The organism is Candidatus Competibacter phosphatis (assembly GCF_012939995.1).
In the GTDB taxonomy this organism is placed as follows: domain Bacteria; phylum Pseudomonadota; class Gammaproteobacteria; order Competibacterales; family Competibacteraceae; genus Competibacter; species Competibacter phosphatis.
The window spans coordinates 57672-108595 of the sequence record NZ_SPMZ01000031.1; the positions used below are offsets into that span (position 1 = coordinate 57672).

43 protein-coding genes and 3 pseudogenes (1 of these 46 only partly in view) are annotated in these 50924 nt (G+C 60.0%); 24 read left to right on the forward strand and 22 right to left on the reverse strand.

The window, feature by feature from the left end; genetic code table 11:
- Nucleotides 1-1331, reverse strand: partial view of an amylo-alpha-1,6-glucosidase gene (locus E4P82_RS11640; RefSeq protein ID WP_169249046.1) — the 5' portion only. It extends 721 nt beyond the left edge of the window; only the first 1331 of its 2052 coding nucleotides appear in the window; the start codon lies at nt 1329-1331; the stop codon falls past the left edge of the window.
- An 89-nt stretch (nt 1332-1420) separates the two neighbouring features.
- Nucleotides 1421-1858, reverse strand: a complete 438-nt coding sequence (locus E4P82_RS11645; RefSeq protein WP_169249047.1) for a DUF192 domain-containing protein — start codon at nt 1856-1858, stop codon at nt 1421-1423.
- A 198-nt stretch (nt 1859-2056) separates the two neighbouring features.
- Between E4P82_RS11645 and tgt the strand changes: the two genes are divergently transcribed.
- On the forward strand, nt 2057-3172 hold the full coding sequence (gene tgt / locus E4P82_RS11650; protein ID WP_169249048.1) for a tRNA guanosine(34) transglycosylase Tgt: 1116 nt from the start codon (nt 2057-2059) through the stop codon (nt 3170-3172).
- Nucleotides 3169-3868, forward strand: a pseudogene (locus E4P82_RS11655) (MT-A70 family methyltransferase). Before tgt ends, E4P82_RS11655 begins: the two are co-directional and overlap by 4 nt.
- A gap of 89 nt (nt 3869-3957) precedes the next feature.
- Here E4P82_RS11655 and E4P82_RS11660 read toward each other — a convergent pair.
- The 3 genes and pseudogenes from E4P82_RS11660 to E4P82_RS11670 form a co-directional block, all read right to left on the reverse strand.
- On the reverse strand, nt 3958-4959 hold the full coding sequence (locus E4P82_RS11660) for a dihydroorotate dehydrogenase-like protein (RefSeq protein WP_169249049.1): 1002 nt from the start codon (nt 4957-4959) through the stop codon (nt 3958-3960).
- A gap of 69 nt (nt 4960-5028) precedes the next feature.
- A pseudogene (gene nifJ, locus E4P82_RS11665) lies at nt 5029-8612 on the reverse strand (pyruvate:ferredoxin (flavodoxin) oxidoreductase).
- A gap of 54 nt (nt 8613-8666) precedes the next feature.
- A complete protein-coding gene (locus E4P82_RS11670) occupies nt 8667-10325 on the reverse strand; it encodes an NAD(P)-binding protein (RefSeq protein ID WP_169249050.1) in 1659 nt (552 codons plus the stop codon).
- A gap of 325 nt (nt 10326-10650) precedes the next feature.
- On the opposite strand from E4P82_RS11670, the gene E4P82_RS11675 reads away from it, so the two are divergent.
- Nucleotides 10651-11658 (forward strand): quinone oxidoreductase family protein, encoded by a 1008-nt coding sequence (locus tag E4P82_RS11675; protein ID WP_169249051.1) that lies wholly within the window; start codon nt 10651-10653, stop codon nt 11656-11658.
- 500 nt (nt 11659-12158) lie between these two features.
- Nucleotides 12159-12779, forward strand: a complete 621-nt coding sequence (gene msrQ / locus E4P82_RS11680; RefSeq protein WP_211203126.1) for a protein-methionine-sulfoxide reductase heme-binding subunit MsrQ — start codon at nt 12159-12161, stop codon at nt 12777-12779.
- On the opposite strand, the pseudogene parC reads toward msrQ, so the two are convergent.
- The 8 genes and pseudogenes from parC to E4P82_RS11715 all read right to left on the reverse strand — a co-directional run bounded on the left by parC (nt 12746) and on the right by E4P82_RS11715 (nt 20365).
- Nucleotides 12746-14978: pseudogene (gene parC, locus E4P82_RS11685) on the reverse strand (DNA topoisomerase IV subunit A). The gene msrQ and the pseudogene parC sit on opposite strands and share 34 nt — an antisense overlap.
- Before the next feature lie 13 nt (nt 14979-14991).
- Nucleotides 14992-15567 (reverse strand): Uma2 family endonuclease, encoded by a 576-nt coding sequence (locus E4P82_RS11690; protein ID WP_246327541.1) that lies wholly within the window; start codon nt 15565-15567, stop codon nt 14992-14994.
- Between the two features lie 2 nt (nt 15568-15569).
- The gene (locus tag E4P82_RS11695; RefSeq protein ID WP_169249053.1) at nt 15570-15866 is read right to left on the reverse strand and encodes a PIN domain-containing protein; all 297 of its coding nucleotides are present in this window, start codon (nt 15864-15866) and stop codon (nt 15570-15572) included.
- 107 nt (nt 15867-15973) lie between these two features.
- Nucleotides 15974-16219 carry a hypothetical protein gene (locus E4P82_RS11700; protein ID WP_169249054.1) on the reverse strand — a complete coding sequence of 82 codons (246 nt, stop codon included), beginning with the start codon at nt 16217-16219 and terminating at the stop codon, nt 15974-15976.
- A 66-nt stretch (nt 16220-16285) separates the two neighbouring features.
- On the reverse strand, nt 16286-16744 hold the full coding sequence (locus E4P82_RS11705) for a hypothetical protein (RefSeq protein ID WP_169249055.1): 459 nt from the start codon (nt 16742-16744) through the stop codon (nt 16286-16288).
- A gap of 28 nt (nt 16745-16772) precedes the next feature.
- Nucleotides 16773-16952: a PIN domain-containing protein gene (locus E4P82_RS22135; protein WP_338140967.1), complete on the reverse strand. Its 180-nt coding sequence runs from the start codon at nt 16950-16952 to the stop codon at nt 16773-16775.
- The gene (locus tag E4P82_RS11710) at nt 16879-17130 is read right to left on the reverse strand and encodes a hypothetical protein (RefSeq protein ID WP_169249056.1); all 252 of its coding nucleotides are present in this window, start codon (nt 17128-17130) and stop codon (nt 16879-16881) included. Before E4P82_RS11710 ends, E4P82_RS22135 begins: the two co-directional genes overlap by 74 nt.
- 55 nt (nt 17131-17185) lie before the next feature.
- Nucleotides 17186-20365 carry a tetratricopeptide repeat protein gene (locus tag E4P82_RS11715; RefSeq protein ID WP_169249057.1) on the reverse strand — a complete coding sequence of 1060 codons (3180 nt, stop codon included), beginning with the start codon at nt 20363-20365 and terminating at the stop codon, nt 17186-17188.
- A 149-nt stretch (nt 20366-20514) separates the two neighbouring features.
- Here E4P82_RS11715 and E4P82_RS11720 point away from each other — a divergent pair, with 149 nt between their 5' ends.
- The gene (locus E4P82_RS11720) at nt 20515-21408 is read left to right on the forward strand and encodes a carbon-nitrogen hydrolase (RefSeq protein ID WP_169249058.1); all 894 of its coding nucleotides are present in this window, start codon (nt 20515-20517) and stop codon (nt 21406-21408) included.
- On the opposite strand, the gene E4P82_RS11725 is transcribed toward E4P82_RS11720, so the two are convergent.
- From E4P82_RS11725 to crcB, 3 genes are all read right to left on the reverse strand, one after another.
- Nucleotides 21393-22571 carry an MFS transporter gene (locus E4P82_RS11725; RefSeq protein ID WP_211203127.1) on the reverse strand — a complete coding sequence of 393 codons (1179 nt, stop codon included), beginning with the start codon at nt 22569-22571 and terminating at the stop codon, nt 21393-21395. The genes E4P82_RS11720 and E4P82_RS11725 overlap by 16 nt on opposite strands.
- Entirely contained in the window at nt 22568-22936 is a 369-nt protein-coding gene (locus tag E4P82_RS11730; RefSeq protein WP_169249059.1) for a DUF190 domain-containing protein, read from the reverse strand. The genes E4P82_RS11725 and E4P82_RS11730 overlap by 4 nt, the downstream gene beginning before the upstream one ends.
- A 75-nt stretch (nt 22937-23011) precedes the next feature.
- Nucleotides 23012-23401, reverse strand: a complete 390-nt coding sequence (gene crcB / locus E4P82_RS11735) for a fluoride efflux transporter CrcB (RefSeq protein ID WP_169249060.1) — start codon at nt 23399-23401, stop codon at nt 23012-23014.
- Between the two features lie 539 nt (nt 23402-23940).
- Here crcB and ansA point away from each other — a divergent pair.
- A complete protein-coding gene (gene ansA, locus E4P82_RS11740; RefSeq protein WP_169249061.1) occupies nt 23941-24990 on the forward strand; it encodes an asparaginase in 1050 nt (349 codons plus the stop codon).
- A gap of 141 nt (nt 24991-25131) precedes the next feature.
- Nucleotides 25132-25347, forward strand: a complete 216-nt coding sequence (locus tag E4P82_RS11745) for a YgaP family membrane protein (RefSeq protein WP_169249062.1) — start codon at nt 25132-25134, stop codon at nt 25345-25347.
- A 73-nt stretch (nt 25348-25420) separates the two neighbouring features.
- On the opposite strand, the gene der is transcribed toward E4P82_RS11745, so the two are convergent.
- A complete protein-coding gene (gene der, locus E4P82_RS11750) occupies nt 25421-26806 on the reverse strand; it encodes a ribosome biogenesis GTPase Der (protein WP_169249063.1) in 1386 nt (461 codons plus the stop codon).
- A 94-nt stretch (nt 26807-26900) separates the two neighbouring features.
- A complete protein-coding gene (locus E4P82_RS11755) occupies nt 26901-27941 on the reverse strand; it encodes an ABC transporter permease (protein WP_169249064.1) in 1041 nt (346 codons plus the stop codon).
- Between the two features lie 219 nt (nt 27942-28160).
- Between E4P82_RS11755 and E4P82_RS11760 the strand changes: the two genes are divergently transcribed.
- From E4P82_RS11760 to E4P82_RS11775, 7 genes are all read left to right on the forward strand, one after another.
- Entirely contained in the window at nt 28161-28304 is a 144-nt protein-coding gene (locus tag E4P82_RS11760; protein WP_169249065.1) for a hypothetical protein, read from the forward strand.
- Nucleotides 28305-29161: 857 nt separating this feature from the next.
- Entirely contained in the window at nt 29162-29428 is a 267-nt protein-coding gene (locus E4P82_RS22140) for an AAA family ATPase (RefSeq protein WP_246327549.1), read from the forward strand.
- 255 nt (nt 29429-29683) lie between these two features.
- Nucleotides 29684-30508 carry a hypothetical protein gene (locus tag E4P82_RS22145; RefSeq protein ID WP_246327542.1) on the forward strand — a complete coding sequence of 275 codons (825 nt, stop codon included), beginning with the start codon at nt 29684-29686 and terminating at the stop codon, nt 30506-30508.
- A 365-nt stretch (nt 30509-30873) separates the two neighbouring features.
- Entirely contained in the window at nt 30874-31011 is a 138-nt protein-coding gene (locus tag E4P82_RS22150; protein ID WP_246327543.1) for a hypothetical protein, read from the forward strand.
- A 183-nt stretch (nt 31012-31194) separates the two neighbouring features.
- Nucleotides 31195-31581 (forward strand): hypothetical protein, encoded by a 387-nt coding sequence (locus tag E4P82_RS22155; RefSeq protein WP_246327544.1) that lies wholly within the window; start codon nt 31195-31197, stop codon nt 31579-31581.
- Nucleotides 31582-32110: 529 nt separating this feature from the next.
- Nucleotides 32111-32995, forward strand: a complete 885-nt coding sequence (locus tag E4P82_RS11770; RefSeq protein ID WP_246327545.1) for a class I SAM-dependent methyltransferase — start codon at nt 32111-32113, stop codon at nt 32993-32995.
- A 3-nt stretch (nt 32996-32998) separates the two neighbouring features.
- Nucleotides 32999-34540: a pyridoxal phosphate-dependent decarboxylase family protein gene (locus tag E4P82_RS11775; RefSeq protein WP_246327546.1), complete on the forward strand. Its 1542-nt coding sequence runs from the start codon at nt 32999-33001 to the stop codon at nt 34538-34540.
- Between the two features lie 37 nt (nt 34541-34577).
- On the opposite strand, the gene E4P82_RS11780 is transcribed toward E4P82_RS11775, so the two are convergent.
- Entirely contained in the window at nt 34578-35246 is a 669-nt protein-coding gene (locus E4P82_RS11780) for a hypothetical protein (protein WP_169249066.1), read from the reverse strand.
- Between the two features lie 589 nt (nt 35247-35835).
- Here E4P82_RS11780 and E4P82_RS11785 point away from each other — a divergent pair.
- Entirely contained in the window at nt 35836-36975 is a 1140-nt protein-coding gene (locus tag E4P82_RS11785) for an MliC family protein (RefSeq protein WP_169249067.1), read from the forward strand.
- Nucleotides 36976-37185: 210 nt separating this feature from the next.
- Here E4P82_RS11785 and E4P82_RS11790 read toward each other — a convergent pair whose 3' ends face one another.
- Nucleotides 37186-38775, reverse strand: a complete 1590-nt coding sequence (locus E4P82_RS11790; protein WP_420887102.1) for a hypothetical protein — start codon at nt 38773-38775, stop codon at nt 37186-37188.
- A 478-nt stretch (nt 38776-39253) separates the two neighbouring features.
- Here E4P82_RS11790 and E4P82_RS11795 point away from each other — a divergent pair, with 478 nt between their 5' ends.
- Nucleotides 39254-40831: an OpgD/OpgG family glucan biosynthesis protein gene (locus E4P82_RS11795; RefSeq protein WP_169249068.1), complete on the forward strand. Its 1578-nt coding sequence runs from the start codon at nt 39254-39256 to the stop codon at nt 40829-40831.
- Nucleotides 40832-40897: 66 nt separating this feature from the next.
- On the opposite strand, the gene E4P82_RS11800 is transcribed toward E4P82_RS11795, so the two are convergent.
- Complete coding sequence (locus tag E4P82_RS11800) at nt 40898-42304, reverse strand: bifunctional enoyl-CoA hydratase/phosphate acetyltransferase (RefSeq protein WP_169249069.1); 1407 nt, start codon at nt 42302-42304, stop codon at nt 40898-40900.
- 282 nt (nt 42305-42586) lie between these two features.
- Between E4P82_RS11800 and E4P82_RS11805 the strand changes: the two genes are divergently transcribed.
- Nucleotides 42587-43624: a hypothetical protein gene (locus tag E4P82_RS11805; RefSeq protein ID WP_169249070.1), complete on the forward strand. Its 1038-nt coding sequence runs from the start codon at nt 42587-42589 to the stop codon at nt 43622-43624.
- Between the two features lie 15 nt (nt 43625-43639).
- Here the strand turns inward: E4P82_RS11805 and nfi are convergent, their stop codons facing one another.
- Nucleotides 43640-44299 (reverse strand): deoxyribonuclease V, encoded by a 660-nt coding sequence (gene nfi, locus E4P82_RS11810; protein ID WP_169249071.1) that lies wholly within the window; start codon nt 44297-44299, stop codon nt 43640-43642.
- 77 nt (nt 44300-44376) lie between these two features.
- Here nfi and hisG point away from each other — a divergent pair, with 77 nt between their 5' ends.
- From hisG to E4P82_RS11845, 7 genes are all read left to right on the forward strand, one after another.
- Nucleotides 44377-45249 (forward strand): ATP phosphoribosyltransferase, encoded by an 873-nt coding sequence (gene hisG, locus E4P82_RS11815; RefSeq protein WP_169249072.1) that lies wholly within the window; start codon nt 44377-44379, stop codon nt 45247-45249.
- A gap of 223 nt (nt 45250-45472) precedes the next feature.
- Nucleotides 45473-45904 carry a nucleoside-diphosphate kinase gene (gene ndk / locus E4P82_RS11820; protein ID WP_169249073.1) on the forward strand — a complete coding sequence of 144 codons (432 nt, stop codon included), beginning with the start codon at nt 45473-45475 and terminating at the stop codon, nt 45902-45904.
- A 27-nt stretch (nt 45905-45931) separates the two neighbouring features.
- Entirely contained in the window at nt 45932-47014 is a 1083-nt protein-coding gene (rlmN, locus tag E4P82_RS11825) for a dual-specificity RNA methyltransferase RlmN (protein WP_169249088.1), read from the forward strand.
- A gap of 13 nt (nt 47015-47027) precedes the next feature.
- Complete coding sequence (locus E4P82_RS11830) at nt 47028-47786, forward strand: tetratricopeptide repeat protein (RefSeq protein ID WP_169249074.1); 759 nt, start codon at nt 47028-47030, stop codon at nt 47784-47786.
- Between the two features lie 4 nt (nt 47787-47790).
- Entirely contained in the window at nt 47791-48819 is a 1029-nt protein-coding gene (locus E4P82_RS22845; protein WP_169249075.1) for a RodZ domain-containing protein, read from the forward strand.
- Between the two features lie 54 nt (nt 48820-48873).
- Nucleotides 48874-50157 (forward strand): histidine--tRNA ligase, encoded by a 1284-nt coding sequence (gene hisS / locus E4P82_RS11840; RefSeq protein WP_169249076.1) that lies wholly within the window; start codon nt 48874-48876, stop codon nt 50155-50157.
- A gap of 32 nt (nt 50158-50189) precedes the next feature.
- The coding region (locus E4P82_RS11845) for a YfgM family protein (protein WP_169249077.1) at nt 50190-50924 on the forward strand (735 nt) is incomplete at its 3' end.

The following is a 50924-nucleotide window of genomic DNA, read 5'->3' on the forward strand; positions in this document are numbered from 1 at the left end:
CAGGTCAACTGCGTCCCCGGCTCGCCGCAGCGCAACAATCCGTCGGCCTCGTCCTGAGCGATACCGTAACGGGTACCGGTCACATGCCAGGCGATGATCTCCTGCAAGACCGGAAACACCTCGGTCAGGGTTTGGGTGTCGGCGCTCGCCTCCAGATAGGCCCGCCAAGCTTCGATGTACCACAGCGCGGCATCGGCGGTGTTGTAGGCCAACGGCTCGCCCTCGGCGGAGAACAGATTGGGCAACATGCCACGGTCGGCGAAACGGGCGAAGGTCAGCAGGATGCGGCGGGCGATATCGCAACGGCCGGTCGCCAGCGTCAGCCCCGGCAGCGCGATCATGGTGTCGCGCCCCCAATCGCCGAACCAGGGATAACCGGCAATCACCGTCTCGCCCTCGGGCAAATCCGGCAGCGGCCGGGCGACCAGAAAACTGTCCGCCGCCAGCACCAGTTGCCGGATCCAGTCCGGGGCCTGTCGCAGTTCGGACACTTGGGTGGTAGCCTGCTCCAGCAAGCCGGCTTCACGCGCCAGAAACCGCCGCAGCGCCGCATCCAGATCGAGTTCCGCCTCCTCGTGCAGGCTGGCGACAACGCCGGTCCAGACGCCCGGCCGCAGGGTCAGCACCGCCTCTCCCAAACAGAAATGGTGGTCGCGGTGCGCCAAGCCGCGTTCGTGCTCGATCGGCAGATCGTAGTTCTCGAACCAGTTGCCGTCGTCCACCATGCCGCCGCCACGAACCCACAGCCGCAGGGTGAAATCCGGGGTATGCACCCGCCGCGACGCGGGATCGGGCGCCTCCAGCACCGGCTGGAACTCGTTCATCTGGGTTTTGACGTGATGGTCGCGGCCGTTCACCAGCAGCCGAACCTTCAGTTTCAGGTCGCGGGCGGCGCTCTCCGGCGTCAGTCGGTAAGCGACGTAGCTGGTGTTGGCGCCTGGCTCCAACCAGATACGCTGCTCCAGTACGATATCGCCGATCGCGAAACGCCAAACCGGCATCCGCCCTTCCAGATGGAACGATTCGAGATGAACGTGGCCGCAGGGGTTGACCACGTCGATACCGGCCCAACGATTGCTGAACAGCGGAATTTCCCGGTCCCGGTCCACCAGGGTGGCGTCGGCCTTGGCGAATACCAGCCAGCGGCCGAGCGGTGGCCGTACCGGCGCCACCAGCAGACCGTGATAACGCCGGGTCAGGGTGCCGGCCACGGTGCCGGCGGCGTAGCCACCCAAACCGTTTGCCAACCACCACTCGCGCCGTTCGGCCTGCGGCAGATCGCCGCACAGCGCCCGGCCACAGCGAATGAAACGCGGGATGTCATCGTTCATGGGATCACTCGTCGGTTGGCTAAGATCACGACATTCCGAAATCATTTCCCGACCCGACACAGGAAAAACAATCTCCTGTCCTCGTCGGCTCATTCCAAGCGCAAGCGGTCACCGACCCGGATGCCACGCCGGGCCGCCTCGCCGGCGTTGATCTCCAGAATATAGCGCACCTCGCTGGTATCGCTGGGATACAGCGGACAGGTCGGCGTCGCGCAGGGCGGCACGTCGGCCTCGATCTGCGATAGCCAGCCATTAATGTCGAAATACAGCAAGTCCAGGGGAATATAGGTGTTCTTCATCCAGAACACCGCCGGACCCGGCGATTGCACGAACAACATGCCTTGGTCGCGCGGCAGCTCCCGACGGTACATCAGGCCGCGCTCGCGCTCTTGCAACGTTTGCGCGATCTCGACTTGAAACGTTGTCGGGCCAACCGTGACCCGCCGCAAATCGAACGCGAAAGCGGACGCGGTCGCCAGCGCGACCAGCCAGCATGACAGGAGAATGACACTGCGGTAAGGCTGCATCGCGAATCTCACCTTATGCGATTCGAACAAGATCAAAAGCCCGGCCTCGCGTCGCTGAAGCGACCGTCTCGACCGAGCCAACGGTAAACCCGGATTCTGGAGATTCCGTTAAACCGACGCAACACGCCTTGCCAGTCCAGCCCCTTGCCGCCAAGATAGGCACCCCCTAATCCCACCGCTCGGTTCCGCCCTATACCCATGCACTTTCAGCGACTGCAAACCGATGGCGCCGCCCGCCGCGGCCGGCTGACTTTCGACCGAGGCACCGTGGAAACTCCAGCCTTCATGCCGGTCGGCACCTATGGCACGGTCAAGGCCATGACCCCCGAAGAGCTGCGCGCCGTCGGCGCCGAAATCATCCTCGGCAACACCTTCCATCTCATGCTGCGCCCCGGCACGCCGATCATCGAACAGCACGGCGACCTGCACGGTTTCATGCACTGGGATGGACCGATTCTGACCGATTCCGGCGGCTTTCAGGTGTTCAGCCTAGCGGCGATCCGCAAGATCACCGAAGCTGGCGTGAAATTCCGGTCGCCGGTGGACGGCGGAATCGTGTTTCTGGGGCCGGAGGAGTCGATGGCGGTGCAACGGGCACTGGGCGCGGACATTGTCATGATCTTCGACGAATGCACCCCCTACCCGGCCACCGAAACCGAAGCGCGAACCTCCATGGAACTGTCGCTGCGCTGGGCGCGACGCAGCAAGACCGCCCATGGCGATAATCCCGCCGCCTTGTTCGGTATCGTCCAGGGCGGCATGTACCCATCTCTGCGCCGTATCTCGGCCGAGGGGCTGCGCGACATCGGCTTCGACGGCTATGCCATCGGCGGGCTGGCGGTCGGCGAGCCGTTGGCGGAGCGCTTGGCGATGCTTGACTGCACCGTGCCGCTGCTGCCGGAGACCGCGCCGCGCTATCTGATGGGGGTCGGCAAGCCGGAAGACATCGTCGAGGCCGTGCGCCGTGGCGTGGATCTGTTCGATTGCGTGATGCCGACCCGTAACGCCCGCAATGGCCATCTATTTACGCATCACGGCGACATCCGCATCCGCAATGGCCAGTATCGAACCGACACCCGGCCGCTGGACGAAACCTGCGGCTGCTACACCTGCCGACACTACAGCCGCGCCTATCTGCGCCACCTGGACCGATGCAACGAAATTCTCGGCGCCCGGCTCAACACGATTCATAATCTGTATTACTACCTGGATCTGATGCGCGAGCTGCGAGCGGCCATCGCCGAACAACGATTGGCGCGGTTTGTGGAGGTTTTCCACGAGAAACGTGGTCTGGATCGCGCTCACACAACATGAAGAAGACTGCTGACAGCATCCAGACAACCGCTGCCCAGGACCTGGCCGCCAAGGTCGCCGGAACCTATGCGACCGTCCTGGCCGACCCGCCCTGGCGTTTCCAGAATCGCACCGGCAAGATGGCGCCGGAGCATCAACGGTTGCTGCGCTATCCGACGATGACTCTGGAGGACGTATGCGCGCTCCCGGTAAAACCCCTTCTTGCCCCCAACGCGCATCTGTACCTGTGGGTTCCCAACGCCCTGCTGGCCGAGGGGCTGGAAGTCATGCGTTGCTGGGGCTTCAGCTATAAATCCAACCTGGTCTGGTACAAGGTGCGCAAGGATGGCGGACCGGACGGCCGGGGGGTCGGCTTCTACTTCCGTAACGTCACCGAACTCATCCTGTTCGGCGTGCGCGGCCACCTGCGCACGCTGCAATCCGGCCGAACCCAAACCAACGTGCTGATCTCGCAAAAAACGCGAGCACTCCCGCAAACCCGATCAGATTTACCCCATCATCGAATCCTGCTCGCCCGGCCCTTACCTGGAATTGTTCGCCCGCTTCCGCCGGCCCGGTTGGGATCAATGGGGTAACGAGGATGTCGAAGCCAATTCGCTGAACGGCATCGCGCTCCGAAAAGGGCATGTGGACCCGCAAGCGGACCCGCAAATCCGTCTGCTTGAAGTCCCGCGCCAATATCGCGGGCCATCCTGAAACGATGGCCGGAAAAAAGGGGATTGCGTCCCCGCAACCCCCGCAAGACCTCCAAGCGATAGTCGAGGTCAATCAGACGGCAGGCGCTCTCACAGATAGTCGCCCTTGTAACTTTCCAGTGTCTTGATGTAGTTGGCGCGCTCGAACGCGGTCGGATCGGCGACCTTGCGCTGGCTCATCGAACCTTTCATCTGCTGTACCGACGTGTAGCGGTGCAGTTCCATCCAGGTCCGCAAGCCATTGTGCAGGGTACCGATATAATCGATGCCGTTCTTGAGCAGGGCCGAGGTGGTCATCACCACGTCGGCGCCCGCCATCAGATACTTGACCACCTCGGTCGCACTTTGCACGCCGCGGGTGGCGCCCAGCGAGGCACGCAACCGTCCGTGCAGAATGGCGATCCACAGCAATGGCAGGCGAATCTCGTCCGGCGTGCTCAATTGCAGGTTCGGCGCCACTTCCAGCTTGTCCAGATCGAAATCGGGCTGGTAGAAGCGGTTGAACAACACCAGGGCGTCGGCGCCGGCGTCGTCCAGCGCCTTGGCCATCGAGCCGATGGCGCTGAAAAACGGATTCAGCTTGACCGCCACCGGCACGGTCACCGCCGCCTTCACCGCCTTGACGATCCCGACGTAGCGCTCCTCGACCTCGCGGCCGCTGGTGGTCAGATCGGCGGGGATGTAGTAGATGTTCAGTTCGATCCCCTTCGCTCCCGCCTCCTGCATCAACTGCGCATATTCGATCCAACCGGTGTTGGTGATGCCGTTGAGGCTGCCGATGATCGGGATGTCCACCGCCGCCGACGCCTGCCGCAGCAGTTCCAGGTAGTTGTCCGGACCAACGGTGTAATCATCCACTTCCGGGAAGTAGTTCAACGACTCGGCGAAACTCTCGGTGCCGGCGGTCATCAGGTACTCCAGCGCCGCGCTCTCGTGTTTCAACTGCTCCTCGAACAGCGAAAACATGACCACGGCCGCCGCGCCGGCGTCTTCGAGGCGCTTGATGTTGGCCACGCTCCCCGACAGCGGCGCGGCCGACGCCACGATGGGATGCTTCAGCTCCATCCCCATATAAGTGGTTGTTAAATCCATGATAATTCCTTCTACGTGCAGAATGCCGATGGCTGGCGGTTCCGGCTCGCCCGGAACCGCCGCGCGCCCTTAGGGTTTGTATTTCGGTTGGAACGTGTCGCCGCTGCGGGCCGCCATATCCTCGTACACCGACCAACGCCGGTTGATCCCCTGCTGGGCCGTATCCATGAGATACGCGGCTTCCTTGGGGTTGGTGTGGGCCAGTACCTTGTAGCGCACCTCGTTGTAGGCGTAGTTCTTGAGCGGGATTTTCGGCCGCCCGGAATCGAGGACGAACGGATTCTCGTTCGACTCGTGCACCATCGGGTTGTAGCGGAACAACGGCCAGTGTCCGCACTCCACCGCCAAATGTTGCTGGTCCAGCCCGCGCTGCATGTTGATGCCGTGAGCGATGCAGTGACTGTAGGCCAAAATCAGCGATGGACCCCGGTACGCCTCGGCCTCGCGGAAGGCCAACAAGGTCTGCTGCGGGTTGGCGCCCAGGGCGATGCGCGCGACATAGACGTTGCCATAGGAAATGGCCTGCAACGCAATGTCCTTCTTGCCGATCTGTTTGCCCGCCGCCGCAAACTTGGCGACGGCGCCCATCGGCGTGGATTTCGACATCTGACCGCCGGTGTTGGAATACACCTCGGTATCCATCACCAGAACATTCACGTCGCGACCGCTGGCCAGCACATGATCGACACCGGAGGAACCGATGTCGTAGGCCCAACCGTCGCCACCGACGATCCACACGCTGCGCCGAACCAATTGGTCGACGACCGCCAGCAACTGCTTGGCGCGCGGGTCGGCGATCTCTTGCAAGCGCTGCTTCAGTTCGGCCACCCGGCCGCGCTGGCGGCGAATATCGATTTCGGTGGTCTGCTCGGCGTTGATCAGATCGTCCACCAAATCTTCACCGATCGATCCAGCCAGCGCCTTGAGCAATTCGGTGGCGTATTCCAGATGCTTGTCGGCGGTCAGGCGGAAACCCAAACCAAATTCGGCGTTGTCCTCGAACAGCGAATTGGACCAGGCTGGACCGCGCCCTTCGCTGTTGACCGACCACGGGGTGGTCGGCAGGTTGCCGCCGTAGATCGAGGAACAACCGGTGGCGTTGGCCACCAACAACCGATCGCCGAACAATTGCGACAGCAGCTTGACGTAGGGGGTTTCGCCGCACCCGGCGCAGGCGCCGGAGAATTCGAACAACGGTGGCAGGAATTGCACCCCGCGCACCGTGGAGAAGTCCACCCGGCCGCGATCCATCTCCGGCAGGGTCTCGAAGAAACGAATATTGGCCTTCTCGTCCTCCAGCACCGGCTCCTTGAGCGCCATGTTGATGGCCTTGCGCCCGGTCTGCTCCTTGCTCTTGGCCGGGCAAACCTCGACGCACAACCCACAACCGGTGCAGTCTTCCAGATAGACTTGCAGGGTGTAGCGGATATCCGGGAAACCCCGGGCATCGATGGGCGCGGTCCTGAAGGCTTTCGGGGCGCTCTCCAGACTGGATTCGTTGTAGAACTTGGAACGGATGACGCCGTGCGGACAAACCATGCTGCAATTGCCGCACTGAATGCAGACATTCGGTTCCCAGACCGGCACGAAGTTGGAGATGTTGCGCTTTTCCCACTGGGTGGTGGCGCTGGGATAGGTGCCGTCCACCGGCAGGGCGCTGACCGGCAGTTCGTCGCCGCGTCCGGCCATCATCATCGCCGTCACGTTCCGCACGAACTCCGGCGCGTTGGCCGACACGGTCGGCGGCAATTCGATGGTGCTGGTCGCTTGCGCCGACACGGGGATTTCGCGCAGGTTGACCAGCGTGTTGTCTACCGCCTCGAAGTTCTTGCGCACGACCTCCTCGCCCTTGCGCATATAACTCTTTTTAATCGAGTACTTGATCTTCTCGATCGCCTTATCGCGCGGCAACACCCCCGAAATCGCGAAGAAACAGGTCTGCATGATGGTGTTGATCCGCGTTCCCATGCCGTTGTCGCGGGCCACCTTCTCGGCATTGATGCCGTAGACCTTCAGCTTCTTGGCGATGATCTCTTCCTGCACCGGCCGGGGAATTCGCTCCCAGATCTCCTCCGGTTCATGCGGACTGGTATTCAGCAGGAACACGGCACCCGGCGCGGCGTTCTTGAGCACATCGCCACGGTTGAGGAAATTGAATTGATGGCAACCGATGAAATTGGCCGACTGCACCAGATAGGGCGAGCGGATCGGTTCCGGCCCAAACCGCAAATGGGAAACGGTCTGCGAACCGGATTTCTTGGAGTCGTAGACGAAATACCCTTGGGCGTAAAAGTCGGGATCGTCGCCGATGATCTTGATCGAGTTCTTGTTGGCGCCGACCGTGCCGTCCGCGCCCAACCCGTAAAACATGGCCCGCACCACTTTATCGGACTCGATCATGAAGTTCGCATCGACATCCAGACTGGTGTGGGTCACGTCGTCGACGATGCCGACGGTGAAATGGTTCTTGGGCTTGTCCTTGCGTAATTCGTCGAACACCGCCTTGCACATGGCCGGCGTGAATTCCTTGGAGGACAAGCCATAGCGACCGCCGATGACCCGGGGCATGACCGATGTCGGCAAGGTTCCCTCAATCTGCGCTTCGACCAGGGTACTGATCACTTCCAGATACATCGGCTCGCCGGTCGCGCCCGGCTCCTTGGTGCGTTCCAGGACGGCGATGGACTTGACGCTGGCCGGCAATGCCGCCAGGAAATGACTGGCCGACAGCGGCTGGTAGAGACGCACCTGGAGCACCCCCACCTTTTCGCCGCGCGCATTCAGATAAGCGGCGGTTTCACAGGCGGTCTCCTGACCGGAGCCCATCAGGATCATCACCCGCTCGGCGTTCGGGTCGCCGACGTAGTCGAACAGGTTGTAGCGGCGACCGGTAATACCCGCGAATTTGTCCATGGCCGCCTGCACGATGCCGGGCACTTGGCATAGAACGGGTTGACCGTTTCGCGGCTCTGGAAATAGACATCGGGGTTCTGGGCGGTGCCGCGAATGAACGGCCGGTCGGGGTTCAGCGCCCGAGCGCGATGCGCCAAGACCAGATCGTCACGGATCATCGCCCGGATTTCGTCGTCCGACAGCAGGGTCAGCTTGTTCACTTCGTGCGAGGTGCGGAAACCGTCGAAGAAGTGGATGAAGGGCACCCGCGCTTCCAGGGTGGCCGCCTGGGCGATCAGCGCCATGTCGTGGGCCTCCTGCACCGAACCAGAGGCCAGCAGGCAGAATCCGGTCGGGCGCACCGCCATCACGTCCTGATGATCGCCGAAGATCGACAGACCTTGCGTCGCCAGGGAGCGGGCGGCGACGTGGAACACCGCCGAGGTCAGCTCGCCGGCGATCTTGTACATGTTGGGGATCATCAGCATGAGCCCCTGCGACGCGGTGAAGGTGGTGGTCAGCGACCCCGTCTGCAATGCGCCGTGCGCCGCGCCGGCCGCGCCGGCCTCGCTCTGCATTTCCATGACCATGGGGACGCTGCCCCAGATATTCTTGACGCCTTCCGAGGCCCATTGATCCGCCAACTCGGCCATGGTCGAGGACGGCGTGATGGGATAGATGGTGCAGACTTCGTTGACTCGGTAGGCGACGTAGGCCGCGGCCTCGTTGCCATCGATGGTTGTGACTTGCCGTTCGGTCATTTTACGTTTCTCTCTAGGCCCGCTGGATACCGCGGACAATTTGGTTTTTCGTTGTCAAACCGCTTGTTCCGACGTTTCGGTCGGCGGCTCCGGAATCATCTCGATGGCGTGGCAGGGGCATTGCTCGAAACACACCGCGCAGCCCGTGCACAAATCGTAGTCGTAGCGGTAGCGATTGCCCGGCCCCAGCTTGATGACCGCATCCTCGGGGCAAGCACCGAAGCAGCCGTCGCACTCGTAGCAGTTACCGCAAGACAGGCAGCGCTTGGCCTCGTACAACGCTTCCTTCTGGTTCAGGCCACCCACCACTTCCGTGAAACTGGTCTGGCGAACTTTCATCTCCAGATGGCTCTGCGGACGCTGAGCGGCATCGGTGTAGTACCAGACGTGCAGTTTCTCGAAGGTCGCTAGATCGTGCTTGGCCGGCTTGACGTAGGATTCGCCCGTTCGCAACCAGGCATCGATATTGCGGGCGGCTTTCTTGCCGTGGCCGACCCCGATGGTCACGGTGCGATCGGAGGGCACCATGTCGCCACCGGCGAATAGGCCCGGATAGCCGGTCATCATGTTTTCGTTGACCATCACCACGCCGTCGCTCTTGAGCTCCACGCCCGGCACCCGCGTCATGAAACTGGTGTCCACGTCCTGGCCCAGCGCCATGATCAGCGCGTCGGCTTCCAACGTCTCCAACTCGCCGGTCGGGCGCGGTCGGCCCTTCTCGTCGATTTCCATCACCTCGACGGTGAAGGTGGTTTCCTCGATATTCTTGATGGTACGCAGCCAGTGGATCTTCACGCCTTCTTCCAGCGCCTCGTCGGCCTCGAACTCAAGGGCCGGCATGTGGGCACGGTCACGGCGGTAGATGATCAACGGCTCGTAGCCCAATCGCTTGGCGACTCGGGCGGCGTCCATGGCGGTGTTGCCGCCACCATAGATGGCGACCCGGCGGCCCAGCTTGGGCGCATTGCCGGATTCCACGTCCTTGAGGAAGCTGATGGCATCGAGCATCTTGCCGGCATCGCGGGAAGGAATGTCGGTGCGCTTGCTGATATGGGCACCCACGGCGACGAACATGGCGTCGAAGTTGCCGGCCTGTTTCTCGGCCAGCAGGTCGTCAACCCGATGGTTGAGCACGATCTTGACGCCCATGTTCTCGATACGCTTGATCTCGGCGTCCAACACATTGCGCGGCAAGCGGTAGGAGGGAATGCCGAAGTGCATCATGCCGCCGGCGATCGGTCCAGCTTCGTGAATTTCGACACTGTGGCCCATCCGGGCCAGATGATAGGCGGCGGACAAACCACTGGGACCCGCGCCGACCACCAACACCCGTTTGCCGCTGGGTGGGGTGGTCACCTCGAACTGCCAGTTTTCCTGCAGCGCCAGATCACCAAGAAAGCGCTCGACCGCGTGGATGCTGACCGAGGCATCCAGCCGACCCCGATTGCAGGCGCTTTCGCAGGGGTGATAACACACCCGGCCATGAATACCCGGCATCGGGTTGTTCTCGGTCAGACTCTGCCATGCCTCCTTGAATCGGCCGGCCTGCGCATGCGCCAACCAAGCCTGAATGTTTTCTCCCGCTGGACAGGCATTGTTGCAAGTCGGCAGCAGATCCGTGTAGATCGGCCTTTGAATGCGCTGCGGACCTACGTTGCGCTTCTCGTGAGTCAGGTCCAGCGGGCGCGTCATGTTGATTGGCTTGTCTGTCATCGTGCTTCTCTATGCAATCGTCTGGTGGTGAAAGATGACCCTCGGCCTGGAAGGGCGGTGAGGGTCCGATGATACAACCAGCACCGTCGGTCGCGGTCGTCATGACGGTTTTTTTTAGTATGGGCAAGGCCGAAAGGTTGTACAGGGCTGGCTGTCGCGCGCGGTCATGTCGGGAGGCGTGCATGGATGGAGCCGGTCGCCCGCGCTATGCTCGCTAGTAAAGTTAGAACATTTTGCTGGAAAGTGAATGTGAGGTCGGCCATGGGCGCCCTTCGCCGCACGCTTGGCCACAACCTCGACTCGACCCACCCGAAAGGAGCATGCCATGAAAGCGCTTATCCTCCAGCAACTCGGTGGCCCCGAGCAGTTGCGCATCGACGAAATCGTCACGCCGGAACCCGGTCCCGGCCAGGTCCGCGTGCGCCTGCGCGCCGCGGCGCTCAATCGTCGCGATGTTTGGATTACCCTTGGCCAGTATCCCGGCATCCGCCTGCCGTGCATCCTCGGTTCGGATGGGGCCGGCACGATCGACGCGCTCGGCCCCGACACTCCGGCGGAGCTGCTCGATCGGCCGGTAGTCGTTTACCCCGCCTACGATTGGGGCAACGACCCTCGCTTCCCCAGCCCGACCTTCCGGGTATTGGGAATGCCGGACCCCGGCACTTTCGCCGAATATCTCTGCGTTCCCGCCAGTCACGTTTTCGACAAACCGGCGCATCTGAACTGGGAACAGGCCGCCGCCATCCCCTTGGCCGGGCTAACCGCCTGGCGGGCGCTGATGACCCAGGCCGCGGCGCAAGCGGGCGAAACCGTGCTGGTCACCGGTATCGGCGGCGGGGTGGCAACCTTTGCGCTGAAGTGGGCGGTGGGGCTGGGGGCGCGGACTTTCGTCACCAGCGGCGACGACGGCAAGCTGGAACAAGCCCGACGGATGGGCGCGGCCAGCGGCGTCAACTACCGCGACGAACATTGGGCCAAACGCTTGTCCGAGCTGAGCGGCGGCGTGGACGTGGTGATCGACGGCACCGGCGGCCCCTCTTTCAAGGACTGTTTTTCGCTGCTGAAACCGGCCGGGCGGTTGGTGGTCTACGGCGCGACGGCCGGCAATCCGCCGCGAGGCCCGGAGATGGCCAAGCTGTTTTTCCGACAGGCGCGCATCATCGGCTCCACCATGGGTTCGCCCGCCGAGTTCGCCGCCATGCTGCGCTTTATCGCCGAACATCGCATCGAACCAACGCTCGACCAGGTTTTCCCTTTCGATCAAGCGATCGCGGCTCATCAGCGGCTGCTGGCCGGCGAACAGATGGGCAAGATCGTGCTGCGGCATGGATAAGGTCGCCACCGAACCCGGGTCAGAGGCCAACCGGTTGGTAAATTCAAGGTCAGAAAAACCTAGTTTATTGATTTTACTATTTTAAAAAATACCCAGTAAAACGCTTGACGCAACGCAATACCCATCTTATACTGCAATGCAACATTCCTAGTGAATGTTATCTCCAAATCCTCCTTTGGTGGTTCTTTGCCGGGTCAGCTCATTGCCCCGGCATTTTTTTTGCAACTGCAAAAAAAATTCTTGACGCACTGCAACAAAATCGCTTAACCTGTAGTCGACATCGTGAGATGTCGTTCTTCTCCACACCTTCCTTTGGTGGTTATTTGCCGGAGCCCGCAAGCTCCGGCTTTTTTTTATGCGCGCGATCCGAACGAGCATAAGACCATCCTCGTCCGGGTCGGGAACTTTCCCGGCAAATGGGTCCCATAGGCAAGCAAGCGGACCACGCAACCGCCAGTCCATCATCCGAGCGCATCCAACCACCTCGAAACCCGTCAACCATGACCACGCGCCCAACCCGCTTCCCGCCTTATGGAAAACCCCTGGTCTTCTGCGTCAGCCTGCTGCCGCTGGTTTGGTTGTGCTGGTTGGCCTGGCAAGATCGATTGGGCGCCAATCCGGTCGAAACGCTGAGCCACCGCACCGGCGACTGGAGCCTGCGCTTCCTGCTGCTGACGCTGGCGGTGACGCCGTTGCGGCGGCTGAGTGGCTGGAACTGGCTGCTGAAGTTCCGGCGGATGCTGGGCCTGTTTGCGTTTTTCTATGTGTGCCTGCATCTTGGCGTGTACCTGATCTTCGACCAATTTTTCGATCCATCGGCCATTCTCGAAGACATCGCCAAGCGCCCTTACATCACGGTCGGCTTCGCCGGCTTCCTGCTGCTAATCCCGTTGGCCGCGACGTCCACCAACGGCATGATCAAACGGCTGGGCCGCAACTGGCAGCGCCTGCACCGGCTGGTCTACCTGATCGGCATGCTGGGCGTGGTGCATTACTGGTGGCTGGTCAAGGCCGACATCAGTGAACCGCTGCTGTATGCCGGATTGCTCACCATGTTGCTGGGGTATCGAGCATGGTGGTGGAACGTTCACTCCCCCACCGCCGCCCGCTCCACTCGCTGAAAACCGCGCGGCAACAGCTTGCCTCGCCGACCCCGCTCGCCAGCATAGCCATCCAGATCGGCCGGTTTGAGCTTGAAATCCCGCTTGCCGGCGGTCAGTATCAAACACCGTTCCGGCGGCACGATGGCCAAGGCCAGCAGCCGTTCCTCGCCCGGCAGATCGAGAATCTTGTTGCCCTTGCCCTTGGGCAAGCGCGGCAGTTCCTTCACCGGGAACACCAACAATCGGCCGCCATCGCCGATGGCCGCCAGCCGGCCGCCATCCAGGTCGGTGACCGGTAACGGCGGCAGGATTTTCGCCTTGTCCGGCACGGTCAGCACCAGCTTGCCAGCCTTGTTGCGGCTGAGCAGATCGTCGAAGGCGCAAATGAAACCGTAACCGGCATCGGTGGCCAGCAGATACAAATCCTCGGGATTACTCAGCAACAGGCTCACGAAGCTGGCTCCATCCGGCGGGCTGAGCTTGCCGGTCAGCGGTTCGCCGTAGCCGCGCGCCGAGGCCAATCCCGCCACCGGCAGGGTGTAGGTTCGCCCGGTGGTATCCAGGAACACCGCCGACTGATTGCTGCGCCCTTGCGCCTGGGTCAGATAACCGTCGCCGGATTTGTAGTTCAGCGCCGTGGCGTCGATCTCACGGCCCTTGGCCGCCCGCACCCAACCCTTTTGCGACAGCACCACCACCATCGGCTCGCTGGGAGTCAAACTGGTTTCATCCAGCGCCTGCGCCGGCCGTCGTTCCACCAGCGGGCAGCGACGCGGATCGGCGTAGCGCTTGGCGTCCTCCTGGATTTCCTTGCGGATCAGTCCTTTCAAACGCTGCTCCGAGCCCAGCAATTGTTGCAACTGCGCCAGTTCCTTCCGGAGTTGATCCTGCTCGCCCCGCAGTTTCATCTCCTCCAACCGGGCCAAATGCCGCAGCTTGGTCTCCAGAATGGCCTCGGCCTGGGCATCGGACAGTTGGAAGCGGGCCATCAGCACCGCTTTGGGCTGCTCTTCGGTGCGCAGAATGCGGATCACCTCGTCCAGGTTGAGATAGGCGATCAGCAGGCCGTCGAGAATATGCAGACGTTGTTCGACCTGATGGCGCCGGTGTTCCAACCGCCGCCGCACCGTGATCAGGCGATATTGCAGCCATTCCTCAAGAATCTGTCTGAGGTTCTTGACCTGCGGCCGGCCGTCCAGACCGATCATGTTGAGATTCGCCCGGTAGCTCTTCTCCAAATCCGTGGTGGCGAATAGGTGGTCCATCAGTAGATCCACATCCACCCGGTTGGAACGCAGCGCCAGCACCAGCCGAGTCGGGTTTTCGTGGTCGGATTCGTCGCGCAGATCCTCGACCATCGGCAACTTCTTTTCCCGCATCTGCGCGGCGATCTGTTCCATGATCCGCGCCCCGGATACCTGATGCGGCAGTGCGGAAATCACCACGTCGCCGTTTTCCCGTTCGAAGCGGGCGCGCAACCGCACCGAGCCATTGCCGGTCTGGTACAGCTTGCGGAGTTCCTCGCGGGGGGGTGACGATCTCGGCGCCACCGGGATAATCCGGCGCGGGCACGAGTTCGCAGAGGGCGTCCAGGTCGCCGTCGGGATGGTCCAGCAGATGGACACAGGCGGCGGCGATTTCACCGAGATTGTGCGGTGGGATGTCGGTGGCCATGCCGACGGCGATGCCGGTAATGCCATTGAGCAAGACGTTCGGCAGGCGAGCGGGCAGCCGCATGGGTTCGTCCAGCGTGCCATCGAAATTGGGTATCCAGTCCACCGTGCCCTGGCCGAGTTCGGACAGCAGCACCTGCGCGAACGGCGCCAGTCGGGCTTCGGTGTAGCGCATGGCGGCGAACGACTTGGGATCGTCCGGCGAACCCCAGTTGCCCTGCCCGTCCACCAGTGGATAACGGTAGGAGAAGGGTTGGGCCATCAGCACCATGGCTTCATAGCAGGCCGAGTCGCCGTGCGGGTGGTATTTGCCGAGCACGTCGCCGACGGTACGAGCGGATTTCTTGTGCTTGGAATTGGCCGACAGCCCGAGTTCGGACATGGCGTAGATGATACGGCGCTGCACCGGTTTCAAACCGTCCCCGATGTGAGGCAAGGCCCGGTCGAGAATGACGTACATGGAATAATCCAGGTACGCTTTTTCGGTGAAGGTTTTTAGCGATACGCGTTCGGTACTATCGGCGGCAAAGGTCGATTCGGTCATTCAGAAATTTCGCTCAGGGATTGGGAAACAGTTTGGCCAAGTCGATGACGGCATCAGGGCAGAGAATCGGCGCGATCTGGCCGGCGCGGCGGCAATCTCGTTGCCGGTAGACGCCATTGATCGGCTCACGTTGGATTTCCAGTTGTCGATTCTGGATATCCAGTAACCAAACTTCGGGGATACCGTTTTTTGCGTACAGAGGAATTTTGACATCGCGATCATAGCGGAGCGTGCTGTCGGATATTTCGATGATGAGTAAGACATCTTCGGCATGAGGATGCGCGGTTCTGTAATAATCATTCCGCCAACGTAGCAAGGCAATATCAGGCTGAGGCTCTTCATAGCCGCCAAGTATGACTGGATTTTGTCCAGTCACGATTGCCTTGCCATGCAGATGATAAGCAAGAAGACTCAGCAAGTGATTATTGTGCCCTGCATGTTCGCTGCCAATCGGTGCCATTTCGATAATCTCTCCATCGATCAATTCCACCCGCGAATCTTCATGCAATAAGCCAACTTCCGCCATGCGATGGTATTCGGCAACGGTCCAGCGGTGGCGCGGCCTTAAAGCCAATGCTTCTGTCATCATCGCTATGATTCCTTTGAATACCAGGGGACCAATTCAAAAACCTGTCCATTCTTTAAGCGATAGATTCGGAAATCTCCTTCATCGACGGTTAGAATTTGCTTCTCCCCAGTCTGATTCGCCAGCCAGACTAATGCCGCATCGGCAAAATCAATATCTTGGTCGGCGTATTTCTGGATATAGGTGGCAATATCCAAGTAGCTGCTTACAGGAATGTCCTCTACCGTCAAACCGCCATGCGCGATCCAATCTAACAATGCCACTTTACCTGCGGCATCCAGAAAAAAAACACGTTTCCACAACCACCGGACTTACCGTTTGCAACGGTAGGCGATTACGTTGGAGATAAGTGATGGCGGCAGGATGCAAGCTATCGGCACGAATGTATAGCGCAACCAGAAATCCGGTATCAACGATCAATCGGCGCACGAAACTGCTCTCGTAACAGGCGCTTGCTATTTCTAGCAATGTCGCCACCGTGCGTTTTGTCCGCACCGAATCCAGTCGCGCCGAGTTCGTAGGGTGTCGGCGAACCGTCGCTTAAGAGCGAATCAATGGCGCGTTTGATCGCTTCGCCTTGGGAAATTCCTTGCGCAGCGCAGTAGGCGATTAACCGGTCTTCCAAAATTTTCGGCAGATCAATGGAAAGGTTCACCGTTCTTTTCCTCGTCAGGATAAGGTCATTGTCCCGTTCTCGTCAGTCCTTAATGTACAATACCGGCTATTTGCTTGGCATGTGACTCAACAGCTTTTGCACCAGCGGCATGAGCAGGGCTTTATCGGTCGGTTCTTTGACGATCTCGATACTCCAGCGACCGTCTTTGTCGTACTCGAATTTGACGTACAGTTGCAACACCAGCAGCACGGCGGTGATCACGGCGGCGTTTTTGACGGGGCCGAATTGGGCGGGTGCTGGCCCGTCAATCAAGGCGGTGAGGATTGATTGCCGTTGCGGATCGTCGGCGAGCAGCAACAAGGCGGCGCGGGCTAGATCGCCATCGCCGGCCGGAACGGCGGCAGCTTCCGGGCCGGTTGCGAATTCCCGCAAGGCTTGCCGCAGTTCCGGGGTGAGCGCGGTTTCGGCCGGATTCGCTTGGGCGTGGGCAAAGGTTGCCAGCACCCGGCGGGCAATGGCGTCGTCCAAGGATTGAATGGGTTCTTGCAGGGAATGCTGAGGCATGGTGGTTCTCTCTGTACCTACCTGATCTTTACTCCCAGTCCTCGACCTGTAAGCCATCTACTCGGAAAAACTCGCGTATGTTATGGGTTACAAGGACAAGCTGGTGCGTCAGGGCAATGGAAGCAATCATCAAATCATTGGGATCGATCCCGTTGTTCGTATTCGCCTTGCTCAGGGCGCTCCAACGGTTCGTCCTTAAAACTACCAAAGGTTTGCTCGAAGAAACCTGGTAGCCAGCCAAGATCTTCCGGTTTGGTTGCGGGTTTGGTTATTACAGGTTGCATGATGACGATCACTTCAAGGTCCGTATCAGTTAATCCCGTGGGAATATTCAACCGCAGTCGTCCATCCGGGCCGACATGGGTTTTCAAGGCAATACTATTCATCTAGATTCTCCTGAGTTTACTTGATCATTTTAATAGCTTCCGCCTTCTCTTTAATTCATTCTTTCCTTGCGGCGGCGGTCGAATCTTGGCCCATTGAGAACAGCGGCTCCAACCCGGCCTCTCCCCATATTTGCCGCAGTTGTGTCTGATCACCGGGCGAGGCATGGCAATAGATGTCAAGAAACTGCTCAATCCCTTTCCTAGCGTAATGCAATGAATCTTGGTGACGTTCGAAGATAACAATAGCTTGAATTGTCCAACGCCCGGCTTCCACAAAATGTTCTTGTGATTGCGCAAGCAAACCCAATTGGCCATAGGTACTCGCCGCCCAGTACTTGTCTCTGTGCTTTTCCTTGATCGCCAGCGACTTGAGATACCATTGCTCCGCTGCCGTGAAGTCCCGCCGCTCCTGGGCAATTATCCCCAACTGGTGATAGGTGAACGCTGCCTCGTGCTCGTTGCCGTGCTTTTCCTTGATCGTCAGTGACTTTCCATACCACTGTTCCGCCGCCGGGAAGTCCCGCCGCTCCTCGGCAATCCTTCCCAACTGGTAATGGACGCTCGCCACGCCGTGCTCGTTGCCGTGCTTTTCCGAAATCGCCAGTGACTGGTGATACCACTGCTCCGCCGCCGGGAAGTCCCGGCGCTCCAGGGCAATCCTCCCCAACTGGTGATAGGCACGGGCTTCACCTTCTGGATTGTTGCGTTGCTTGCAATGCTCCGCCAGCGCCGCAAATCGCTGCTTCGCGCTGGCGAAATCTCGCTGGTTTTGAGCATGAAAGGCTAAAGATTGCGTCAGCGCGGCAAAATCCGCATCCATCCCTAGCGCCTCGGCCTCGGCCAGGGCGGTGAGGAAATTGACGCCGTGCCAATAAAAGGGTCCTCGCTGCTCGTGCAATCCCTTTGACGCCAAGTGATCGGCCAGCGACCCCATAACATTCACGAACGCCCGCCGCCACGCCTCCCGCTGGCCGTCGTCCAGCCCCACGACCGACCGGGCGCGCAGAAAGCCGGTCAAGGCGGGGTGCATTTCGTGGATGCCCTGCCCCAGCGGGCGCAGCAGCCCGCTCACCGCCAACATCGCCAGCAAGCGTTCGATGTCCGCCCGGCTGAAACGGGGATCGGCTTGTTGCGCCATCGCTTCCAGATAATCCGCGTCCACAAACCGTTCGTGCAACCCCAACGGCAGCAACAACGGTTGTAACTCCACCGGCAGAGCTTCCTCGACGAACTCCAAGGCGGCGAACAGCCGGGTTTGCGAATCGTCGCCCGATTCCAGCGGAATCCGACCCCTGAACCGTTCCGCCAGCGCCTTGGCGCTCACCTCCCGCAAGCGGGGCAACAGCGCCCGCATCGCCAAGGGATGGCCGCCCAGCACATCCATCAGGTTCTTCAAGCCAGCGTCTTTCTGATCGGCCTCCAATCCCAAATCGTGCAGAATGGTGGCGCAATATTCCCAGCGCTCCTCACCCCGCAAACCGCCGAGACCGAGCAGAAAACAGCGGTCGGGACCCAACCATGTTTCCGGGCCGCGGCTGGTGATGATGACCTTGCTCGCGCCGCCGCGCAGTGCGCCCAAAAAATCCCGCAACTGCCGCCGATCCGCTTCCGGCAACCGGGCTTCCAGCGTCGTGCCGGGAATACCCGTCGCCGACTCGAAATTATCCCAAACCAGGATGAAGCGCCGTTTTCGGAATACTTCGACCAACGCTGCTTGCTTCTGCTCGCAATTCGCCGCCATCGCGTCGGTCCCGAACAAGGCGGCGACTAACTGGTTGAACACGTACTCGCTGCTGTGGATGTCGTTGAAGGTGCGCCAGAAACAGCCCTCGCCCAAGCCTTCGGTCGCCGCCAGCCAATCCACCAGACCACGGGCCAGCGTGGTTTTGCCGACCCCGGCCAAGCCGTGAATCAGAATCCCCGCCGGCGGCCGGCGCAACGCCCGCTCCAGTTTCAACAAAGCCGCATCGCGCCCGATGAAACCGTAGGGATTCTCGCTGTCCCGCGCTTCCGGCGGCAATTCCGGCTTCTCGATCACCGCCCGGTTGCCGGCGCGCGCAAAACTCAAATCCGGCGGGTCTTGCTGATACACCACCGGCACCAGCCAATCCTGCAACGGGAATCGCCCCCGCGCGCAGACCCGCCCATCCTTCGCCAGCATTGCCTGCCGCCCGGCCCGCATCCCTTCCGCCATGTTGCCGGTCTCGAACAATCGCCGGTAAAACGCCGGCAAAAACTCCTCCGCACCACTCACGTACAGGGAATAGGCCATCGCCGCCACGCTGCGAACCCCCGCCCGCAGCAAACTGGCCGCCACCGAGGCGAACGCATCCTCGGCGCGATCGTCCACCATCGCCGACTGACAGGCGTTCAGCACCATCACTGGAATGCGATATTCGCGCAACAGCGCGCCCAGTCGGTCGGCGGGCACCAAATCGGGCTTGCCGTGCTCGTTCTCAAACACCAACAACCCCTGCGGCCCCCTGAACAGATGCGGCGCTCCATCACCGCTCACCGACCCCACGCCATAACCGCCGTGTCCGTCGAAATGGACGATGTGGTAATACGCGGGCCGCTCGCGCAAATGCTCGCGCAAACGTTCGAAGGTCGGCGGCCGCAAAATCGTCACCCGCGCCGGCAATTCCCGCTGTTCGATCCACTCCACCACCGGCCGCGACAGGGAGCGGAACCGCACGTCATCCTCGTAAGGCCGCGCGGTCACGAACAGGATGTTGATACGGTCGCGCGGCAAGCCTTCCGGCAAGGGCAGCGGATCGTGACCGCGATCCAACCGGCGCTCGATCCGGCAATGATGAGCCAGCGCGCCTGGATGTTGCGGATCGGCCAGCGCCTCCCACGGCCACGCCAGCACGCCGGGATGGTCGCTGGCGATGCGTAAATCGAGATTTTCCAGCCCATCGCGATAGGCATCGTGGTAGAAATCTCGGCCCGACCCCGCGCCGAACAGTGCGGTAAACGCCTGCTCGCCCCAGCCGCGCAACGCGTCTTGCACATGCTCGGCTCGGTCGGTGACCGGTGGAAAGGGGTACCAGAGAAATTCCTCCAAATACCAGCGCAATTCGGCGCTCAAGTTGCTGTTCGGCAAATCCTTGACGGGCGTGGCGGCGGGGGAAACGATGGCGGCGGGAGTGGTGGTTTTGCCGTCTTTCAACCGCATAACCTGAAATTGCGGCGGGTCGCTGGCTTCGACATGGCGAATGATGAGGGCGGGCATGTTTGCGGTTCCTAGCTTCGTACAGCGGTCCTTAAGGAGTGATTCACATGATATGCATGAAATTATAGTTTCGACGGGATGCCTGACTCCAACACACTGGCGATACATTCCGCTAATCTGCTCTTCAACTCCGTTTCAAGGCGCAACCCATGCCCCCGAAAACCCTGACTGTCGGTCTGGTGCAACAAGCCTGTGGCGACGATCGCGCCGCCAATCTAGCCGCCAGCATCGCTGGCATCCGCGACCTCGCCAGCCACGGCGCACAACTAATTTTGCTGCAAGAGCTGCATGCCGGCCCGTATTTCTGCCAGACCGAAAACCCCGAGCTGTTCGACTTGGCCGAATCGATCCCCGGCCCCACCACCGAGGAACTGGGCGCGGTCGCTCGGGAACTGGGTGTGGTGCTGGTCGCCTCGTTGTTCGAACGCCGCGCGCCGGGGCTGTACCACAACACCGCCGTGGTGCTGGAACGCGACGGCGGCATCGCCGGCCGGTATCGCAAGATGCACATCCCCGACGATCCCGGCTATTACGAGAAATTCTACTTCGCGCCCGGCGATCTTGGTTTCACGCCCATCGATACCTCGGTGGGTCGGCTCGGCGTGCTGGTGTGCTGGGATCAGTGGTACCCGGAAGCGGCGCGCTTGATGGCGCTGGCCGGCGCGGAACTGCTGCTGTATCCGACCGCCATCGGTTGGAATCCGGCCGACGACGACGAGGAACGCCAGCGTCAATGGGACGCCTGGGCGACGGTGCAGCGGGCGCACGCCATCGCCAACGGCTTGCCGGTCGTGGTCTGCAATCGGATCGGCTTCGAAGCCGATCCCTCCGGCCAGACCGCCGGCATCCAGTTCTGGGGCACCAGCTTCGTCGTCGGCCCACAAGGCGAATGGCTCGCCTCCGCCCCCACCGACGAGCCGGCCACCCTGGCGGTGGAACTGGACCTGGGCCGTTCCGAGCAAGTGCGACGGCTCTGGCCCTACCTGCGTGACCGGCGGATCGATGCCTACGGCGGGCTACCGCAACGCTACCTGGACCGCTGAGGCTCCCCCGCGAACACCCATCCCCGCAACAGCAGCGACGCCGCCAACGCGCATCCGGCCCCGAAGCCGAAAGCCACCGTCGCGCCGGCCTGCTGCCACAGCCAACCGAACAGGATCGACGCCGGCAACAGCATGATTCCGGCGATCATGTTGAACCAGCCGTAGGCGGTGCCGAGCATCTCGCGCGGCGCCAGATCGGCGACCAGCGCTTTCTCCGCGCCCTCGGTGGCGGCCATGAACAGGCCGTATAACCCGAACAGCGGCCACAGCAGCGCCGGGTGGCCGTTGAAACCGAGCAGCAGGTAAAATCCGGCGTAGATTAGCCAGCCCCCGACGATCAGGCGGGGCGCCCCCAGCCGGTCGGACAGCGCCGACAGCGGCGTCGAAAATACAGCCGCAGTCAGCGCCACCAGTGCCCACAGCAGCGGCACCTGATACTCGGGGAAGCCTAATTCACGGGCACGCAGCAGCAGGAACATGTTCGATGAATTGCCGAGCGTGAACAGTCCGAGCACCACCAGATAGCGTCGGAACGGCCCCGGCAAACCGCGCAGGGTCCAACTGAAGGGGACCACCACCGGCGCCGTCTCCCGCGCCGGCTCGCGCACGGCCAACGCCAGCGCCACCGCCGCCGCGCCGCCCAGCGTGGCCCACAGAAACACCTCGCGCAACGGCACTTGTGCGGCCAGCAGGCCCGCCGCCAGCAACGGCCCGATCACGGCGCCGAGATTATCCATCGTCCGGTGCAGGCCGAACGCCAATCCGCGTTGCCGTTCATCGATGCTCAACGCCAGCAACGCGTCGCGCGGCGAGGTCCGCAAGCCCTTGCCGACCCGGTCGGCGAAGCGCAGCGTCAGCACCGACGGCCAGGAGCTGGCGAAGGCGAGCAGCGGCCGGGCCAACGCCGCCAAGCCGTATCCGCCCACCACCCACGGCTTGGCGGAACGGGTCCGGTCGGCGAGGACGCCGGCAAACAGCTTGAGCAGACTACCGGTCGCCTCGGCGATGCCTTCGATCAGGCCCAGCGCCCGAGGTCCCGCCAGCAGCACCGAAGCTAGATAGAGCGGCACCAGCGGATACACCAGTTCGCTGGCCGCGTCGTTGCAAAAGCTAACCAACCCCAACAACCAGACGGCGCGAGGCAAATCGAACAACGACTTCAAGTGGATTTCTGCCCTGGCGCAGCTTCCGGCTCATTCACGTCATCCGAATCGGGCAGGGTCACACCGCAGTGGGCCGGAATATGGGCGTAGAATGCTCGGATCTTCTCTTCCCGCAACAGATCGAGCAGGCGTCGTGCCTCAGCGTCGGTGACGATGAACTCGACTTCCACCGTGAGCGTCCCGGCCAGCTCAAAGAAATGATCTTCATGCAAGTGATGGTGATGGCCGAAACCGGCCATCGCCCGGAAGGCCGAACCGCCACGGAACCCCATCCGGTTGGCCTGCTCCAGCAGCCATTCCCATAATAACTTGCCGCGATGCCGCTGGTTCTCGCGCAGGTAGAATCTGAGAAACGAACCTTCCATCGCCGATCCTCCCGTCAGTGGTCTGTTTGTGAACCGCGACCCGGTCGCGGGTCCAAGCGTCGAATCGTCAGTTGCTCACGATCCAGGCAGAAATCTTCGAACCGTCAGGATGCCGAGCGCGGTCATCGCCAGCGACCCGAACAGATGCACACCCGCCGTCGTCATCGCCCAGCCGAACTGGCCGCGAGCGATCAAGGTGACCACTTCGGCCGAAAAGGTGGAAAACGTGGTCAATGCGCCCATGAAGCCGGTGATCACCAACAACCGGACTTCTGGGGGCAGGCTGGTGTTGATCGAAAAATACGCCACCGCCACCCCGATCAGATAGCCGCCGAGCAGATTCGCGGCCAGCGTGCCGAGCGGCAGGGTCGGAAAAACGGGATTGAGAACGATGCCCAGCCACCAGCGCAAGCAGGCGCCGAACCCCGCGCCGCCAAATACGGCGAGAAATGCGTAAGCATTCATTCCTGATAAACCTTATCGTGCATAACTATCTCGGAGCTGCGTACCACGCCCACGTCAGGGACAGGCCCCGTCCGCGCTGCTCGAAGAGCTCGGAGCATCCCCCGCAACTTAGGCATCATGTCGCGCCAAACAAACTCTATAAGCTTTGCGACGCCATGTTTCCCCAATTATCATGGGGTAGGGTACTCCTATGATTCTTGAGTTCACCTTCACATCGCTCGCGCTTCGTATAGTCCCGTTATTTTGCCCGGATGTTCCGAACACTCGGCCAAGTTTTCAAGCACCAGGCCGGTCATCTCAGCGCCTCCCGGTGCTTGCGTTGAGCGCGGCCGGGCGGGTTGGCGCGGCAATATCGCCGGATTGGCCGTAGCCATCACCCCCAGAATCGGGGGGCCGAACCGATGGCACGGTCTGGTCAATGCATTCACGACTGGATCGCAGTCGCCGTACTCCTCTCTCCTTCGGAAGGCGGGAGAGGTTTTTGCGCGGTTTCCCTATTCCCGCAAAACGCCACATGAATATCCTTTGGAGCGAGTCTCATGCAAAAGCGCATTTTCATCGCTTACACGGGTGGCACCATCGGCATGCGCCGCACGCCCCAAGGCTATGTTCCCGAATCCGGCCTGGATCGACTGCTGGCGCACATGATCCCGCCCGATCTGGCCGAAGACATGCCGGATTACGTGCTGCACGAATGCAGCCATCTGATCGACAGCGCCAACCTCCACCCCCGCGACTGGTATCGGATCGCCGACCTTATCGCCAGCCACTACCATGACTACGATGGTTTCGTCGTACTGCACGGCACCGACACCATGGCCTACACCGCATCGGGGCTATCCTTCGCCCTGCCGGGCCTGACCAAGCCGGTCATCGTCACCGGCTCGCAGATCCCGCTGCGAGAAATGCGCAATGACGCCCGCAACAACCTGTTGACGGCCCTGCTGCTGGCCGCCAAGGACCCGATTCCCGAAGTTTGTCTGTACTTCAACGGCCGGCTGATGCGCGGCAACCGCGCCACCAAACTCAAGGGTGAGGCACTGGATGCCTTCGATTCGCCGAATTACCCGCTGCTGGCGAAAGTCGGTATCAATATCGAGATCAACCGCCCCGCTATTCTGGATCGAACCGGTACCGAGGTGTTTCAGATCCTTCAACCCGCCGATGGACAGGTCGCGGTGCTGAAAGTATTCCCCGGACTCTCGGCCAAGCTGCTCGCCAAGGTGCTCGAACCACCCTTGCGGGGCTTGATCCTCGAATCCTACGGCATCGGCGCCGTACCGATCGAATCTCCAGGTTTTCTGGCGACCCTGGCGGCGGCGACCGAGCGCGGCGTCACGATCGTGGCCATCTCCCAATGCATCGAAAGTCGGGTCGATTTGCGCAAATACGCCGTGGGCACGGCCTTGGCCCGGACAGGCGTACTCGGTGGTTTCGATCTGACGACCGAAGCCGCCTATGCCAAACTCAACCATCTGCTATCGCTGAACATCCCGACAGAAGAGGTGGGCAGAAACATGCAACGGAGTTGGTGCGGGGAATTTTCGGTACCGGACGAACCGTTCGGCCGGGCCAGAAGTCTTTACTGAACCCGCCGCGACCCAAGCCGGCCGTGCCGGGTCAAATCGGTCTCATGCGCCTGAAATTCCTTGAATTGACAATTCGCAAGTAGTCTCGACGATCCATCGTTACAATTCTTAAGCATCCCCCTACCTTGGAGTCATGAAACCATGAACATCGTCAAGAATATCGGTTCTGCCGACAAGATCGCCCGTCTCGTGGTCGGCGCCCTGCTGATCGTGCTCGCCTTGACCAAAACGATCGGTTTATGGGGCTGGATCGGGGTGGTGCCGATCGTCACCGCGCTGATGAACTGGTGCCCGGCCTATACCCTGCTCGGCATCAAGACCTGCTCAACCGACAACTCGCCAACACCCTCGAACTAAGCCACGAGACTGTTTCGCGGCGGACACCGGCCGCTTGGCGCGGCCGGTTCGACGCTGGTTCCCCCGCCACGCTTCACCGGCCCGCTTTCCGGTGTCCGCCCGCCTTGGATCGGCCGCGCCCCGTTGAGGCAGGTTTATAGGGATTGTCACCGCCCCGAAACTCGATTCGAATCGGCGTGCCCCACAAATCCAATCGCTTGCGGTAGACGTTGGTGAGATAGCGCCGGTAGGCTTCCGGCACATGTTCGATCCGGTTGCCGTGAATGACGATCATCGGCGGGTTCTGCCCGCCCTGATGGGCGTAGCGCAGCTTGATGCTGTGCCCATGCACCAGCGGCGGCTGATGGGCAGCCAGCGCTTCCTCCAGAATCCGGGTCAACTCCGGGGTGGCCAGCTTACGAGTAGCGGCGGCGTAAGCCTCCCGCACCGACACCATCAGTTCGCCGACGCCGGTGCCGTGCAGGGCGGAAATAAAATGGATCTTGGCGAAATCGAGGAAGTTGAGCCGCCAGTCGAGGTCGCGCTTCACCTGGGTGCGGATCTCGGGATCAAGCCGATCCCATTTATTGACCGCCAGCACCAGCGCCCGGCCGCTATCCAGCACCAGACCCAGCAGGCTGGCGTCCTGATCGCTGATGCCTTGGCGTGCATCCAGCACCAGTACCACCACATGGGATTGTTCGATCGCTTGCAGAGCCTTGATGACGCTGAATTTCTCCACTGCCTCGCTGACCCGCGAGCGGCGGCGCACCCCGGCGGTATCCATCAGAACGTAGCGCTGACCGTCGCGTTCGAACGGCGCGGCCACGCTGTCGCGAGTGGTGCCGGGCAAGTCACAGGCCAGCATCCGTTCCTCGCCCAACAGACGGTTGACCAAGGTGGATTTGCCGACGTTGGGCCGGCCGACCACCGCCAGCTTGATGGTCGGTTCCTCCGGTTCCGCCGCCGCTTCGTCCGTCTCGTCAGGGGTCGGCAATACGGCCAGCACCTCTTCCATCAAGTCTTCGACGCCCTGATTGTGGGCGGCAGCGACGACGTGCAGCTCATCCAGGCCGAGGACGTGAAACTCGGCGCTGAGCAGGTCGGGGTCACGATGCTCGCCCTTGTTGATCACCAGATGCAGCGGCTTGCCGGCGCGGCGCAATTGGTCGGCGATTTCCTCGTCGGCGGCGGTCAGCCCGGCGCGGCCATCCACCAGCAGCAGCACCAAATCGGCCTCTTCGATAGCCCGCCAGACCTGACGCGCCACTAGACCATCCATCCCTTCGTCGTCGCCGGTCAAGCCGCCGGTATCGACCAGCACACAGGGTCGCGGACCGCGCTGACTGATGCCGTACTGGCGGTCACGGGTCAGCCCCGGCATGTCGGCCACCAAGGCGTTACGCGTGCGGGTCAGGGAGTTGAACAGAGTGGATTTGCCGACGTTGGGCCGGCCGACCAGGGCGATGACGGGGAGCATGGAAGGCACTTCGGAGGTGGCGGAATCAGGAAGATTGCGCCGGATTATGCCTGAAAGTGCGTCCTCGGCCGTAACTGTTCGGGCGCGGGCCGGTTCAAACCGCCGTCTTGCGGGGATCGAAGGCGTCTCGGACCGCCTCGCCGACGAACACCAGCAGGCTCAGCAGCAGCGCCAGCACCACGAAGCCGGACACCCCCAGCCACGGCGCTTGCAGGTTGTCCTTGCCTTGGCGCAGCAGGTCGCCCAGCGAGGCCGAGCCCGGCGGCAGGCCCAAGCCGAGGAAGTCCAGCGCGGTGAGGGCGACGATGGAACCGGACAGGATGAACGGCATGAAGGTCAGGGTCGCCACCATGGCGTTCGGCAGTACGTGCTTGAACATGATGCGACCGTCACTCATGCCCAGGGCGCGGGCGGCGCGGACGTAGTCGAAGTTGCGGGCGCGTAGGAACTCAGCCCGCACCACGCCGACCAGCGAGGTCCAACCGAACAGCATCAGGATCAACAACAAGGTCCAAAAACCCGGCACCACCACGCTGGATACGATGATCAGGATGAACAGTTGCGGTAGCCCACCCCAGATTTCCAGAAAGCGCTGAAACAACAGATCCACGCGCCCACCGAAGTAGCCTTGCACCGCGCCGGCCGCCACGCCGACGATCGAAGAAGTCAAGGTGAGCAGCAGCCCGAACAACACCGATATTCGCAGACCGTAGATCAACCGGGCCAGCACGTCGCGGCCCTGGTCGTCGGTGCCCAGCCAGTTTTCGGCGGACGGCGGGGCTGGGGCCGGCACCGGCAGGTTGTAGTTGACGGTGTCATAGCTAAAGCGGATCGGTGGCCAGAGCATCCAGCCATTTTCGTCGATCAGCTTGGCCAGATAAGGATCGCGGTAGTCGGCGGTGCTGGGAAACACGCCGCCGAAATCGGTTTCGGCGTAGTCCTTGAACACGGGGACATAGAACGCACCGTGATGGTAAATCAGCAGCGGGCGGTCGTTGGCGATGAATTCCGCGCTCAGGCTCAGGCCGAACAGCAGCAGGAACAGCCACAACGACCACCAGCCACGGCGGTTGGCCCGGAATTGTGTCAGCCGGCGGCGGGTCAGGGGGGTGAGGTGAAACCGGGATTGTTTCATGCGGCGGCAATCTTAACGGTGGGACCGGGGACGGTCCAGAGGATTGGCAACACTCAAGGTAGGCGACTTGGGAAACTCATCGACGTGACGCTATACTTGTGACATGAGTCCAGGTAGTGACGAGGCCACTGGCGATAATACGACCACCACCCAGGCAGAATATTCCGCCTTGTCAACCGCATCTCGTAGCAGTGGCTAACTTCTGGAGAGATAATGATCATGGCGACTGAAAAACAACGCGCGGAGATTGATAACCATACCATGAAGTTTATTGTCGGAATTATTGCAATATCGCTTGCATATCTGACAGAAAAAATTCGCAGCAAAACCGCTTGCTTCCATCAGCGCATCGTATTGGGATGAAGGTCTATGGTCAGGTAATATTTTCGTAGGCTTTCTATTTGCAATCAGTGCGTTTCTTCTTTCATACAATGGCAATGACAAATGGGAAAAGTGGATGAGTAAAGTGGCGGCACTAGCTGCTATCTGTGTAGCCATGTTCCCATGTGGTTGCGATAGCCATCCTCAAATCATACCGATGGTTCACTATATTGCAGCGGCTGTGATGTTTAGCATTCTTGCTGTTTTTCTGCTATTTCTTCTTTCTCAGGGCATGGAAAAAAAACTTGGGCTCAGGCACGTACGAGGGCAGTTCTATACGGGGCTTGTGGAATAGCGATTATATTAGCAATGATGAGTATGGTGGTTGATCATCTGATGGATGATGCATTAAGTAACAGTTTTCCCCAGTTTACTTTCTATGCAGAAGCTACGGGATTAGTTGCATTTGGCATCGCGTGGCTGACAGCCAGCCGGATTCTTCCATATCTAACACGTAGCGATGAGAAGTTATCGCTATTGTAAGTCCAAAACAATACCTAAAGGCATCCAAGAAGCACATAACGATGGACTCCAATGGACGTTCCGCTGCGCGCCCGCACTACTACGGGGCGGCGGATTTCAATCTGCTGGTTGTTTGGCGCTCCGCGCCGCACAACCACGCGGAAAAAGCCGACATCGGCCGTCAAATTTTCGGGTTTTCCGCCCTCGCGGCTTATCCGCTGCCCCGTTATTCGCCCCAATAAATAGAGTCACAATGCCAACTCACCCCGACTCAATTGGATACATAAGGGACCTCGGTCATTCTGAAGGTATACCTTGGCTTGAGATGATCTGCGATCTCGCTGCTTCTGGAACAACAATTCTGAACCCCGTTGAGCTTGAAACCCTCGTTCAACTTTTTTATTAAGCGCGCAAGCTACCTTCGACAACCAGCGCCACCTGTATCAACACTACCTGCCGGGACCGTCTCTACAACCATTGAACGGCTTGAGGCAATCGGGCCGTTTAACGGCTTTAAGCGCCTTAGTAACTCCCTAACAGCTTTATTCCCCAAGCAGGTAACTATTATTTTTGGAGCAAACGGAAGTGGAAAATCTAGTCTATGTGAAGCATTACAAATACTTGCTTCAAATGACGCCCCCTAGGCGTCCGCTTCAAGACGTTCTTGCGACAACTACAGTAACGCCTTCGTTTGCATATAAATTCACTTCGGATGCAACCACACAGACTTGGGCGTCACCAAGTGCATATGGCTCTCAATCAAACACCGTTAAGTACTTCGATTCAGATATCGCTTTTCAAAATATCAAGAACACTGTCGAGCCAGGGCGGATTATCGAACTCGCTCCGTTCAAGCTAGATATTTTCACGACTGCGAAGAAACACTGCGAAAAAATTGCGTGAAGAACTGCAAAAAAAAGCAGCGGGAGAATTCGACGTTGCTCGCGGGAGTTATCGAACAGATTCGCTCGAAGTTTGAACCATTTAAAGAATCAGAACTTGCCACCTTAGCCAGACCGACAATCTCTGTCTTTATATCCGAAATAGGGCTAGGCGAGAATTATTCTGAAGAGAGTGGGCTTGCCGAAAAACTAAAGAACAAGGAGGAGCTAGAGAAAGCCACCTCTGAAGATGGCCTCAAGTTGTTAAAAGGTGAGGTTGCTGCATTGAAAGCCCTACGCAGGGAAATTGATCCGGTCCTAAGTGCATCCGAGAAGCTCATCGAAATAGATCCAGTTTCTAAGTCCAAGGAACTGAAGGCGAAAGAAGAAGAACTAGAGGTTCTCGCCAAAGCACTGATCCCTTCAGGTGCGACCTTAGAGAAGTTGCTGGCACTTATTCGGCCTGCAAATGAGGTCTGTAATCTTCACTCGCCAGAAACAGAACAGTGTCCTTTGTGTAAGCAAGCTCTGCGTGATAGTGAACTCGAGTTGTTCAAGCAATATTCCGCACTTCTAACAAGAGAACTGGACGCAGCAATCACTGAGCTTCAGAATCTGCTGAAAACGGCCAAAAAGAGCCTCAAAGTAATCTCTGATTCTACCCCTAGCAGTTGGGCAAAGGACTCAGTCTTGCCCACGGAGAGGACTGAACCCGTTAAGGCAGTTGGGGAGACTATTCAAGAACGCTTCAAGGTGGGCTTAGAAATAGACCAAGACAACATAGGTTTAGCTGCATCACTTCGAAATCTCGCCGAAGAGTTATCAAAAGGCCTTAGAGGATAAGGAGAAACTAATCGCAGAGGCAGGGAAAGACAGAGAGGAGCTTGTAAAAAAAAATGCAGGAAGTTTCTACCGAATGCGAGTCTCTTCTCTATGCAAAAAAAAATCAGTGAAAATATCGATCTAGTTAAAGATGCATATCAACGGACGCGAATTGCTGATCTCTGGACCTCAAATTTACCGAATTTCACATCAGTTCTACGCAAGATCACATCTACAGCAAAGACAGCACACAAAGAGCTTGTAGTGGGAGACTTCAGGACGCGGTTAAATGCTGAATATCTCGCGCTCGCAGAGAGGGATATGAGTGCTTTCGGTGTAAAGCTAAAAAGACATCGGTGGCGACGGAGCAGTTACTGTAGATCATCATGTCTCCGGTCAAAAAAATTGATGATATTTTGAGTGAGGGTGAGCAAAGAGTTCATGCTCTTGCTTTGTTCTTCGCAGAACTAGAAACCTGTGAGCAGCAGGTGATCGTCTTTGATGATCCAATCTCCAGTTTTTGATTACAACTACATAGGTAACTATTGCAATCGGCTTCGTGATTATATTCAGAATCATCCAAATACACAGATTATTGTTCTCACGCACAATTGGGAGTTTTTTTGTTCAGATTCAGACAACCCTGAATAGAGCTAGGCTAAACAACAAGATGGCAGTCCATGTATTAGAGAACTGCGCCGCAATTGGTGAGTACAGCGAAAAATATTGATGATTTGAAGAGCAAGATTGACACGATACTCGCACAGACAGGAGAACCGACCAAACATCAGAAAGAGGTAATGGCTGGCAACATGCGACGCCTCATAGAAGCTATTGTTAATACCCACGTATTCAACAAACAGCGGCATCAGTTTAAACAGAAAAGCCAACAGGTATCAGCTTTTGATGAATTTACAAAAGTTGTTCCGCTTCTTGCCACCGAGGCTCAGTCTTTAAGAGACCTATTCGAGAAATTGAGCATCACTGAACACGATGACCCAAGGAATGCATACGTCAACACCGATAAAGCAATGTTTCAAACGAGGTACGGTGCGATTATGCATATAGAAACTGCAATTGTAGGAAGAAGGTGAATTTGTGTTACCTAACAAATTCGCATAACAAGGCCGTAAACTCGGACACATTTTTCGTTCGCTTCACTCACTACAAATGCGCCGGTTACGGCTGGCGTTAGGAGTATATCTTCGTAGCAGCAAGAAGCATAAGCGCATGATTATTTGGAGTGGACTCGGCTTTCTGGTCGCAGTGATAGGTTTCGCCTCCTTGATCCTCACAGAGTTTGTGTCGGAGAAGATAACAGGCGATGACCAGTTCTACCAAGAGCATGGATGGGTCATTCTCGTTGGGATGCTTCTCGCCGCAGGATTGACCTACGGGCTCCATCGACTTCTTCTCCTGCAAAAGGGTCGCGTAGTGATCGATAAGGAGACCGGCCAGGAGATAGTCTTGCGATCGAGTCATTCTCTATTCTTCATTCCCGTGAAGTGGTGGCCAGCAGTTTTCGTCGGTCTCGGTGTGGTGATTGCAATCGTAAACTCGAAAAGTGGATGAGACTGTTCGGGATGCTGTGCTGCGGTTACGTGTCAGTGTGGACAAATCTTGATGCTGCTTGCTTCATCTGTTCCCACGTTGTACCAGGCGTCTAACCAGGCAGCAGATCAATCCACCGCCCCGTTGAGAATAGAAATATCAGAGGAGACGACAATGGAGGAATCATGGCAGTCAGGTGATCCTTACGAATATTACATGGGGCGATGGAGCAAGCTCGTAGCTGAGTTATTTGTCGATTGGTTATCACTTCCCACCGGCCTTAGTTGGCTAGACATCGGATGTGGATCAGGCGCTTTGAGCGAGGCTGTTATCACCAAGAATAACCCTGACGAGCTTATAGCAATTGACCAATCGGAAAATTTTGTCAGTACCGCTCAGCAACGACTAGGAAATCAGGCGAAGTGCAAAGTCGGCAATGCCCTATCATTGCCACTCGATGATGCATCAGCGAATGTTACGGTATCTGGTCTCGTATTGAATTTTTTGCCTGAGCCGGAAAAAGCACTTGCGGAAATGAAGCGAGTGACCAAAAAAGGAGGTACCGTTGCGGTGTATATCTGGGACTACGCCGGAAGGATGGAGCTTCTCAAGTATTTTTGGGACACCGCTGTTCAACTGAATCCAAATGCATTTAGCCTTCATGAAAGCCACCGGTTTTCTAAAGCCGATGCCGAAGAATTGAGCGCCGCCTTCAAACGGGCGGGTTTCGCGGAAGTTGAAACAGCGCCTATCGAGGTGACTACAACGTTCTCCGATTTTGACGATTACTGGAAACCATTCCTTGGTGGCCAGGGGCCAGCGCCAACGTATGCCTTGAAGCTGGAAGATACGGCAAGAAATCATCTCAGAGATGCTTTAGCGCAGCGACTACCTATTAAGGAAGACGGTTCAATTCCATTAACCGCGCGCGCTTGGGCAGCCAGGGGATTAGCGTAATCCATGAAAAACACCCAACAAACTGAAATGCACAGAGACGCCGCCGAAACGGGTGACCTACAAGCACTGCTCGCGCAAGTCGGCGCTGCGCTGGACCAGTTCCTCCGTTTCGAACACGCCGATCCGGTGCGAACGAATCATGAGTGGCGTCCTCGCCTCGACACCGCCCTACCGCTTCAAGGGATCGGAATCGAGCAGGTCACGGATGAACTCATCACCTACCTGATTCCGAATGGCTCACCCGTGGCAAAGCCGGGGTTCACCTCGTTCATCACGACAGGCGGGACGACGGCATCCACCTTGGCATCGACGGCCGCCAGCATCGCGGCGCCGCAGCGCTATCTCCTGACCGCATTCAACTTCCTGGAAGAGCTTTCCCTGGGCTGGCTGGCCTCGATGTGCTCCATCGGGCATCTGCAAGGCGTATACAGCTCAGGCGGCTCGGTCGCGAATCTGCTTGCACTGGGGGCGGCACGCCAGCACGCGTTCGAGAAGGTAGGCCATGATCCGGCGGCAGCCGGTGTGCATGGCCGCGTACGGGTGTATGCGACGCGCGAGGCGCACCACACGATTCAGCGCGCTGCTGGCGTGCTCGGTATCGGTCGGCGCGCGGTACGCCCGATTGCCTGTGATGCGGGCGGCCGAATGGAGATCGCCGACCTGCGCCGCGTGATCGCCGAAGACCGACAAGCGGGAGTGATCCCCATGGCGATCGTCGCGAACGCGGGGACCACCAACACCGGCGCGATCGACCCGCTACTAGCCATCTCCGAAGTGGCGAGAGAGCACGGAATCTGGCTGCATATCGACGGCGCGTACGGACTGCCCGGCATCCTTGACGAGCGGAAGACGCATCTCTACCGGGGCTTGGAGCATGCCGACTCGGTCATCGTCGACCCTCATAAATGGCTGGGCGCGGCCGTGGGGGTCGCCGCCACCTTCGTCCGCGACCGGGAGCTACTGCGCCGAGCCTTTACTCAAGAACCGGCGGATTACCTTGAGGGCGCGGTTCACCAAGATGCGCCATCGCCGACCGCCGAACACTCCTTGGACGACTTCGGCATCCCGTACTTCGACTACGGAATCGAACTGAGCGCCCCGAGTCGCGGCGTTGTGGTCTGGGCGCTGCTTCGAGAGATTGGCGTGGAAGGAATGCGAGCCAGGATCGTGCGCCACAATGACTTGGCGCTTCGCGTCGCCGACGCAGCCCGCGAACACCCGAACCTCGAACTGTTGCTGGAGCCTACCCTCTCGATCTGCTGTTTCCGATATGTATCGCCCGACGTCCCGAACCTGAACCGTCTTAACCAAAACCTGCATCGTCGGCTTGTTCGCGAAAATCGAAGCTTGCCGAGCACCACCCAGGTGAACGGCAAACTGGCGCTACGTCCATGCTTCTTGGGCGCGCGAACCGAAGTGACGCACGCGGACGAACTGCTCGCCGACGTTCTTCGGATCGGGGCGGAACTCGTCAGCGAACTCGTGGCTAACGGCACGAAAAGCTCAGAGAATATCCAGAGTGGGCACAACACATTGAATTTATGAATAATAGCCGCTCACCGTCCAGTAACCGCCACATCATTTAGACCGATCCAGGCGGTAAGGGCGGACCGGAGCCAGGACCTCGGTCGTACCAGGGATCATAAGGGATGGCATAAGTTTTACCCTCGTGGTGGACCACGCCCCAACCCATCCAGCCTTCAATATCCATCTTGGGAATCTTGACTTTTCGTTGTCGAATCCGGTCCATTTCGGCGGCGAACTGGTGCCCATAGGCATGATGGACAAACATGTGGCCGAGATCTTTCCAACCCTGCTGGATCGCTTCTCGGTCACTACTCAACCCGTCCGCGGTAATGTCGCCCCAATGCACCATTTCGTGCAGGATGATGGATTCGACGATCAGGGTGGCCTTCCGTACCAACGCAAGCCACTGCGATTCCCGGCCTAGTCGCAACGCGCTGGCGTTTAACCAGGTATTGATGATATTCGCATGTTGGGAAACGATGACTTCATTGATATGGATTTCATCGCCGGAACGGTACTGGCCATAGGTCCCAGCCGGAAGTTGGGAGACGCAAAGCTCCGGGCCTGATCCAGGCTGAAGCGCTTCACGGGCTTTTTCATCACTAAACTGGCCGAATTGTTTGAAAGCACTGAATTTTCGCCGGTCGTGGACGACCTTGGGAAGATCATGACGAACAATTCCAACCAGCTTCTGATGGACAGATGCCGTATAGAGTTGAACCATTTTTTTCTTCCTCTTTGAACGCAAGCTCGATGCTGACATCAAGCTTTGTGCAAACATCATGAGTCGATTACTGACTCCAAGTACAGCAGAATGTGGAAATTTTTCATGGATTATTTTTACTGAATGTCTCGAAAATTTTCACTCCAAGCCTCGAAGATCAAGCGGCTGTTCTGGTGATTCTCGGTACCGCTGGAACACCGTGCCAATCACCGCACCTGACCCATTTCCTGGTCGTTATCGTGGACGCAAGCGCATCCGTGAAACCTAACCCATTGTTTTAGCCAGCATCCACCAGCCACCAGCTTCCAAGTGTGATACATTCTTCTTCCACGGCCCGCTGGTTCCGGCCACTCAGATCGAACACGAACGGCACACGACTGTAAACTTTAAGAGTCATCAGAATAGTCTGAACCTTGGATTCGAGAGACAACGATTAATGGAAGCTTTTGTTTTATCTAAAAAAAAATGCGGACGCTGAGATGAGACTATGATCATGCGACTTAGGCTACTTTTCCCTCTATTCACTTTCCGCTCGGGTACGCTGCCATGGGCGGTTGTGCTCGCTGTCTTCGCGACGATTTTCGCCTTCATGTCACTGTCCGCCTCCGCCGCCTCCCGTAGTTGGAGCACCAGTGGCAACGGGGAAAAAATCGTGCTGACCGACTGTCGCGATTGCGGCGATGACATTGGCATGATGGTCGTTTGTAGGGGTGCGGAGCGAACTGCCATGGTGACCGTCCATTGGGCGGCGATGGCAACCGGCCAGGAAGGCGCCACGCTTCCGATGGTATTGAATATCGACGGCCAGAACTTCAATCGGCAGGCGGTGACACGCCATTTCGGCCAGATCGGCTATACGCCCGAATTCGAGCTGGATCGAAACGATGCCTTGATCGCGGCCCTGCAATCCGGTCGCAGCCTCAAGATTAGCTTTGGCGGCCAAACCACCGAACTGGCATTGCAAGGCTCGCATGATGCGTTCGAGAGTTTCAAAACCCATTGCGGTTGGAACCCCACCACACCACCCGGCAACGATGCGAAGTGGTTTGTCCAAACCTATTCCTCGGCGGATTCCGGTCAGCCAAGAACTTTTTTGACATTTGGCATCCCGGAGACCGATGCCATCGCCTTTTCGGCACGCTGCGAAAGCGGTCAGGGAGGACCGGAACTGATGGTCGACTTGCTGATCGATTCCGGTGATATCGCGCCCAGCCAGCCCATCGACGTCAACTGGCAAGGCCCGAATCTCAAGGCCACCTATGCCGGCAAGGTATTCAAGGATAGCTCGGAATATGCCGGTGTCCGGCTGGCAATCGGTATCGACGACCCACTATGGCAGGTCTTCTCGAAACCCGGAGAACTGGTTTTGCAAGCTAAAAATCTGGCGCCGGTGACGATCCCCCTTCAAGGAGCGGAGCGTCCGGTACAGGATTTTCTCAAGACCTGTCGGGCATATTTCGCCGCCTTTGACGCCGCCGCCACACCGGAACAGGATAACGTCTATCTCTATGACTGCGAGGACGGATCGAAGCTGCGCGCCCGTTATGACAATTCCCGATCCTATTCCGTGGCGCATGTATCCCATGCCGGTCAAACCGAAGTCGCGCTGATTCAAGTCGTTTCCGGTTCCGGCGTGAAATACTCCAATGGCGATTTGACCTTGCATACGAAGGCCGGGGATGCGCTACTCATCGATGGCGAAACAGTCCATCGCTGCCATTCCGAGTGATCAACCTGGATGCCAAAGCCACCACGAGCCATGACTGGCGCGTGGCAAAGCGAAAATGGGGTAACGGCCCAATCATCGACGGCTTCCCCATCGCCGTCCATCCGCGAAGGCCGCATGACTTTCAATGCCAGCTTGACCGCAAAAATCCCTCTCTCTTCCGCACGTTCTCTGAAAGACAGCGGTAGTGGTTTGAGCCCAGTGTCGTGGAAATCAAGGCCGAGATGAAGTGCCGCCACGCGGCTTCCTGGACTTGAACAGTACCCCAAATTTGGCTCTAAGACCGCGCCGCTCGTCCGACATGGCTTCCAGAAAATCGGACAGCAGCTTGGATTTTTCGATGGTGTACAGCACCAATACCGTGATTGGTAGAAACACACTCAAGAACAGCAGCAATCGATGCCACCATGGTTGGCCTGCCTCGTCGAAGACGTTCATGCCCAGAATCCCGGTGGTGATCGCGCCGATCATGCCAAAGGTGGTCACCACGGTCAGCCTCACCACGGTGTTGGCCTGCCGACGCAAGCCGTCGCTGTCCAGATACTGATTCATCTCCTTGACCGCCTCGCTGACATCCCGGTAAATCCGGTCGGTGTCAAGATGGCCGGTCAACATCCGAAACAGATCCTTGGCCTGCGCCTGATTGGAAACCTCGTGAAACCAATAGCGGTGGGTAAAGCGTAGAAAGGTTTCGAAGATCCGGCGGATTTCCCGTTTGAACGTTTTGACCGAATCCACATCGCGGATATCGAGCTGGCTGATCGCCGCGACCAACCATTCCGAGAACAGCATCAGGGTGGCCTTGTGGAAATGGGCGATCAGATTGACCAGGAAATACTGGTGGCGGAACTGGCCCAGCAAGCCGGTTTCCGCGTCGGCGAAGAAACGGTCGCCGGCCTTGCCGACCATCACGAAGGCGTGACCGCAGCACAGGTAGCGACTGCCCAGCGCCGGATCGGCGGGATTCCAGAACTTGTCGTAGCAGTATTGCCGCTCGAAATCGGCCAGTTCCTGCTCGGAATAGGGCAGGACATCGGAGGGTCCTGGCTTGGTGACCAGGGCCAGGCGAGCAAAGTCGCCGCGAGTCAAAACCTGTGGATCGTCGAAGCTGAGATAGGCCAGCAACGGCATGCGGTGATATTCGATCTGCCGGTAACGGACCACGCCCTCGCGATCGGAATGGTACAGAGCCAGCGGCCACAGCAGATAGTCCCAATGAGCGGCGACGCTGGGAGAGCGGTGTTGACAGACGAAGTTGAGATATTTGCGCCGGTTTTCGTAGTCGGATACCGCCAGCGTTTCGCCGCTCGCCGCCAGCCACTCCACCCGACGCGGGCACTGACCACCCTGGCCGTTGGCTTCCCAGAACGCCGGATAGGCCCGACCCAGCTTGAACAGCGCTTCCTGGGCCAGTGGCAACGGCAGATCATCGGCGTGGAACTCCACCGCCAGGACGACGATGTCGATGTCGTAGAAAAAATAAAGATCCACATGGGCAACTTCGAACACCACCGGCGGCGATTGCTCGTCGAGAATGGCCCGCATCCGAGTAATGTCACGGCGGCGGTAGACCCGGATCGGCGATTTACCGTAGCCGCTCAGCCCTTCGCGGCCCGTGCCTTCGCCATACAGAAAGCGCTGTACGTAGGGTAAGAAGGTGACGAATTCCTTGTAATGCCGTTCCTGAAAATCCTCGGGATCGCCGAACTCGTCCGCCACTTCCCGCCAGGGGCACTGCTCACCCAGCGCATCCAGCAATTCCCAATATTTCGAGATATGCGGCTCCCGTACTCGGGCGTGCATCACCTGCAAGGGCCACAACAGAATCTGGCGGAAATGACGGACCAGAGGAAAAGCGTGTTCGGTACTGTCGCTCACGAGAGTAAATCCTTGCTGATTCCGGTCAGGGTCGTCGGTATCCCCGGCGGCGGGCGGCTTCATGGAGCGATGATCCGCGTCGCGAGCCGCGAAACCCGCGTGTTCCCGCTGGCCAAGCCGCTTGAGCGACAATCCCGCGACCGAATCCACGTTGCGGGTAGCGGCCCGTTCTCAACGGCTTGCCGCCACCGGTTACACGATTGCCCAAACCTTGGGGACGACTTCAGTATGAAGATTACACCGTGCCGTCCATTCCGCACGAGCGAAAATCCAATCGACGTAAAACCAACCGCCGGTAGCCGAATTTGTGGTAACGACATGGCCTGTATGGACCACCGCGAAACCGACCGCCGCGCTATAATTTTCGCCCCAACAACGACAACGACGGGTTGCGACGAGCACCATGACACGACGGGAGTTACTGACGCGGTTGCTGCAAATGGTCGCCTGCGGAATGCTGCCGGCTTCCCTCGCCCGCGCCGCCACGATGGCGGGCATTCCTCTAACCGATGGGCAAGCGTTCAGCCGGGACTGGCTGCGGAAAACCGCCCGGCAATTGGCGGAGGAACCGTATACCGCGCCCAGTGACGCCCAGCCACCATGGCTGGCGGCCATGGACTGGGACGACTACCAGGCCCTCAACAACTTCCGCGTCGATCACAGCCTATGGGCCGGCGGCGAACTGCCGTTCCAGGCGCGATTCTTCCACCTGGGGTTGTACTTCCACCATCCCGTCGCCCTGTACGAAGTCGTCGCCGGTCAGGCTCGACCGATCGTCTTCTCGCCGGACCTGTTCCAATACGGTCCGCGTGTCAAGGACAGGATCCCGGAACAAGTCGGCGATCTTGGCTTCGCTGGCTTTCGAGTCAACAGTCGTCCCGATTGGGACCGTGATGTATTCGCCTTCCTCGGCGCCAGCTATTTCCGCGCGGTCGGTGCCAACAAGCAATACGGCCTCTCCGCCCGTGGCCTGGCCATCGACACAGGGCTGGATCGCCCGGAGGAATTTCCCGAGTTCCGGGCTTTCTGGCTGGAACGACCGACGGCGGACGCCAAGGCCTTGACGATTCACGCCCTGCTCGACAGCCCCAGCATCACCGGCGCCTACACCTTCGTGGTCGAGCCGGGCGACACCACCATCATGCAAGTCGATGCCCACTTGTTCCCGCGCCGCAAGATCGAACGGCTGGGCATAGCGCCCATGACCTCCATGTTCCAATGCGGTGAAAACGACCGCCGGGTGGCTGATGATTATCGTCCGGAGATTCACGATTCCGACGGTCTGCAGCTCTGGACCGGCACGAGCGAATGGATCTGGCGGCCGATCCTCAATCCACACTATATTCGGGTCAATTCTTTCCTGGATGACAACCCTCGCGGCTTCGGCCTGCTACAGCGCGACAGAGTTTTCGATCACTATCAAGACGATGGCGCGTTCTATAACAAGCGCCCCTCGTTGTGGGTAGAACCACTCGGCCAGTGGGGACGCGGCATGGTACAACTGGTCGAACTGCCGACCGCCGATGAAACCTTCGACAATATCGTGGCGTTCTGGAATCCCGCCGAACCGGCCCAACCGGGCCGGGAGATCAATCTCAGCTATCGCCTGTACTGGGGTGCGCAACCACCTGTGCGACCCTCGGTCGCCGAAATCGTTGCCACCATGATCGGCGTGGGAGGCAACCCTGGCCAGAAGAAAACCGTGCCTATGCGCAAATTCGTGATTGATTTCCAGGGCGGTCGCCTTCCCCAATTACCCAAGAACACACCGGTCGAACTGGTAATCTCCACCTCGCACGGGAAGATCCAGAATATAGCGGTCCGTCCGGTTGTGGAATCGGATCAATGGCGCGGTTCTTTCGATCTGATCACCCACGGCAGTGATCCGGTGGATTTGCGCGGTTACCTGCGCGACGCCGATGGGGCACTGAGCGAGACCTGGCTATATCAGTGGTCGCCGCCGCCGGCCGCCAGTGGCTGAAGAACCGACCCACCCCGACGGCTGCCCTGCCTTCCGCCGCATGAGCGAGAAATTCAGGCAGGGCGCTTAACCACCACTCGCCTTCAGCAGGGCCGCGCCCTTGCGCTGGGCTTCGGCGAACAGCACCGCCACCGCGCAGGAGGCCAGCCGGGTCTGGGCGCTGTCGGCGCGGCTGGTCAGCACGATCGGCGCGCGGGCACCGAGCACGATGCCGGCCGCCTCGGCCCCGGCCATGAAAGTCAATTGCTTGGCCAGCATGTTGCCGGCCTCCATGTCGGGCACCACCAGAATATCGGCCTTGCCGGCCACCGGCGAAACGATCCCCTTGGTCCGCGCCGCCCCTTCGTCGATGGCGTTGTCGAAGGCCAGCGGACCATCCAGCAGACCGCCGACGATCTGGCCGCGATCGGCCATCTTGCACAGCGCACCCGCTTCCAGCGTCGAGGGAATCTTGTTGGTGACCGTCTCCACCGCCGACAGAATGGCGACCTTCGGTTCGGCGATACCGATCGCGTGGGCCAGATCGATGGCGTTCTGGATGATGTCGCGCTTCACCTCCAGCGTGGGCACGATGTTGATGGCGGCGTCGGTGACGATGATCGGGCGCGGGTAGGTGGGAACCGCCAGCAGGAAGCAATGACTGATGCGTCGCTCGGTGCGCAGCCCCCCCACTTTCTTTACCACCTCGGCCAGCAATTCGTCGGTGTGCAAGCTGCCCTTCATCAAGGTCTGCGCCTCGCCGGAAAGCACCATGGCGACCGCCAGTTCGGCGGAATGATGGCTGTGTTCAGCCGACACCAACCGGTAGGGTGTCAGATCCAGATTCTCCTGCGCGGCGATAGCCCGAATCTTATCTTCCGGTCCAATCAGAATGGGCGTGATCAACTGGTGTTCGGCCGCCTCGACCGCGCCACGCAGCGCGTCGGCGCTACACGGGTGGACCACCGCGCAACCTAGTGCGGGAAGACCTTCGCAGGCTTTCAGTAACTCCAGGTAGCGATTGTCGCGGCGCAACTGGACTTTCGGTAGATCCTTGAGCGCGTGCCGCTGCTTCACCGTGGGCACCAGTACTTCGAGCCGGCCGGTCGCCACCTCCTCGCCCACCGGATTCACCGCCCGACAGTCGAGCACCACCGTGCCGGTCTCGGTTCGTTTTTCCATCACCGTGGCCGTGGCGGTGACCGGCACGCCGATGGCCACCGGCCGGTGCAAACGGACATCGATGTGGCGGGCGATGGAACCCAGTCCGGGCAACCGAGTACCGGCCAATGTGGCGAACAACGCGGCCGACCAACTGGTTTGTCCGCCGCCCTGTCCGTACATCGAGGTGTCCGCCGACCCCGGATCGAGATCGATCAGATTGAGATTGCCGGTAATCACCGCCAGCGCTTCAACGCCGTTCTCATCCAAGGCCCGCGTCAAACTGGCCTGATCGCCGATTTGAATTTCGTCGAAGATCTTATTTTCAATCATTTCCATCACGGTTCCCCTTTTTCCGCCATCCGCTCCGCCCGCCGAGCCAGCGCCAATGAGTTCGGATTATATCCCTCTCAACCCCAACCGAACTGTGGTCTATCCGGGCTCCATCGCAGTTCATGCAAGATTATTTACTGGCCAACGCTGGAATTCGGCCAAACTTACGACAATAAAGAGGAGTTCGGATTTGCTCGCGCTGGCGTCGGCGGCAATCCCACAACCACGCCGCACCCCTTGGCGGGCCGGCGTCCGATCCGGTTGGAAGGAGTAGAGTCCCCCATGGTATTTCGCTTCCTGCAATCCATCTTCGCCGCGACGCCCGCCCCGTCCGGCAAATCCGATGCAACCCTGATCCGGGCGGCGATCGAGCGGGTGGTGAACGGCACCGATCCTCGCCTGCGTTTCGTCAACCACTATCAACGGATTCTGTGGCACGGGGTGGAACGGTCGGTCGAGCACGTCAGCACCCTGATCGACAGCCTGCCGCCCGCTTTCGAGGTCAGTAAACGCGAATTCACCGCCGAGCCTCGCCTGCGCGCCCTGTTCGCGTCGTCGGAACACCTGCGGGAAATTCTGAGTTTCGGCCCGGCCCTGGAACAATACCGTCAGCAGCATGCCAATGCCCTGCCTGCGGTGCTGTACGCCGCGCTCGGCGTGGACAGGATCGAAAAGAAGGTACTCGGCGTGGATCTACAGGGCGACATGCTCCGGCGGGACGTGGCGCAAACCATGGTCAATTTCCGCAACCACCGGCTGGCGTTCCTCACGGAAAGCGAAACGGAAACCCGCTGGGAACTCAAGAAACAGGCTTTCGACTATCTGATCGAAATCGCCCTGAAGCGCCTGATCTCGATTCGAACCCGACGGGAACAATTGGAGCGAGAACAACGACATCTGCTGCAAAAACAGGCGCGCTTGCTGAAATCGGCCAAGCTGGGGCTGGAACCTCTGCTGGAGACCGGGTCGCCGGAGGTGCACGATCCCGCCACCATTGATCGGCAACTGCGGGAAGTCAGGGCTGAACTGGACCAGATGCGCGCCGATTCAGCCACGATCGAGGACCACCTGGAACGGGTCGCCTCCACCTTGCGCGAACCGGAGCAGCACCTACGCATGGAGCGGGTCACGTTCACCCTGGACCACATGAACCAGAAAGTGGCGCCGAACTCGTCCCGCGTCGCCAGTACGCTGGCTTTCGACGACACGTTGCTCGGCGATGATCGCCGCTTCACCACGCTGCTGGTCCGATTCCCGACCAGCGAAATTCTGCCGAAGCCGGATTTCTTCGAGGAAGCCCACCGCCTGCTGACACTATGAGCGTGGCGGCATCCGCTAACCCGACGCCAGTCGATGAGCGTGCCGGGTGGTTTCCGGCAAGCGATAACGGGTGCAACAACCCATGACATAAGCGATGGCCGTTTCCAGGCCGATGCGGTGGCCGGACGACACGTAGAGCGGCTTGACGCCAGCTCGGGTGCGCAGCACCGCCCCGATGATCTCGTCATCCACCCACAACGGCACCCATGCCCCGCGTTGGTCGGGCACGTCACCATGGTTACCGTACAGCCGAGTCTTGGCCACGCCCACCGAGGGAATATCCACCAGCAGGCCGAGATGGCTGGCAATCCCCAGGCGACGCGGATGGGCGACACCCTGCCCGTCGCACAGCAGCAAATCCGGCGGCTCGCGCAAGCGTTCCAGCGCCGCCAAAACCGCCGGCAGCTCGCGAAACGACAGCAGCCCCGGAATATAGGGAAAGGTGGTCGGCTGGCGGGCAACCACGGTTTCCAATACATCCAATTCGGGATAACGCAGCACCGCCACCGCCGCCCGGGTCACGACACCGCCCGCCTCGAAGCCCACATCCACCCCCGCCACCCGGCACACCGGACCGATCCGGTCGGTCAGAATCAGGTGGGCACACAAGTTTCGTTGCAGGGCAATCGCCGCCGCCGGATCGAGATCCCATGGATGGGCGTGATGGAGTTTCATGCCGCAAGTTTATTCGCCATCCGAGCGCGGTTAAACTAGCGCCCTTTTCGCCATCCCGGTTCCAACAGGTCACCATCATGCGGCAACTCAAACTCGGCATCCCCAAGGGCAGCCTGGAAAGCGCCACCATCGCGCTGTTCGGCCAAGCCGGCTGGACCATCAGCCCCCATAGCCGTAACTATTTCCCCAGCATCGACGATCCCGAGATCGGTTGCGCACTGGTGCGCTCGCAGGAAATGGCGCCCTATGTCGCCAACGGCACGCTCGACGCCGGCCTGACCGGGTTGGACTGGATTCTGGAAACCGAAGCCGACGTGGCGGAAATCGGCGAGCTGAGCTACTCGAAAAGCTCCGATCAGCCGGCCCGCTGGGTGCTGATCGTGCGCGGCGACTCGCCGATCCAGGCGCTGGAGGATCTGGCCGGCAAGCGCATCGCCACCGAACTGGTCGGCTTCACCCGTCGCTATCTGGCCGAACGCGGTATCTCGGCCACCGTGGAATTCTCCTGGGGCGCGACCGAAGCCAAGGTGGTCGAGGGCCTGGTGGACGCGGCGGTGGAAATCACCGAGACCGGCAGCACCATCCGTGCCCACGGCTTACGCATCGTCTGCGATCTGCTGCACACCACCACCCGCCTGATCGCCAACCGCGCCGCGCTGGCCGATCCCTGGAAGCAGGCCAAGATCGAACAGATCGCCCTGCTGACTCGTGCCGCGCTGGCCGCCCACAACAAGGTGGCGCTGAAGATGAACGTTCCGGCGGCACGGATCGATCAGGTGGTTCGCCTGCTGCCCAGCTTGCACGCGCCCACCGTCAGCCACCTCTACGACCGCGACTGGCTGGCGCTGGAAACCGTGGTCGACAACGACCAGGTACGGGATCTCATCCCCCACCTCACCGCCGCCGGCGCGCAAGGCATTCTGGAATACCAACTGAAAAAAATTGTCTGACCGTTCCGGCGATCGGCCGCGCCACCCGGTATATTCCGCGTCCGGCGTCATGGATCGACCTGGATTTGCGGCGGCAATCGCCCCATAATCGGGCGCGTCCACCGGATGGTGCGTTGTCGATATCCGCAAATTATCGCTAAACTCCAAAGTCAAGCCCGACGCTCCCCAGTCGGGTACGGCGCCACCTCCCAACCCGACTTCGACTCACGGAGCCTTTTCCTTCATGTCCGTTGAACACACCTTGTCCATTATCAAACCCGATGCCGTCGCTCGGAACATCATCGGCAAGATCTACAGCCGGTTCGAGGAGCAAGGCCTGCAGATCGTCGCGGCCAAGATGCTCCGCCTGACCCACGAACAGGCCGAAATCTTTTACGCCGTGCACCGCGAACGTCCTTTCTATCAAGAACTCATCGCCTACATGACCTCCGGCCCCGTGATGGTTCAGGTCTTGGAAGGCGAAGAGGCCATCGCCAGGAATCGCGAGATCATGGGCGCCACCGACCCCAAGAAGGCCGCGCCCGGTACCATCCGCGCCGATTTCGCCGAGAGCGTGACCCAAAACGCGGTGCATGGCTCCGACTCTCCCGAAACGGCCTTCCATGAAATCGCCTTCTTCTTCGGCCAGTTCGACCTGTGCCCGCACCCGCTCTAAAATCAGGACCACGCGACCGCCGTGACCGTGACTACCCCTAAAGTCAATCTACTCGATCTGGACCGCCGCGATCTGGAAGGCTTTTTCGCCGAAATGGGCGAGAAAGCCTTCCGCGCCACCCAGATCATGAAGTGGATTTACCACGAAGGCGTCACCGATTTCGCCGCCATGACCAACCTGAGCAAGGCGCTGCGGGAACGGCTGGCCGAACGGGCCGAGATCCGCCCACCGGCGGTCGCGCTCGACCAAGCCTCCCGCGACGGCTCCCACAAGTGGCTGATCCGGCTGGATAGCGGCAACTGCGTCGAAACGGTGTTCATCCCCGAACCGGATCGCGGCACGCTATGCATTTCCTCGCAGATCGGCTGTCCGCTGGACTGCTCGTTCTGCGCCACCGCCCAACAGGGTTTCAACCGTAACCTCGGCGTCGCCGAGATCGTCGGCCAGGTCTGGCGGGCCAGCCGGCTACTGGGCGACCGGCGCAACGGCGGTCGCCTCATCACCAACATCGTGCTGATGGGCATGGGCGAACCCCTGCTGAATTTCGCCAACGTGGTCAAGGCGACCGACCTGATGCAGGACGACCTCGGCTTCGGCATCTCCAAGCGTCGCGTCACCCTCAGCACCGCCGGCGTGGTACCGGCTCTGTACCGGTTGAAGGACGTCTCCGAGGTCAGCCTGGCGGTCTCCTTGCACGCGCCGGACGACGAATTGCGCAACCAATTGGTGCCGCTCAACCGCAAGTATCCCATCGCCGAACTGCTGGCGGCCTGCCGGCACTATATCGCCGACAAGCCGCACCGCCGCATCACCTGGGAATACGTGCTGCTGGACGGGGTCAACGATTCCGAAAAACAGGCCCGCGCGCTGGCCGCTCTCATCCAGGACATTCCGTCCAAGGTCAATCTGATTCCATTCAATCCGTTTCCGGGAACGCGCCACCGCCGATCCGGACCGGCGGCCATCGCCCGCTTTCAAGCCGTGCTGATGGCCCATGATCTGACGGTCGTGACTCGCAGGACGCGGGGCGACGATATCGCCGCAGCCTGCGGCCAACTGGCCGGACAGGTCCAGGCTCGCGGTCGCCAGCCAGCGCGGCTCGCCAGCTAGGGAGCTCCATCATATGTCACCCTTGGCCAAATCCATGATCCTTGCCCTGGCGTTGCCGTTGCTGGCGGCCTGCGCCAACACTCAGGAGCAGGAGTTCAAGCGCAACGCCGCCGAGGCCAATTTCAAGCTGGGCGTTGGTTACATGCAGTCGGGTCACTTCGAAGTGGCCACGGAAAAATTGCTGAAGGCACTGCAATTCGATGACAATTACCCGGAAGCCCATAACGCAATCGCCGTGTTGTACGAGGAGATGCGCGAGTACGCGCCCGCCGAGACTCATTTCAAGAGAGCGATCGAACTCCAACCGAGCTACACCTTGGCGAAGCTGAATTATGCCCGGTTACTGTGCAAGCACTTTCCCGCACGGGCCGCCGAGGGCGAAAGCGAACTTCAGAAGATCGCCGCCAACCCGGCCGATGCCGGCGCCAGCGCCTCGGAAGCTTATGCCGGTCTGGGGGTCTGTGCCCGCCAGCGCGGCGATCTGACCCAAGCCGAAACCTGGCTGCGCAAGTCGCTGGACAGCGATCCCAACAACACCGTCGCCCTATACGAACTGGCCGAAATCAGCCAGGGTCAGGGTAAGACGCTACAGGGGCGCGCTTTCCTGCAGCGCTACCATGCCCAAACCCGTCCCACCCCACAAAGCCTGTGGCTCGGCATTCTGATCGAGACCGCTCAGGATGGCGATCCGCATCTGCGCCAGCAGTACAGCGCGCTGCTGTCCGGCCAATTCCCGAATTCCGAAGAAGCCCGCCGTCTGAACAAGCCGTAAGAGCATGTCCAACGAAATGAGCACCGATTTCACCTCACCGACGGAAGCCACCGGAGCGGCCAACGAATCGTTGGGCGCCTGGCTCACCCAAGTCCGTACCGGCTACGGCGCCGAACAGCGTGACGTTGCCCACCATCTCGGTTTGAACCCGACGATCATCCAATCGCTCGAAACCGACGATTTCGCGCGCCTGGGAGCACCGGTTTTCGTTCGCGGTTACCTCAGCCGCTACGCCCGGTTGCTGAATCTGCCGGAACAAGCGGTATTGGAGCGCTACCGGCAACAGTCGGGCATTACCAGCCAAGCACCCCCGCCGCTGCAAGTGGCGCGCCCCCTGCGGCGGCAGACTCGGGTTCGCGATCTGCGTGGCCTGTTCTACCTGTTGCTGGTGGCCGGCATCGGCTGGATCGCCATCCAGCATCTGGGCGACCTCGATCCCAGCCGGCTGACCGCGCTGTGGTCGGGTACCAGCCAGAATGGCGGCCCGCCAACGACGCCCACTGTCGCCACGCAAACTCAATATCCATTTCAACCCGCTTCCGGGACGACGAACCAGCCCGCGCCGCCGCCCACCAGCTCGCCGGGGAACACACCGACACCGATCGTCGCGGCGCCACCGGTTGTCGCGGTACCGCCCACGCCTACCCCGAATGCGGCGCCACCCGCCCCGGAACCCACGCCGGTACCTTCGTTGCCTGGGGTGCAAACCGCCACCGCCGCCACCACCCCGAGTGCGGCGCCCATCGAAGAAAGCGGTGACAGTCCGACGACGGACACCGGCGCCAAACTGCTGCTGGAATTCAGCAACGACTGCTGGGTGGAGGTGAAGGACGCCGAGGGGAAAGTGCTGATCAGCAGCCTGAAGCGCGCCAATTCCTCGGAATCGCTATCGGGACCGGCGCCGTTCGCGATTACCCTGGGTAACGCCCCCGCCGCCCGCCTGACCCTGGACGGCCAGCCAATCGACAAAGCGATCTACGTGCCCCGACGCGGCACGGTCAGCCGCTTCACCCTACCTCGCCCGCAACCCTGAACCGGCCCGCCGTCCTCGGACCCGCTGTTCCCACACCTGGACCCAAACGAAATCATGGCCAAGCAGTTGCAAGCCATCCGCGGCATGAACGATATCCTGCCGGCTGAATCGGCGCTCTGGCAGGGGCTCGAATCGACCGTGCGCGAAGTGCTCGCCGCCTACGGCTATCACGAAATCCGCTTGCCGCTCCTGGAAAAAACCGAGCTGTTCGCCCGCTCGATCGGCGAAGTCACCGACATCGTCGAAAAGGAGATGTACACCTTCGCCGACCGCAACGGTGAGAGCCTCACCTTGCGACCCGAGGGCACCGCCGGTTGCGTGCGCGCCTGTATCGAACACGGCCTGTTGCACAACCAGACCCAGCGACTGTGGTATGCCGGCCCGATGTTTCGCTACGAAAAACCGCAGAAGGGCCGCTATCGCCAATTCCATCAGGTCGGCGCCGAAGCCTACGGCATGAACGGCCCCGACATCGACGCCGAACTGATCTGCCTGTCGGCGCGATTGTGGCAACGACTTGGCTTGCGCGAGGTGACCTTGCAACTCAACTCGCTGGGCTCCAGCGCCGCCCGAGCCAGCTACCGCGAGCGCTTGGTGACCTACCTCAATCTGCGGCACGACGAACTGGACGAAGATAGTCGACGGCGGTTGCACACCAACCCGCTGCGGATTCTCGACAGCAAGAATCCGGCGCTGCGCGCGGTGATCGCCGAAGCGCCGTCGCTGCTGGATCATCTCGATCCCGAGTCACGCGCTCATTTCGAGGAACTCAAGATCCTGCTGGACGACGCCGGCATCGCCTACGAAATCAATCCCCGCCTGGTGCGTGGCTTGGATTACTACTGCAAGACGGTCTTCGAATGGGTCACCGACACACTCGGTGCTCAGGGCACGATCTGCGCCGGCGGACGTTACGATGGCCTGATCGAAGAGTTGGGCGGCCAAGCGGTACCGGGCGTGGGCTTTGCCATGGGACTGGAGCGTTTGGTCGCCATGCTCGCCGCCGCCGGCTATGCCGGAACCGATCCGACTCCGCAGGTCTATTTGATCGCGGTCGGCGATGCCGCTCAGCGTTGCGGGCTGGCGCTGGCCGAACGGTTGCGCGACCAGCTACCGGTGCTGCGACTGCGGATGCACTGCGGCGGAGGGGGTTTCAAGGCCCAGTTCCGCCGCGCCGACCACAGCGGCGCCCAATTCGCGCTGATCCTGGGCGAAGACGAAGCCAAAACCGGCACCGTCTCCGTCAAACCGTTGCGCGAAGCCCAAAGTGAACAACAGGTCTTGACACAGGATCAAGTGCCCACCTACCTGCGCGCGGCGCTGGAAGAAACCCCCTAAGCACGCAACCGGATGCCCGAGGAAATACTTCAATGGATCAATACACCGACGACGAACGCGTCGAGGATCTCAAGAAATGGTGGAAGGAGAACGGCGTCAGCATCATCGGCGGCATCGCGCTCGGTCTGGTCGCCATTTTTGGCTGGCAATACTGGAATTCCCATCGCACCGCCCAGGCGGAAGCCGCCTCGCGAGCCTACGACATCTTCGTCGCGGCGGCGGAAAAATCCGACGCCGAGCAAACCCGGCAGCGTGGGCAAGTATTGCTGACTGACTTTCCCCATTCCGCCTATGCGGCGCTAACGGCGCTGCGACTGGCCAAACTGGCGACGGACAACGGCGATACCACTGCCGCGAGCCAGCGATTGGAATGGGTGATCGGCAACGCCCAACTCGACGAACTCAAGGATATCGCCCGACTGCGACTGGCGCGGGTATTGTCCGCCGCTGGTCGGACCGAGGAAGCCGGGAAGCTGCTGGCGAGCGTGACCACCACCACCTTGATGGCCGAGCGCGATGAGTTGCAAGGCGATCTGTATCTGGCCGGCAACGATGCCGCCAAGGCCCGAACCGCCTATGCCACGGCGCTGGCCGCGAGTGGTGGCAACCCTCTATTGCAGCTCAAGCTCGACAATCTGGCCCCGCCGACCGCCGAATCGGTCGCCATCGCTCCAGCCGAGCCGCCGCCGCCCACCAAATCGGTCGAACCCGCCGTGCCGGTCGAACCCGCCGCGCCCGTCGAACCCGTGACCCCGTCGGTCGAACCC

Coding starts and splice junctions, on each gene's coding strand:
- E4P82_RS11645 (WP_169249047.1), bottom strand. CDS start 1,858: ATGCAGCCTTACCGCAGTGTCATTCTCCTGTCATGCTGGCTGGTCGCG.
- tgt (WP_169249048.1), top strand. CDS start 2,057: ATGCACTTTCAGCGACTGCAAACCGATGGCGCCGCCCGCCGCGGCCGG.
- E4P82_RS11660 (WP_169249049.1), bottom strand. CDS start 4,959: ATGGATTTAACAACCACTTATATGGGGATGGAGCTGAAGCATCCCATC.
- E4P82_RS11670 (WP_169249050.1), bottom strand. CDS start 10,325: ATGACAGACAAGCCAATCAACATGACGCGCCCGCTGGACCTGACTCAC.
- E4P82_RS11675 (WP_169249051.1), top strand. CDS start 10,651: ATGAAAGCGCTTATCCTCCAGCAACTCGGTGGCCCCGAGCAGTTGCGC.
- msrQ (WP_211203126.1), top strand. CDS start 12,159: ATGACCACGCGCCCAACCCGCTTCCCGCCTTATGGAAAACCCCTGGTC.
- E4P82_RS11690 (WP_246327541.1), bottom strand. CDS start 15,567: ATGATGACAGAAGCATTGGCTTTAAGGCCGCGCCACCGCTGGACCGTT.
- E4P82_RS11705 (WP_169249055.1), bottom strand. CDS start 16,744: ATGCCTCAGCATTCCCTGCAAGAACCCATTCAATCCTTGGACGACGCC.
- E4P82_RS11710 (WP_169249056.1), bottom strand. CDS start 17,130: ATGAATAGTATTGCCTTGAAAACCCATGTCGGCCCGGATGGACGACTG.
- E4P82_RS11715 (WP_169249057.1), bottom strand. CDS start 20,365: ATGCCCGCCCTCATCATTCGCCATGTCGAAGCCAGCGACCCGCCGCAA.
- E4P82_RS11720 (WP_169249058.1), top strand. CDS start 20,515: ATGCCCCCGAAAACCCTGACTGTCGGTCTGGTGCAACAAGCCTGTGGC.
- E4P82_RS11730 (WP_169249059.1), bottom strand. CDS start 22,936: ATGGAAGGTTCGTTTCTCAGATTCTACCTGCGCGAGAACCAGCGGCAT.
- crcB (WP_169249060.1), bottom strand. CDS start 23,401: ATGAATGCTTACGCATTTCTCGCCGTATTTGGCGGCGCGGGGTTCGGC.
- ansA (WP_169249061.1), top strand. CDS start 23,941: ATGCAAAAGCGCATTTTCATCGCTTACACGGGTGGCACCATCGGCATG.
- E4P82_RS11745 (WP_169249062.1), top strand. CDS start 25,132: ATGAACATCGTCAAGAATATCGGTTCTGCCGACAAGATCGCCCGTCTC.
- der (WP_169249063.1), bottom strand. CDS start 26,806: ATGCTCCCCGTCATCGCCCTGGTCGGCCGGCCCAACGTCGGCAAATCC.
- E4P82_RS11755 (WP_169249064.1), bottom strand. CDS start 27,941: ATGAAACAATCCCGGTTTCACCTCACCCCCCTGACCCGCCGCCGGCTG.
- E4P82_RS11760 (WP_169249065.1), top strand. CDS start 28,161: ATGGCGACTGAAAAACAACGCGCGGAGATTGATAACCATACCATGAAG.
- E4P82_RS22150 (WP_246327543.1), top strand. CDS start 30,874: ATGTCTCCGGTCAAAAAAATTGATGATATTTTGAGTGAGGGTGAGCAA.
- E4P82_RS11770 (WP_246327545.1), top strand. CDS start 32,111: ATGCTGCTTGCTTCATCTGTTCCCACGTTGTACCAGGCGTCTAACCAG.
- E4P82_RS11775 (WP_246327546.1), top strand. CDS start 32,999: ATGAAAAACACCCAACAAACTGAAATGCACAGAGACGCCGCCGAAACG.
- E4P82_RS11780 (WP_169249066.1), bottom strand. CDS start 35,246: ATGGTTCAACTCTATACGGCATCTGTCCATCAGAAGCTGGTTGGAATT.
- E4P82_RS11785 (WP_169249067.1), top strand. CDS start 35,836: ATGTCACTGTCCGCCTCCGCCGCCTCCCGTAGTTGGAGCACCAGTGGC.
- E4P82_RS11790 (WP_420887102.1), bottom strand. CDS start 38,775: ATGCACGCCCGAGTACGGGAGCCGCATATCTCGAAATATTGGGAATTG.
- E4P82_RS11795 (WP_169249068.1), top strand. CDS start 39,254: ATGACACGACGGGAGTTACTGACGCGGTTGCTGCAAATGGTCGCCTGC.
- E4P82_RS11800 (WP_169249069.1), bottom strand. CDS start 42,304: ATGATTGAAAATAAGATCTTCGACGAAATTCAAATCGGCGATCAGGCC.
- E4P82_RS11805 (WP_169249070.1), top strand. CDS start 42,587: ATGGTATTTCGCTTCCTGCAATCCATCTTCGCCGCGACGCCCGCCCCG.
- nfi (WP_169249071.1), bottom strand. CDS start 44,299: ATGAAACTCCATCACGCCCATCCATGGGATCTCGATCCGGCGGCGGCG.
- hisG (WP_169249072.1), top strand. CDS start 44,377: ATGCGGCAACTCAAACTCGGCATCCCCAAGGGCAGCCTGGAAAGCGCC.
- ndk (WP_169249073.1), top strand. CDS start 45,473: ATGTCCGTTGAACACACCTTGTCCATTATCAAACCCGATGCCGTCGCT.
- E4P82_RS11830 (WP_169249074.1), top strand. CDS start 47,028: ATGTCACCCTTGGCCAAATCCATGATCCTTGCCCTGGCGTTGCCGTTG.
- E4P82_RS22845 (WP_169249075.1), top strand. CDS start 47,791: ATGTCCAACGAAATGAGCACCGATTTCACCTCACCGACGGAAGCCACC.
- hisS (WP_169249076.1), top strand. CDS start 48,874: ATGGCCAAGCAGTTGCAAGCCATCCGCGGCATGAACGATATCCTGCCG.